The following is a 57,268-nucleotide window of genomic DNA, read 5'->3' on the forward strand; positions in this document are numbered from 1 at the left end:
CCCAGGTTCTCCAGCTTCGACTCCTGCAGCGCCGTCGCGATGGACACCACGGCGGCCCGCTCGTCCATGCCGGCCTTCTTGGTGGCGGCGATGATGGCCTTGGTGTTGGCGACCTGCTCGTCGGTCAGGTCGATACGCGACTGCTGGCCCTGCACACCGTGCGGAATCAGCTTGCCCTTGTCCACGGTCGGCTTGTCGGCCTGCACGGCCACGGCGACGGGGGTGCCCTCGACCGGGGCGGTGGTGTCGTGGTTCAGCGGGCCGGCGGCGAGGCCACCGGCGACGGCGAGACCAGCGATACCGAGAACGCTCTTCCGCATGATCGTGTTCATCAGACAAGCTCCTTCACGGGGGTCGACACACACGCGTCGTGGGGGACGACATCGCGTGCGGGCACCTCGAACAGGCGCTCAAGAAGTCGATCGGCCCGGCAGGCACGGGCGAACCGGGTTCGCGGCGCCGGGACCATGTGTAACGACGACCGGCCGGCCGGCATTCCGGCCCACCCGATCCCCGCGCCGATCAGGCTCGCGGGCTTGCAGCCGGGGGTGCTGCTGCGGTCGTACAGAGGGTGTAACGACCCCGGCCCGGCCACCATTCCGCCACCACGGTGACACCGGCCACGGCACCCGGACCCGGGGCAGTGCCGTGCCCGGGTTCGGTGGTGTCCGATGCCGGGTGCCCGATGCCCGATGCCCGATGCCCGGTGTCGGTGTCGGTGTCGGTGTCCGGGTCCGGGGTCCGGTGTCCGGGTCCGGCAGTGTCGTGTCCAGTTCCGGCGTGCTTGTTCGGGTCTTGGGCCGGACCGTGCGGGCGCTACGGACCTGATTGCACAGATGGATCAGGCGTCCCTCTGGCGACTCTCGGCCTGAACCATCCATGCGATCAAGTCCGTAGCGTCCCAGGCAGGGGTCGGCGGCCCGCTCGGGGAGATCCTTGTCCGAGCCTCCGGGCACTCAGATCCGTAGCCTGCGGTGGCACCGCTCATGGCACCCCGACCCCAGCCCCGACGATCAGCCGGGCTTCACGCACTCCGGGAGATGCCCCGGGCCCGCCCGGCTGCCGAGCATGAGGTCGACGGTCGGTGCAGGACCGGCTCGGGGAGGGACGGTGACGCCCGTCACATACGATACGGAACGGTTCCGTATCGGAACGGCGGGACCTAGGCTCAGGCGCATTACGAGTCCGACCCGTATCGTATTTCGCGAGTGCGGGTGCACCGGGGGGAGAACCGGACATGGAACCGCACGAGAACACCGGACATCCGAGACGATGGGCGATCCTCGGGGTGCTGGTCATCAGCCTGCTCGTCGTCGTCCTCGACAACACCATCCTCAACGTCGCCCTGCGCACCCTCGCCGACCCGGTGCACGGCCTCGGCGCCAGCCAGGGCGAGCTGGAGTGGTCGATCAACTCGTACACGCTGGTCTTCGCCGGGCTGCTCTTCACCTTCGGCGTGCTCGGCGACCGCAACGGGCGACGCCGTTTCCTGCTCATCGGCCTGGCGCTCTTCGGCCTGGCGTCGCTGCTGTCGGCGTACGCCCAGAACCCCGCCCAGCTGATCGCGGCGCGGGCGCTGATGGGTGTCGGCGGCGCGGCGATCATGCCGGTGACCCTGTCGATCATCTCCAACGTCTTCGACCCCCGGGAGCGGGCGCGGGCGATCGGCGTCTGGGCCGGCGCGGTCGGCCTGGCGGTGGCGATCGGCCCGATCCTCGGTGGCGCGCTGCTGGAGAACTTCTGGTGGGGCTCGGTCTTCCTGATCAACCTGCCGGTGGTGGCGATCGGTCTCGTGCTGGTCGCGGTGCTGGTGCCCGAGTCGCGTGACCCGCACCCCGGTCGCGTCGACCTGCTCGGTGTGCTGCTCTCGGTGGTCGGCCTGGTCGCCCTGACCTACGGCATCATCGACGGCGGCGAGCACGGCTTCGGCCGTCCGACCGTCTGGGTGGCCATCGTCGGTGGCCTGGCGGTGCTGGCCTGGTTCGTCGCCCACGAGCGACGCAGCGACCACCCGTCGCTGGACGTCCGGCTGTTCCGGGTGCCCCGCTTCGCCGCGCCGGTGGCGATCGTCGGACTGGTCTTCTTCGCCGCGATGGGCGTGCTCTTCTTCAGCTCCTTCTACCTGCAACTGGTCCGTGGCTACAGTCCGCTGGAGACCGGCCTGCTCTTCCTCCCGTTCGCCGGCGCCCAACTGGTCTTCGCGCCGCGCAGCGCGGCGATGGTCCGTCGCTACGGCGGCAGGGCGGTCGCGGTGGTGGGGCTGGCGTTGACCTCGGTGGCCCTCGGCGCGCTCGCCGTCGTCGGCGAGACCACGCCGATCTGGGTCGTCCTGCTCTTCTTCTTCCTCCAGGGCGCCGGGATGGCCAACATCATGCCGCCGGCCACCGAGTCGATCATGTCGGCGCTGCCCCGGGAGAAGGCCGGCGTCGGCTCCGCGGTCAGCAACACCATCCGTCAGGTCGGCGGCGCGCTCGGCGTGGCCGTGCTCGGCTCGGTGCTCTCCGCGTCCTACCGCGCGGACATCGCCACCGCCGTCGACGGCCTGCCCGCCTCGGCCCGGGACGCCGCCACCGAGTCCATCTCCGGCGCGTACGCGGCAGCCGCTCAGCTCGGCCCGGCGGGGCCGACGCTGATCGCGGCGGCCAACGAGTCGTACGTCTCGGCCATGCACTGGGCGGCGGGCCTCGCCGCGGCGGTGGCCGCGCTGGGCATCCTCGTGGTGCTGCGCTGGATCCCCGGCCGGGCGGCGGGGCCGGCCGCCACGCCGGTGGCCGGCGAACCGGAGTTGGCCGGAACCGCGTAGGTTCGGGGACAATGTCTGACATGACTTCCACCGCCGATGCTCCGCGGTCGCCCGGGCGACCGCGGAGCGTCCGCGCGGACGAGGCCATCGTCGAGGCCACCCTCGACCTGCTCGCCGAGGGCAGCACCGTCGAGGCGCTGTCCATCGAGGCGATCGCCGCCCGCGCCGGCGTCGGCAAGGCCACCATCTACCGGCGCTGGCCGGGCAAGGACGCCCTGCTGCTGGACGCGCTGCGCCGGCTCAAGGGGATCGTGCCCCAACCCGTGGGCCACTCCGTCCGCGACGACCTGGTGCTGCTGGTGGGGGCCGTCGGGCACCACATCGACCCGCGCGCCAGGAAGATCATGCCGTGCCTGGTGCCCGAGGTGAACCGGAGCCCCGACCACTTCCAGCTCTACCAGAACATCATCGAGCCGCGCCGGCAGCTCATGCGCGAGGTGCTGCGACGCGGCGTACGCGACGGCGACCTGCGCGCCGACCTGGACATCGAGCTGACCATGGCGCTGCTCACCGGGCCGATGCTGATGCAGCGGATGCTGCGCTGGCACCCGGAGCTGGACGAGCGGATCCTCCCCGAGAAGATCGTCGACGGGGTGCTGGAGGGCATCCGCGCCCGCTGAGGATCAGCCCGGGGAACGCAGCCGGTGCAGCCGCAGCGCGAGCTGCACCTCCAGCGCCCGCTCGGGCTTCTGCCAGTCCGCGCCGAGCAACTGGCCGACCCGCTCCAACCGCTGGGTGACCGTGTTGACGTGCACGTGCAGCTGCTCGGCCGCCCGGGCCAGGCTGCCGCCCACCCCGAAGTACGCCTCCAGCGTCCGCACCAGCGCGGTGCCCCGCCGCGCGTCGTAGTCCACCACGGGCCCGACGGTGGCGGTGAGGAACCGCGCCACGTCCTGCTCGCCCTGGTCGCCGACGGTGCCCAGCAGCAGCCCGACGAAGCCCAGTTCGGCGGTGCTCGCCCCCTCGCCGGTGCGGCCCAGCGCCCCGAGCGCGGTGAGGCAGCGGTCCGCCTCGGTGAACGTGGTGGCCAACGCCGCCGGCCCGGACGTCGGCCCGCTCGCCCCGGCGGTCACCGGACGGCCGGTCACCCGGGACAGGTCCCGGGCCACCGCGCGGGCGCTGCCGCCCGCGTCCCGGCCCGGCAGCATCAGCACCACCCGGCCGTCGCGCGCCGCGGCCAGCCCGCCCCGCGTCGAGGCGTACGTGGTGGCCCAGGAGAGCACCCGTTGCCGGGCGGAACCGGTCGCGGCGATCGCGTCGTCGCCGACCGCCACCAGCACGTGCGGCGCGTCCAGGTCCACGCCGAGGCGGCGGGCCCGGCTGCGCAGCGCGTCGGTGTCCCGCAGCGGCCGGGCGATCAGGTCGTCGAGCAGCTCGCCCCGGACCCGCCCCTCGGCCTCGGCCACGGTACGACGGAACAGCAGCAACAGCGCCGTCACCAGCGACGCCCGCTCCAGGATCCGCTGGTCGGCGTCGACCAGCTCCCCGTCCGGGCGAAGCACCAGCGCGCCCAGGTTCTCCGCACCGGCGACCACGGCGGCGTACCAGAGGTTGCCCCGGCGCACGCTGCGCCCCTCCGTACGCGACGCGGCCACCGCCTCCACCAGGTCGGCCCGGTCCGGCTCCTCGATCTCGCCGACCCGGGCCAGCAGCCGCCCCTCGGCGTCCAGGGCCAGCAGCGCCCCGCCGAGCACGTCGGTGACCGCCGCCGCGACGTCCTCCATACCGCCGCCGCGCAGCACCAGCGCCGTCATCCGGTCGTGGGCGGCGGCGGCCCGCTCCACCGAGGTGCTGTGCGCCCGGATGGTGGTGTTCGCCGCCGACAGCTCGGCCAGCGCCGCGCGGGTCTCCGCGAGCAGCCGGGCCGTGTCGATCGCCACCGCGGCGTGCGCGGCGAGGGAGACCAGCAGCGACACCTCCTCCCGGGCGAACGGCCGGGCCGACCGGTTCGCCGCGTAGAGCACCCCGATCACGCTCGAGCCGAGCCGCAGCGGCACGCCGAGGATGGCCACCAGGCCCTCCTCGCCCACCCCGAAGTCGATCTCCCCGGTGTGCCGGAAGCGCTCGTCCTCCTGGTAGTTGGCGGTCACGTACGGGGTGCCGGACTGCGCCACCAGACCGCCCAGCCCGTCGCCCATCTCCAGCCGCAGCCGCTGGAACTTCGCCGAGATCGACCCGTCGGTGACCCGCATGTACGTGTCGCCGCGCTCCTCGTCGTTGAGCGTCATGTATGCCACGTCGGCGCCGAGCAGGTGCCGGGCCCGGTGCACGATCGCCCGCAGCACGTCGTCCAGGTCGCGCAGGCCGGCCAGGTCGCTGGCGGTGTCGTACAGGCCGGAGAGCTCGGTCTCCCGGCGCCGGCGGCGCTCCAGCAGGCCGCGTACCCGCAACGCCACCACCTTGGCGTGTTCGAGTTCGGCCAGCCGCTCCGGCGGCAGCCCGGCCGCCCGGGCGGCCACCAGCGGGCCCTCGAACTCGACCGCCGCGGCCTCCCGGGCGAGCAGTTCCAGGAACTCGACCGGCGACGACATGAGGCTCATTGTGCGGGCAACCACTAGTTCGCCGTCCAGCCCCCGTCGAGGGCGATGGACGATCCGGTGATGAACGCCGCGGGCGGCGAGCAGAGGTACGCCACCAGTTCGGCCACCTCCTCCGGTTCGATCAGCCGCTTGATCGCCGCCCGGGCCAGCATGATCTTCTCGACCACCTCGTCCTCGCCGATGCCGTGGGTGGCCGCCTGGTCGGCGATCTGGCTCTCCACCAGCGGGGTGCGCACGTACGCCGGGTTGACGCAGTTGGCGGTCACCCCGTGCGCGGCGCCCTCCAGGGCGACCACCTTCGACAGCCCCTCCAGCGCGTGCTTGGCGGAGACGTACGCCGACTTGTACGGCGAGGCGCGCAGCCCGTGCACCGAGGAGATGTTGACGATCCGGCCCCAGCCCTGGGCGTACATGTGCGGCAGCGCGCGGCGGATGAGTCGGAACGGCGCCTCCACCATCACCCGGTGCAGGTGGGCGAAGCGTTCGGCGGGGAACTCCTGCACCGGTGCGACGTGCTGCAGGCCGGCGTTGTTGACGACGATGTCGACGTCGGCGTCGATCCGGTCCACCGCCGCCGGGTCGGCCAGGTCGACCCCCTCGGCGCGGCCGCCGGCCTCGGCGGCCACCGCCTTGGCCGCCTCGACGTTGCGGTCCACCACCAGCACCGCCGCGCCGGCCGCCGCCAGCCGCAGGGCGCAGGCCCGGCCGATGCCGCTGCCACCACCGGTCACCAGGGCGCTACGACCGGACAGGTCGACGCGTACGACGTGGGGGACCGCCACGGGTTCTGCCGTCATGGCGCAAGAAGTTACGAGCTGTGTGGCCGCCGGCACATGGGGCGGCGACACATACTCCGCCCCGGGTCTGTGTGGGCGCCGGGACGTCGGCCGGGGTCGGCCCGGCTCCGCCGGCCGGCGGGAACCGTCACAGGGGCGTGCCATCCTGCTGCGCACGCGCCGCCGGGTGGCGGGCGTCGACGTCGTCGGGAGGGCGGGCACGGTGGACGCGGCGGACCTTCGAGCCGGACCCGACCCGCCGGTAGGCCCGCAGCCCGCACGGCGTGTCCCGGACGGCGGCCGTCGGCGGGCACCAGTAGGGTGTCGAACACACGTACTGCTGGCGGCTGGGGGAGGAGGCGGCGTGCGCGTGCTCGGCGTCGACCCGGGGTTGACCCGGTGCGGAGTCGGCGTGGTCGAGGGCGTGCCGGGCCGGCCCTGCACCCTGATCGCCTACTACGTCGTCTACACCGACCCCGGCGACGACCTGCCGCTGCGCCTGCTGCACCTGGACCGCTCCCTCACCGACCTGGTCGCCGAGCACCGGCCGGACGCCGTCGCCGTGGAGCGGGTCTTCAGCCAGCACAACGTCCGCACGGTGATGGGCACCGCCCAGGCCAGCGGGATCGCCGTGCTCGCCGGGGCGCGCGCCGGCCTGCCGGTGCAGACGTACACGCCGAGCGAGGTGAAGGCGGCGGTGACCGGTTCCGGTCAGGCCGACAAGAAGCAGATGACCACCATGGTGACCCGGCTGTTGCGGCTGTCCGAGCCGCCGAAGCCCGCCGACGCGGCCGACGCCCTCGCCCTGGCCATCTGCCACGTGTGGCGCGGCGGCACGCGGTCGAAGCTGGCCGCGGCGGCCGACCGGGTACGACGAGGAGGCGCAGGATGATCGCCAGTGTGCGCGGCACGGTGACCGCGACCGGTCCCGACCACGCGGTGGTGGAGGTCGGCGGGATCGGCCTGGCGGTGCAGTGCGCCCCCGGCACCCTTGCCGAGCTGCGGGTCGGCCAGCCCGCCCGGCTCGCCACCAGCCTCGTCGTCCGGGAGGACTCGCTCACCCTGTACGGCTTCGCCGACGACGACGCCAAGCAACTGTTCGAGCTGCTCCAGACGGCCAGCGGGGTCGGCCCCCGGCTGGCCCAGGCGGTGCTGGCCGTGCACACCCCGGACGCGGTCCGCAAGGCGATCGCCAACGCCGACACCGCTGCCCTGACCCGGGTGCCGGGCATCGGCAAGAAGGGCGCCGAGCGCCTGGTGCTGGAGTTGCGCGACCGGATCGGTCCGGTGCCGGTCGGCGCCGACGGCGCGGCCGGGGTCACCGGCGGGGCGTGGCCCGAGCAGGTCCGCCAGGCCCTGGTCGGGCTCGGCTGGACGGCCGCCCAGGCCGACCAGGCGGTGGCGGCGGTGGCGGAGACGGTCGACGGGGAGACCCCGCCGGTGCCGGTCCTGCTCAAGCAGGCCATCCGGCTGCTGGGCCGGACCCGATGACCGGCGACAACCTGGTCTCCGCGTACGTCGCCGACGCCGAACTCGACGCCGAGGCCAGCGTCCGGCCCAAACGGCTGGCCGAGTTCATCGCCCAGGACCGGGTCCGCGACCAGCTCGACCTGTTGCTCCAGGGCGCGATGCGCCGGGGGACCCCACCGGACCACATCCTGCTGTCCGGCCCGCCCGGCTTGGGTAAGACCAGCTTGGCGAACATCGTCGCCGCCGAGCTGGGCTCCGGCATCCGAGTGACCAGCGGTCCGGCGATCGAGCGCTCCGGCGACCTGGCGGCCATCCTGACCAGCCTCGCCGAGGGCGACGTGCTCTTCATCGACGAGATCCACCGGATCGCCAAGCCGGCGGAGGAACTGCTCTACAGCGCCATGGAGGACTTCCGGGTCGACGTGGTGGTCGGCAAGGGGCCGGGCGCCACCGCCATCCCGCTGGACGTCGAGCCGTTCACCCTGGTCGGCGCGACCACCCGCTCGGGCCTGCTGACCGGGCCGATGCGGGACCGGTTCGGTTTCGTCGCGCACCTGGACTTCTACTCCCCGGCCGACCTGGAGGCGCTGCTGCACCGCTCGGCCCGGATCCTCGGCGTGCCGATCACCGACGAGGGTGCGGTCGAGATCGCCGGCCGCTCCCGGGGCACGCCCCGGATCGCCAACCGGCTGCTGCGCCGGGTCCGCGACTACGCCGAGGTCCGCGCCGACGGCGTGGTCACCCTGGAGACCGCCCGGGCCGCGCTGACGGTGTACGACGTCGACGCGCTCGGCCTGGACCGGCTGGATCGGGCGGTGCTGACCGCGCTGGTCGACTCGTTCCGGGGTGGGCCGGTCGGGCTCTCCACGCTGGCGGTGGCGGTGGGGGAGCAGCCGGACACGGTGGAGGAGGTCTGCGAGCCCTTCCTGGTCCGTGCCGGCCTGCTGGCCCGTACGCCCCGGGGGCGGGTCGCCACCGAGGCGGCCTGGCGTCACCTGGGCCGTACGCCACCAAATGGTACATTTGGCGTTGATGCCTCGCCCGTGCCCGATCTGTTCTCCGCCACGCCCGATCAGCCGTGATCCGAACGTGATCTGCACCGCATTCGGCGTTCTCAGGCGCAGGGATTAGACTCGCCGCGGTCTGTACAGGATGTGAGAATCCGCCTCCGCTCCGGCGCATCGTGCCGGCCGGGGGCCAATGGGAAGGTCGCACACCGTGCTTTACGCAGCACAGTCCGGCGGAGGCGCCGGTAGTCTGACGCCGATCCTCATGATCGCCCTGCTCTTCGGGGTCATGTACTTCATGATGATCCGGCCGCAGCAGAAGCGCCGCCGCGAGGCCGAGGCCATGCAGAAGGCGCTCGCCCCCGGTGACGAGGTCGTCACCATCGGCGGGCTCTACGGCACGGTCACCGGGGTGGACGACGACACCGTGCTGCTCGAGGTGGCCCCCGGCGTCCAGACCCGCTACGCCCGACCGGCCATCGCCCGGGTGGTCAACCAGGCCGAGCGCACCGAGACGACCGAGCCGGTCGCCGAGGACGCGGACGCCGTCAAGGAGTGAACGCCCCGCCCATCCTCCCGTGCGGAGGGCGGGCGTGACGTGACAACTGGATAGGTGGGCCGGCGTCCGACGTCGGCACGCGACCGTCCGTACGACGCCCTCGCGTCGGCGGTGGGCCGCCGTGCCGACCGCGGGTTCCGGCCCCGGAGAGCACGTCGGCCGGGGCCCCCGGTCCGACCTCGCCGCCGCCGCACCGGCGGCGCGACCGTTACAGGGAGACAGACAGCCGTGGCACCACCTCAGGGACAGATGCGCCCCGGGCGGCAGCTCGCCGTGCTCGGGTTCATCTTCGTCGTCCTCTATCTTCTGGTGTTCTTCTCGGGCGGGGCGAGCGGCGGCTGGAAGGACCGGCTGGAGCCCCGGCTCGGCCTGGACCTGATCGGCGGCACCCGGCTCACCCTGGAGGCCACCAACAGCATCGACGGCAAGCCGCCGACCGCGGAGAACCTCGAGGAGGCCCGGCGGATCATCGAGAGCCGGGTCAACGTCTACGGTGTGGCCGAGGCCGAGGTGGTCACCGAGGGCGACCGGAACATCGTCGTCTCCCTGCCCGGTCAGAACCGCGAGCTGAACGACGTCGGTGAGGCCGCGGAGCTGCGCTTCCGGAAGGTGCTCAAGGCCACCGACGGCAGCGGAGCGGTGAGCGCCCCGGCGGCGACCCCGAACCCGGCGCCGTCCGGCAGCGCCTCACCGGCGCCGTCCGGCAGCGCGTCGGCCTCGCCGAAGGCGTCCGCGTCGGCGAAGGCCACCGCCTCGCCGAGCGCCGGCGGCCAGGGCGGCGGCGCCCCCGCGCCCAGCGCCAGCCCGTCCGCCTCGGCCTCGCCGAGCGCCCCGGCCGCCTCGCCGAGCGCCAGTGCCGCCCCCGTGCCGCAGAGCGTCGAGGAGCAGCGCAAGGCCGTCGAGAAGAAGGTCGGCGCCGCCGCCTGGGCCGCCGCGAGCGCCCTGCAGGCTCCGGCCGACTTCACCGCCGACCCGTCCCTGGCGGAGAAGCTCAAGCCGTTCGGCACGCTCTCCCCGGCCGAGGTCGCGGTGCTGTCGCCGCAGATGCAGTTCAACGTCCCCACCATCACCTGCGCCCAGCTCGACAAGCGCCCGGCGGCGTCGATCAAGGACGAGAAGCAGCAGGCGGTGGCCTGTGAGAGTGGCGCGGCCAAGTACCTGCTCGACGTGGCGAAGGTCGTCGGCACCGACATCGACGACGCCGACGCGGTGCTCGACCAGACCAGCCAGTGGGTGGTCAGCCTCAACTTCACCGGCACCGGCCAGGACAAGTGGACCGCGCTGACCCGTGAGGCGTTCAACAACGAGGGCGGCGCCTGCGACCAGAGCGCGCTCGGCCAGGACGGCAAGTGCCGGGTGGCGGTCGTGCTGGACAACGAGATCGTCTCCTCGCCGGAGATCCAGGGCGTGCTGACCGGCGACTCGCAGATCACCGGCAGCTTCACCCAGAAGGACGCCGCCCAGCTGGCCGGCAACCTGCGCTACGGCGCGCTGCCGGTGACCTTCGTGCCGCAGGAGCAGCAGAACGTCACGGCCACCCTGGGCGAGAGCCACCTGCGGGCCGGTCTGCTGGCCGCCGGCATCGGCATGCTGCTGGTCATCATCTACTCGTTCTTCTACTACCGGCTGCTCGGCTCGGTCATCTTCCTGAGCCTGGTGCTCTCCGCGCTGCTGGTCTTCGGCGCGCTGGTGTTCCTCGGCCGGCAGATCGGCTTCACCCTCACCCTCGCCGGCATCGCCGGCATGATCGTCTCGCTCGGTGTGGCGGCGGACTCCTTCGTCATCTACTTCGAGCGGCTCAAGGACGAGATCCGGGAGGGGCGCAGCCCACGCAGCGCGGTCCCGCGCGCCTGGATCCGGGCCCGCCGGACGATCATCTCGGCGAACGCGATCACCCTGATGTCGGCCGTGGTGCTCTACGTCGTCTCGGTCGGCGCGGTGAAGGGCTTCGCCTTCGCCCTGGGCCTGGCGACGGTCCTCGACCTGGTCGTGGTCTTCCTCTTCCGGCACCCGATCATGACGATGTTCGCCCGTACCCGGGCGTTCCTCTCTCCACGGGTCAGCGGTCTCGGCCGGGCCCTGCCGGCCCGGACCGAGCAGGCCAACCCCCGCAACCCGCGCGTCAAGGAGGCCTGAGATGGCTGGAAGTGGTCTCGCGAGCCGGCTCTACCGCGGTGAGGCCGGACTCGACATCGTCGGCCGGCGCAAGCTCTGGTTCGGCGTCGCCGGCCTGCTGGTGCTGGTCTCCCTGTTCAGCTTCGCGGTGCTCAAGTTCAGCCTCGGCATCGAGTTCGCCGGCGGCAACTCGTTCCAGGTGCCGGCGAGCGTCGGCACCCTGGAGCAGACCGAGGAACAGGTCGACAAGGCGCTGGCGGCCACCGGCAGCGGCGCCGAGGTGGTGACCGCCCAGAAGGTCGGCAGCACCAGTGGCGAGTACTACGAGGTGCGTACCTCGCAGCTCAGCCAGGAGCAGGCGACCGATGTCAAGAACGAGCTGGCCGGCGCGTTCGGCATCAACGCCGACCAGATCAGCGGCAACCAGGTCAGCGAGGCCTGGGGCGACCAGGTGACCTCCCGGGCGCTGCTCGGTCTGATCATCTTCGTCGCGGTGGTGGCGGTCTACCTGATCCTGCGCTTCGAGTGGCGGATGGCCGTCGCGGCGATCGTCTCGCTGTTCATGAACCTGATCCTGACCGCCGGCATCTACTCGCTGGTCGGCTTCGAGGTCACCCCGTCGACGGTCATCGGCTTCCTCACCATCCTGGGCTTCGCGCTCTACGACGTGGTGGTGGTCTTCGACAAGGTGCAGGAGAACACCCGGGGCATCACCGCCAACAACAACCAGACCTACGGCGAGGCCGCGAACCTGGCGCTGAACCAGAGCCTGATGCGGTCGCTGAACACCTCGGTGGTCGCCCTGCTCCCGGTCGGCGGCCTGCTCTTCATCGGTGCCGGCCTGCTCGGCGCGGGCACCCTGAAGGACCTGGGTCTGGTGCTCTTCGTCGGTATGGCGGTGGCGTTCCTGACCTCGATCCTGCTGGCCACCCCGCTGCTGGTGCTGTTGAAGAACCAGGAGCCGCGGATCCAGGCCCACAACAAGCGGGTGCTGGCGCGCCGGGGCGCCCTCGCCCGGGGCGAGATCGCCCCGAAGGGCGCCCCCCGTCCGGTCGCCGAGGCCGACGACGAGGCGATCGACCCGGAGGCGGCGGCCCTGGCCGGCACCGCGCCGAAGGTCGGCGCCCGTCCCGGCGGCAAGCGTTCCGGCGGCGCGCGGGGCGGCCGTCCCAGTGGCGGTGGGGGCAACCGGCCCGGTGGCGCCAAGCGGCGCTGACCGGTCCGGCCGGACCCGGTAGGAGACGAACCGACGGCGTCCTTCATGCTGTGCGAGCGGCATGGAGGACGCCGTCGTCGCTTGAGAGGGAGCACCACCGTGACGGAGACGCACAGCGCCGGGGTACGGGGAGACAGCGGCCCGGAGGTCGCCCGGCTGGTGGCCAGCCGGGTGCTGGACGTGCCGGACTTCCCCAAGCCGGGTGTCATGTTCAAGGACCTGATGCCGCTCTTCGCCGACGGCGAGGTGTTCCGCGAGGTGATCGACGGGATCGTCGGGTACCACGGCCGTGACTCGTTCGACATCGTGGTGGGCATCGAGGCGCGCGGCTTCGTGATCGCCGCCGCGATCGCGTACGCCACGGGGGTGGGCGTGGTGCCGGTGCGCAAGGCCGGCAAGCTGCCCCGGGCCGCCTACTCGGCCTCGTACGCCCTGGAGTACGGCGAGGCGACCCTGGAGGTCCACCAGGACGCCTTCACCGCCGGGCACCGGGTGCTGGTGGTGGACGACGTGCTGGCCACCGGTGGTACCGCCGAGGCCACCCTCGACCTGGTGGAACGGGCCGGCGGCACGGTCGCCGGTTTCACCGTCCTGCTGGAGTTGGGCTTCCTGGAGGGCCGCAAGAAGCTCGCCGGCCGCCCGGTCCATGCCCTGCTGACCGTTTGACCCGGGCGCCGTCGGAGCCGGCCGTCGCACCTGCGTCCGGCGGAGCGGCGCGGCACCCACCGTGCGGGTAGCATTGCCCTTTGCTGACGGGCGGGTCCACCGCCCCTCAGGCGCGAGGACCGGCCGGCCACCCTGCCGGCGCGGAACAACACCGGCCCGGTGGCCGGTTGAAGAAGGCGTCGACCGCACGGTCGACGTGTTCCCGGCGAGCGGTGAGGAGGCCGGTGTCCCACGATGTCGTCCCTCCGGTGGAGGGCACGGTGCACCCGACAGGCGACTCTGACGGCTCGGTGACCGAGCGCAAGGGCACCCCGCCGGCCCGGGTGGCGGGTGACGGCGCGGCTCCCGAGGCGGCCGGTCAGGCCGACGCCGCGACGGTGGCGCTGCCGGCCGACGGCGACCCCTCGCCGAGCGGCGGTTTCGCGCTGTCCAACGCGCCGACCGGCCGCCGGGTGCGCGCCCGGCTGGCCCGGTTCAACGCGCCCTGGCAGTCCTCGCAGGTCAGCGAGGTGCTCGAACCGCTGATCGCCACCCACCGCGAGAACCACCCCAAGGCGGACGCGCGGCTGCTGCAACGCGCGTTCGACACCGCGGCGCGATGGCACTCCGGGCAGTACCGCAAGTCCGGCGACCCGTACATCACCCACCCGTTGGCGGTGGCCACCATCCTGGCCAACCTCGGGATGGACACCACCACCCTGGTCGCCGCGCTGCTGCACGACACGATCGAGGACACCGAGTACACCCTCGACCAGATGCGGGCGGACTTCGGCCCGGAGGTGACCCTCCTGGTCGACGGCGTGACGAAGCTGGACAAGGTCAAGCTGGGTGACGCGGCCAAGGCCGAGACGATCCGCAAGATGGTCGTGGCGATGGCCAAGGACCCGCGGGTGCTGGTGATCAAGCTGGCCGACCGGCTGCACAACATGCGGACCCTGACCTTCCTGCCCCGTCCGAAGCAGGAGCAGAAGGCGAAGGAGACGCTGGAGATCCTGGCCCCGCTGGCGCACCGGCTGGGTATGAACACGATCAAGTGGGAGTTGGAGGATCTCGCCTTCGGCACCCTGTTCCCCAAGCGGTTCGAGGAGATCAACCGGCTGATCGGGGAGCACCAGCCGCAGCGCGAGGCGCTGCTGCGTCAGGTGACTCAGAAGGTGTCCACCGACCTGAAGGCCGCGAAGATCAAGGCGGAGACGACCGGGCGGCCGAAGCACCTCTACTCGATCTACCAGAAGATGATCGTGCGGGGTCGCGACTTCAACGACATCTACGACCTGGTCGGGGTGCGGATCCTGGTCGACACGGTGCGGGACTGCTACGCGGCGCTGGGTGTCATCCACGCCAACTGGCAGCCGGTGCCGGGCCGGTTCAAGGACTACATCGCCATGCCCAAGTTCAACATGTACCAGTCGTTGCACACGACGGTCATCGGGCCCACCGGCAAGCCGGTGGAGATGCAGATCCGCACGTACGCCATGCACCGCACCGCCGAGTTCGGCATCGCCGCGCACTGGAAGTACAAGGAGCACAAGGGCACCCAGATCGTCGGCCCGCCGGCGCACATCGACGAGATGACCTGGCTGCGCCAGCTGCTGGACTGGCAGCGGGAGGCGGCGGACCCGAGCGAGTTCCTGGACGCGCTGCGCTTCGACCTGTCCAGCCAGGAGGTGTACGTCTTCACCCCCAAGGGCGACGTCATCCCGCTGCCGACCGGGTCGACGCCGGTGGACTTCGCGTACGCGGTGCACACCGAGGTGGGGCACAAGTGCATCGGGGCGCGGGTCAACGGCAAGCTGGTGCCGCTGGAGTCGACGCTGTCCAACGGCGACGTGATCGAGATCTTCACCTCGAAGTCCGACACGGCCGGCCCGACGCAGGACTGGCTGGGTTTCGTCAAGAGCCCGCGCGCCCGCACCAAGATCCGCCAGTACTTCAACAAGGAGCGGCGCGAGGAGGCGATCGAGGCCGGCAAGGACGCGATCGTCAAGGCGATGCGCAAGCAGGGCATGCCGTTGCAACGGATGCTCACCTCGGACGCGCTGATGGCGATCGCCCGGGACCTGCACCTGGCCGACGTCGCCTCGCTCTACGCGGCGGTCGGTGACAGCCAGGTCTCCGCCCAGTCCGTGGTGCAGAAGCTGATGGCCACGTACGGGGGCGAGGAGGGCGCGGCGGAGGACATCGCCGAGACCGCCGTCGCCACCCGTCCGCCGCGCAGCCGGCAGAGCAGCAGTGACCCGGGCGTCGTCGTGCGGGGCGTCAGCGACGTGTGGATCAAGCTGGCCCGCTGCTGCACCCCGGTGCCGCCGGACGCGGTCTTCGGGTTCGTCACCCGTTCCGGCGGGGTGAGCGTGCACCGCGACGACTGCGCCAACGCCGAGGACCTGCGGGCGCAGAGCGAGCGGGTGGTCGAGGTGAGCTGGAAGCTCACCTCCGCCTCGACGTTCCTGGTCGCCATCCAGGTGGAGGCGCTGGACCGGCACAAGCTGCTCGCCGACGTCACCCGGGTGCTCTCCGACGAGCGGGTCAACATCCTCTCCGCCACCGTCACCACGACCCGGGACCGGGTGGCGGTGAGCCGGTTCAGCTTCGAGATGGCCGACCCGAAGCACCTGGGTCACCTGCTGGCCGCGGTCCGCAAGGTGGACGGCGTCTTCGACGCCTACCGGGTCACCTCGGGGGCCTGACCGGCCGCCCGGTCTCGGGCACGACGAGAAAGCGCCCGCCGGCTCCAGCCGGCGGGCGCTTCGTCGTACGGGGATCAGCTCTGGATCTCGCTCATGGTCAGCTTGGTGATGACGACCTCCTTCTTGGGGTGGCCGCCGCCGGCCTGCTGGGCGAAGGCCTTGTCGTCGCCGGCCGCCGCGACCTGCTTGACCAGGTCCATGCCGCCGGTGATGGTGCCCACGACGGTGTAGTTCGGGTCGAGCTGCGAGTCGCCGTAGACGATGAAGAACTGGCTGCCCGTGCTGCCCGGCTGACCCGAGTTGGCCATCGCGATGACGCCCTCCGGGTACGCGGGGCGCTTGTCGGTGGGCAGGTTCTCCTCGGCGAGGTTGTAGCTCGGGCCGCCGGTGCCGTCGGTCTCGCGCCAGCCCTTGCCGGTGGCGCTCGGGTCGCCGCACTGCAGGACCTTGATGCCCTCGGTCACCAGCCGGTGGCACTTGGTGTTGTCGAAGAAGCCCTTGCTGGCCAGGTGGGTGAAGCTGCCGGCGGTGCAGGGGACCGCCGACCGGTCGAGCCTGGCGGTGATCGGGCCCAGGTTGGTGTCGATCGTCATGGTCTGGGTGCCCTTGTTGGCCTGCTGGTTGGTCGGCAGGCCGACGTCCTTGATCTGCTTGGACCGGGCGTCGGCGGGCACCTCGTTGTACACGCACTGCGAGAAGCCCGCGGTCGTGGTGGTGCCCTGCTCGTCGTCGTCGCCACCGAGGGTGGTGGCCAGCCAGACGGAGCCGGCGACCACGAGCACCAGGACCGCGGCGGCCCCGACGATGGCCTGCGTCTGCCGGCGCTTGCGGGCCTTGGCCGCGCGCTCGGCCATCTCCCGCTCGAGTCGGGCCCGCGCCGCCGCGCGCTGCCGCTCTCTCGTGGACGTCACGGTCACTCCTCCTGGACTATCTGCGCGGTCGCTGCCGCGTACGGGTGGTCTGTCCGGTTCAGCCGGCGCTGGGGCTGGCCGACGGGGCGCCGGAGGCCGGTCCCGTCGGAGCCGGGGCGGCCTGGGTCGGCTCGCCGACGGTGAGCTTCTGCAGCACCACGTCGGTCTTCGGCTTGACCTTGGCCCCGGTCCCATTGTCCACGGTCGGGAGCGCGCCGATCTTCTCGATCACGTCGAGTCCGCCGGTGATCCGCCCGATGACCGGGTACGCCGGCTTGGCCGGGTTGAAGTCCTTGAAGAAGATCAGGAACTGGCTGCCGTTGGCGCCCGGCGGGTTGGCGATCATGGCGACCGCGCCCTTCGGGTACGCCGGCGCCTGGCCCGGGGCGGGGCTGGCCGACGGGCTCGCCTCGGACGCCGCCGGGACGTTCTCGTCGTAGAAGGAGTAGGACGGGCCGCCCAGGCCGGTGCCGCTCGGGTCGCCGCAGCGCAGCGCGCCCTCGGCGGTGATCTCGTGGCACTTGGTGTTGTCGTAGAACGACTGGCCCGCGAGGTGGGCGATGCTGGCCGCGGCGCAGGGCGCCCCGGCGAGGTCCAGTTCGGCGGTGACCGGGCCGCCCTGGCTGGTGTTGATCGTCATGGGCCGGGTGCCGGTGGTGGGCAGGCCGGTGGTGGCCGGGGTGCCGACGTCGCGCAGGTTGGTGTTCGCGGCGGCGTCCTGCGGGGTCCAGAGGCAGACGTCCTGGGCGGTGTTCTTCATCGGGTCCCGGTCGAACGCGCCGAGGCCCCACGCCGCACCGACCACGATCAGCGCCAGCACGACCGCGGCGCCGACTCCGGCCTGGATCTGCCGGCGGCGACGCGCGCTCGCGGCACGGCGGGCCAACTGCCGGTCGAGCTTGGCGCGCGCCAGTTTGCGCTGCCGGTCCCTGCTGGAAGCCACCCGTGCTCCCCTTCCTCTACCCTGGTCGTCACCGGCGCCTCGCGGCCCTTCGGCCGCCGTGGGGCGGGTGCGCCACGCCACACGCCCGCCAGAGTGTACGGGTAGCCGCTGGGAAAGTGGTGTACGAGGTCCGGACCGGTTTATCAAAGTGCGTCACTGTGGCCGGTGGGGTCGACGCGACGGGTGGGCCGGGAATATCGGATCGCCGCGGCGACTAGGCTGGCCGTGGGTAGGACGAATCGACGGAAGGGGAGCCCCCGTGCTCGTGGCCTGCTTTCCCGCGGACGCCTTCGGCACCAACTGCTACGTGGTGGCGACCGCGCCGGGGGAGCAGTGCGTGGTGGTCGACCCCGGCATCGGGGTGCTCGACCGGCTCGACGCCGTGCTCGCCGAGCACCGCCTGCACCCGGCCGCCGTGCTGCTCACCCACGGCCACCTCGACCACACCTTCTCCGTCGCGCCGGTCTGCGGCGCGCGGGGCATCCCCGCGTACGTCCACCCGGACGACCGGGAACTGCTGGCCGACCCGTCCAAGGCGCTGTCGATGGACCTCACCCAGCTCTTCGGTGGCCGGCTGCCGTACGCCGAGCCGGACGACGTGGCCGAGCTGACCGACGGGGCGACGCTCGCGCTGGCCGGGTTGGAGATCACCGTCGACCACGCCCCGGGCCATACCGGCGGGTCGGTGCTGTTCCGGATGCCCGGCGCCGGCTCGCCCTGGGAGGCGGAGCAGGTCTGCCTCTCCGGCGACGTCCTGTTCGCCGGCTCGATCGGCCGCACCGACCTGCCGGGCGGCAGCATGCCCCGCATGCTGACCAGCCTGCGGGAGAAGGTCCTCCCGCTGGCCGACGACACCGTCGTCCTGCCCGGCCACGGCCCCGCGACCACCATCGGCCGCGAGCGCGCGACCAACCCGTACCTCGTCGAGGTGGCGGGGATCGGCGACGCGCGCCCGGCCGCGCCCACCCGCGGCCTGTAGCCGCCGCGACCCACGACCTGCCCGCGCGGTGCGCGCGGGACGCAAGGAGTACGCCATGAGCAAGCCCACGCCCATCTCCGGCTTCCCGGAGTGGACGCCCGCGCAGCGGATGATCGAGCAGTTCGTCCTCGACCGGATCCGCGCCACCTTCGAGCTGTACGGCTTCGCGCCGCTGGAGACCCGGTCGGTCGAGCCGCTGGACCAGCTGCTGCGCAAGGGGGAGACCTCGAAGGAGGTCTACCTGCTGCGCCGGTTGCAGGCCGACACCGACGGCCCGGCCGGTGACGACTCCCTCGGCCTGCACTTCGACCTGACCGTGCCGTTCGCCCGGTACGTGCTGGAGAACGCCGGCAAGTTGCAGTTCCCGTTCCGCCGCTACCAGATCCAGAAGGTGTGGCGGGGCGAGCGTCCGCAGGAGGGGCGCTACCGAGAGTTCCTCCAGGCCGACATCGACATCGTCGACCGGGACACCCTGCCGGCGCACTACGAGGCGGAGATGCCGTTGGTGATCGGCGACGCGCTGCGGTCGCTGCCGATCCCGCCGGTGCGCATCCAGGTCAACAACCGCAAGATCTGTGAGGGCTTCTACCGGGGCGTCGGGATCGGCGACCCGGAGGCGGCGCTGCGCGCGGTCGACAAGCTCGACAAGATCGGCCCGGCCAAGGTCGCCGAACTGCTCGCCGAGACCGCCGGGGCGAGCGAGGCGCAGGCCAAGGCGGCCCTGGCCCTGGCCGAGATCTCCGCGCCGGACGCCTCCTTCGCCGACGCGGTACGCGCCCTCGGTGTCAGCGACCCGCTGCTCGACGAGGGCATCGAGGAGTTGGCGGCGGTGGTGGAGACGGCTGCCGCGCACTCCCCGGGTCTCTGCGTCGCCGACCTGCGCATCGCCCGCGGGCTGGACTACTACACCGGCACCGTCTACGAGACGCAGCTGCTCGGCTACGAACGGTTCGGCTCGATCTGCTCCGGCGGCCGGTACGACAACCTGGCCAGCGCCGGCGCCGTCCGCTTCCCGGGCGTCGGCATCTCCATCGGGGTGACCCGGCTGCTCGGCCTGCTCTTCGGCGCGAACGCGCTGTCGATCTCCCGCAGCGTGCCGACGTGCGTGCTGGTCGCGGTCACCGCCGAGGAGGAGCGTCCGGCGAGCAACCGCGTCGCCGAGGCGCTGCGCTCGCGGGGCATCCCCACCGAGGTGTCGCCCAGCGCGGCGAAGTTCGGCAAGCAGATCCGCTACGCGGAGCGACGGGGCATCCCGTACGTCTGGTTCGCCGGCGGGCAGGGCGACGAGGTGAAGGACATCCGCTCCGGCGAGCAGGTGCCCGCCGCGGCGGGGGAGTGGACCCCGCCCCGGGAGGACCTGAAGCCGCTGGTCGGCTGAACCATCGTTCGGTCGGGCCTGACCAGCCGTCAACCGTCGGAGCGGTTGGTCGGGCCCGCCCTCCCGTCGGCGAGGGGTGACCGAAAGGTGATCATCAGATCGACGTACAGTGATGGCGGTCGTTGATCCACGTGCCAGAATGACCATCGTGTCATGGGCCGGTCACTGTCCGCTCTCGGTAGCTCATCTGGGCGGCGAAAGACGCGCCGACCGGCTCATGGTGGTGTTGCTGGCGCTGCACCGCGTCGGGTGCTTCGTCCCCGCGCTGGTGAGCAGCGCCCAGGGCCTCTACCACAGCCGGCCGGCCAACCTGCTGCTGCTGGCCGTGGTGCTGGGCTGGAACGTCCTGCTCTTCCGCACCGCCTGCCGGTGGGGCTGGTTCCCCGCCCCGATGGTCCACCTCGACGTCGTCCTCGCGGTGCTGGTGCTGGTGCTGGTCGCCGGCAACCTGTCGACCAACGGCGTGCTGTCCAACTGGGGCAACGGGGCGACGCAGACCGCTGCGTCGCTCGCCGCCGCGGCGATCGTCCGGCCGCTGGCCGTCGTGGCCGTCGTCGGCGGGCTCGTCGTCGTCCGCACGGCCGTGGGCCTCGGGTTCGCCGCCGACACCTCGCCGGTGGAACTGCTGTACGCCGCCAACGGGATCGCCTGCTTCGCGTTGGCCGCCGGGTTCGGCATCCGCTACCTGCGGCGCGAGGGACGCCACCTGGACCGGGTCAACGCCCAGCGGCTGGCGGCCGAGGCGGAGCGGGCCGCCGACCACGCCCGGTACGTCACCCGGGTGGCCCACCACCGCGCCCTGCACGACACCGTGCTGACCACGCTGACGCTGATCGCGCGCGGCGGTGTGGACCACCGTACGGCGCCGGTGCGGCAGCGGTGCGCCCGCGACGCCGACTACATCCGGGGCCTGCTCGCCGACCGGGGCGACACCGGCTTCGGCACCCTCGGCGCGGCGCTGCGGGAGGTGGTGGGCGCGGCGTCGTTGCTCGGCCTGCGGGTGCGCTTCCGCGGCGACCTGACCCCGCCGGAACTGCCGCCCGCGGTGGTGGACGCGCTGCGCGACGCCACCAGGGAGGCGCTGAACAACGTGGTCAAGCACGCCGATGTCGACGAGGCCTGGGTGACGGTGACCCGCGAGGGGGGCGTGCTGCGGGTGACGGTCGTCGACCGGGGCTGCGGCTTCGAGCCGGAGACGGTGCCGCCCGGGTTCGGCTTCCGCCACTCGGTCGTCGACCGGGTCGCCGAGGTCGGCGGCCGGGTACGGGTCTCCAGCGAGCCGGGCGCCGGCACCTGCGTGGAGCTGTCGTGGCCGCGGTGATCCGGGTGGCGGCGGTCGACGACGACCGGATGCTCCTCGACGGTCTCGCCAACTGGGTGGCCGGGGTGCCCGACCTGCGCCTCGTCGGCACCGGCGCCACGGTCGGCGAGCTGCTGCGGCAGCTGGTCGTACCGGTCGACGTGGTGCTGCTGGACCTGGTGCTGCGCGACCGCAGCGACGCGGCGGAGAACGTCCGCCGGCTCACCGCGCTCGGGTACCGGGTGCTGGTGCTCAGCGTCTGGGCGCAGCCCGACCAGGTGGTCGCCACCTTCGCGGCGGGCGCCGGCGGGTACGTCACCAAGGACCACGACCTGGCGGCGCTGGCCGTGGCGATCCGCCAGGTGCACGCCGGGCAGCCGGTCTTCTCGACCGAGCTGGCCTTCGCCTGCCTGCGCGACGCGCGCCCGGTGCGACCCCAGCTCTCGCCCCGGGAACGGGCCGTCCTGCTCGCCTACGCCTCGGGCATGACGCTCAAGCAGGCGGCCCGGCACCTGGGGATCAGGCCGGAGACCGCCCGTACCTATCTCGACCGGGTCAAGTCCAAGTACCACGACCTGGGTCGTCCCACCCGGACCAAGCTCGACCTGGCCGAGCGGGTCCGGGAGGACCAGCTGGAGGCCGGCTGATCCCGGCGGGTCCGCCCGCCCGCCGTCGGCGCGGGCGTCACGGGCCCGGCGTCGGCGTGACGCCTCGGCACGCGGTTCGACGCGACGGCTGCGGGTCGGTCGGCCGCGACGGTGCCCGACCTCACGGCGGCGGGCACGGCGCGCGGGCTGTCGCCGCCGACGCTCCCGCGACCCCGTCGCGTCGTCACCACCTGTCCAGATGCCGGACGCCGGGCACCGTCCCGCCGGGTCGCGCACGCCGTGCCGGCGCCCCTGCGAGGTCTGCGGTCGTCGTCGTTTCCGCAGCTCGTGGCGGTGCTGTCCCCCGCGACGGGGACACCCGGGCCGCGGCGCCGTCCCCAGAAGGAGCGGCATGACCCCACCCCCCGCGATGGCTAGTTTGGGAGCGCCCCCATGGGCAGTGATCAATGCCTCGCGACGGCCGGACGCACCCGACCCGTGGGGCCAGCCCACCGGCCGTCGCGAGGAAAGGCAAGCCCCGATGCCCCGATTGATCGACCTCGACGAGGCGGAGCAGCTCAGCACCGCACAGGTGCACGAGCTCTACCGTGCCCACGTCAGCCGCAGCCAGGTCTCCCTGATGACCACCTTCGGGTTCGGTCGGGAACTCGTCGAGCAGGCCGAGGGGGTGTGGATCCAGCTCAGGGACGGGCGGCGGATCCTCGACTTCTCCGGTGGCGTGGGGGTGCTCAACCACGGCCACAACCACCCGCGCATCCTGGCCGCCCGGCGCCGCTTCGCCGAGCGCCGACGCATGGAGGTGCACAAGGCGTTCTTCTCGCCGTACCTGGCCGCGCTGAGCCACAACGTGGCGGCGCTGCTCCCCGGTGACCTGTCCGTGTCGTACTTTCCCAACTCCGGGGCCGAGGCCAACGAGGGCGCGGTCAAGATGGCGTACAAGTACCACGGCGGCCGGCGCAACACGATCCTGCGCGCCGACATCAGCTTCCACGGCAAGACCCTGGGGGCGGGCAGCCTCACCGGCTCCTCCGAGAACGCGTTCCGCTTCCCCGGCCTGCCCGGCATCGTCGTGCACCCGTACGGCGACCTGGCCGGCGTCCGCGCCGCCGTCGACGCCGCCCGTACCCCCGACGGCGGCTGCGACGTGTACGCCATCCTCGTCGAGCCGTTCAGCGCCTCCACCATGCGGGCCTGGTCGGGGGAGGACCTGCTCGCGCTGCAACGGCTCTGCCGCGAGCGGGACATCATCCTGATCTTCGACGAGATCTACACCGGCTGGGGCAAGACCGGCAGCCTCTTCTACTTCCTGCGGCACGAAGGGCTGCTGCCGGACATCCTCACCTACTCCAAGTCGCTCGGCGGGGGCAAGGCGTCCATCTCCGGCTACACCGCCCGGGAGCCCGTCTTCCGCCGCGCGTACGACCGGCTCGCCGACGTGATCCTGCACAGCACCACCTACTACGGCTTCGGGGAGGAGACCGCCACCGCCGTCGAGGCGATCGACATCGTGGTCGGCGACGACTACCCCGCCCGCGCCCGGGCCCTGGAGGCGGTCCTGCGACCCGGCCTGGAGCGGATCGCCAAGGAACATCCGGACGTGGTCGCCCGGGTGGCCGGCGCCGGCGCGCTCTGGGGCGTCTTCCTCGGCGGCGGGCCGGCGGTGCTCGACCTCGCCGGCCGGCTGGTGCCGGGGTTCGCCCACGACCCGCAGTTCCGCACCAAGCTGATCACCCTGTCGGTGATCGCCCACCTGTTCCGCGAACACCGGATCATGACCTACTACAGCCCGAACGCGGACAACCCGCTGATGGTCGCGCCCAGCCTGGTCGCCACAGCCGACGACGTCGAGCGCTTCCTGACCGGCCTCGACGCCACCCTCTCCCGGGGACTGCCGAGGCTGCTCGCCTCCTTCGTGCGGGAGCGGGTGACGTCCCGGTGGTGAGCGACGACCACGTGGTGGTGACCGGCGCGTCCGGCATGCTCGGCGCGCACCTGGTCCGCCGCCTGCTCGACGACGGCCACCGGGTGCACGGCGTGGACCTGCTGCCCGCGGCGCACCACCATCCGCGGCTGACCCACAGCCAGGGCGACATCCGCGACAGCGCGCTGCTGGCCCGGGTGTGCGCCGGGGCCGGCGCGGTGGTGCACACCGCCGCCGCGCTGCCCAGCTACCCCGCCGAGATGATCCGCTCGATCATCGTCGACGGCACGGCGGCGGTCCTCGGCGCGGCCCACCGGGTCGGGGTGCCCCGGGTGGTGCACATCTCCTCGACCGCCGTGTACGGGCTGCCCCGCCTGGTGCCCACCCCGGAGGACCACCCCCGGGAGCCGGTCGACCCGTACACCCGGGCCAAGGTCGAGGCGGAACTGCTGGCCGAGCGGTTCCGCGCGGACGGCCTGTGCGTGCCGGTGCTGCGGCCGAAGACCTTCCTCGGCCCCGGGCGGATGGGCCTGTTCGCGATGCTCTTCGAGTGGGCCGAGGAGGGCCGGCACTTCCCGGTCCTCGGCCGGGGCGACGTCCGGGTGCAGATGTTCGCGATCGAGGACCTGGTCGACGCGGTGCTGACCGTGCTGCACGCCCCCGACGAGGTCGCCGACGACACCTACAACCTGGGCGCGGCCGAGTTCGGCACCCTGCGGGAGGACTTCCAGGCGGTGCTGGACGCCGCCGGGCACGGCCGCCGGGTGGTCGGCCTGCCGGCCGCGCCGGCGCTGGCCGCGCTGCGCGGCCTGGAACGCAGCGGACTCTCCCCGGTGTACGGGCGGCTGCTGCACAAGCTGCGCGCCGACTCGTACGTCAGCATCGACAAGGCCCGCCGGCGGCTCGGCTTCGCGCCCCGGCTGTCCAACCGGGACGCGATCCTCGCCACCTACCGCTGGTGGCGGGCCAACCGGGGCACGGCGAGCGCGGGCGGCGGCCGGACCAGCCGGGAACCGTGGCGGCAGGGCGCCCTCTCCCTCGCGAAGATCTTCTTCTGAGTCGGCCGGAGGTCCCCCATGCCCGTCGTCGACTCGGTACCCGCCCCGACCACGGCGGCCGGCGCGCCGGCCGCCGCCGCGCCCGCCCGGCGTCGCGACCTGCCCCGCCTGGCCGGTGACCTGGTCCGGCTGGTGCGCCCCACCCACTGGGCCAAGAGCCTGCTGGTGGTGCCGGTCGCCCTGGTCGAGGTCACCGTCTGGAGCCCCGGCGTGCTGGTCCGCCTCGGCGGGGCGGTGCTGGCGTTCATGCTGGCCGCCTCGGCGGTGTACGTCGGCAACGACATCGCCGACCGGCACCGCGACCGGCACCACCCGGTCAAACGACACCGTCCGCTCGCCGCCGGCCGGGTCCCGGTGCCGCTGGCGTACGCCTGGTGCCTGGCGCTGCTCGCCCTGCTCACCCTGCTGCTGCACGCCGGCCTGGCCGGGCCGGCCTGGCCGGTGCTCGTCTACCTGGTGCTCAACGTCTGCTACAGCCGTGGGCTCAAGCACGTGCCGCTGGTCGAGGTCGGGGTGGTCGCCGCCGGCTTCGTGCTGCGGGTGCTCCAGGGGCACCTGTCCCTCGGCGTCGCGGTGTCCGGCTGGCTGCTGGTCACCGTCTTCGCCGGCTGCCTGCTGCTCACCGTCGGCAAGCGCCGGCAGGAGCTGCTGGACAGCGGGACGGCCCACCGGCCCGCGCTGCGCGGCTACTCCGTCGAGCTGGCCGGGCACCTGTTGCAGCTCACCAGCGTCCTGGCGGTCACCGCCGGCCTGGTCTGGCTGCGCACCGAAGCCCCGTTCGACCCGTACGGCGAGGTGGCGATGCTGCTGTCCACCCCGTTCGTGCTCTACCTGATGTCCCGCTACCTGCAACTCGCCCTGGTCCGGCGGGCCGGTGGCGACCCGGTGCGCCTGTTGCTGCGGGACCGGGCCGTGCTGGTCGCCGGGTTGCTCTGGGGCGCCACCCTCGCCACCCTGCTCGCCGTCGCCCAGTTCCCCGCGGTCGCCGCCCTGCTGTCCTGACCCGTCGTCCCCATCGAGGAGAACCATGACGTCGCCCGGTCCGACGGTCTCCGTCATCGTGCCCAACTACAACCACGCAGACTCCCTGCCGCTCACGCTGCCGGCGCTGCTCGCCCAGACGTACGCCGCGACGGAGATCGTCTTCGTGGACGACCACAGCACCGACGACTCGGTGCGGGTGGCCCGCTCCCTCGGGGTGCCGGTGCTGTCCACCCCGCGCAACAGCGGCCCGTCGGTGGCCCGCAACATCGGCGCGGCCCGCGCCCGGGGCGAGATCCTGCTCTTCGTCGACTCCGACGTGGAGTTGCCGCCCGACACCGTCGACCGCGTGGTGCGGCTGCTGCGCGACGACCCGGCCGCCGGAGCGATCTGCGGCACCCTCGACGACACCCCGCTGGTGCGCGACAGCCTGGTGCAGGAGTGCCGCTGCCTGCAGGCGCACTACTGGCGGATCAGCTCGCTGGGGGACGTCAGCTTCCTGTTCAGCGCGCTGTGCGCGATGCCGGCGCGGGTCTTCGCCGAGCTGGGACCGTTCCACGAGGGACTGCGCCAGACCGAGGAGGTCGAGTACGGCGAGCGGCTCAGCGCCCGCTACCCGATCCGGCTGACCGACGCCATCCACGGCCGGCACCGCGACGACCACCTCCTCTGGCCCCTGCTGCGCAAGGTCTTCCACCGCTGCCGGCTGCGGATGCCGCTGTACGCCCGACGCCGCCGGGCCGCGCAGGGGTTCGAGACCGCCGCCCGGATGTGGGGCAGCGTCACCGCCTTCCTCGCCACCCTGGCCCTGCCCCTGCCGCTGCTGGTCGGGCCGGTCGGCCTGGTGCCGCCGCTGGCCCTCGCCGTGGCCTTCGTGGCCAGCGACGCCGGCATGTACCGGTTCGTGCTGCGGCGGCGGGGCCCCGGCCTGCTGCTCGCCTTCCTCGGGGTGCAGTGGCTGCTCAACCTCGCCATCGCCACCGGCGCGGCGGTCGGCGCCGTCCAGTGGCTGACCTCCCGCTCGTTCCGGGGCCTCTACGACGGCGGGCCGCAGCCACGGCGGGTGCCGGCGTGAGCGGAGCGCACCCCACCCCGGCCACGCCCGGGGTCGTCGGCCCGGCCACGCCCGGCGCTGTCGGCCCGGCCGTGCCCGGCGCTGTCGGTTCGGCCGTGCCCGGCCCTGTCGATTCGGCCGTGCCCGGCCCTGTCGGTTCGGCCGGGCCCGGAATCCCCGACGCGGACGCGTCTGTCGGCCCGGCCCCTTCGGAAGTCGACGACGCGGCCGGCGCTGCCGGCCCGGTGGCGGGCGACCGGGCGACCGCGCCGACGCCCCGGTGGTGCCCGGCCACCCGGCTGCTCGTCGCCGTCGCCCTCGGCTGGCTGCTGCTCACCGCGCTGCACCGGCTGTTCACCGGCCGCTGGTGGTTCTGGCTGCTGCCCGACCTGCTGCCGCCGGTCGCCTACGTCCTGGTGCCGGGGCTGCTGGCGCTGACCGTCCCGGCGGCCCGGCTGCTGCGCCGACCGGTGCCGCCGCGCCCCCGCGCGGTCGTGCTGGTGGCGGTCACCCTCGCGCTCGGGCTCGGCCTGCCGGACGCCGGGCTCAACCGGCACGCCCTCAGCGGCGGCGAGCAGGCGGCGCCGCCCGCCGACGCGGTCCGCGTCCTGGTGTGGAACACCGGGTACTGGGACCAGGACGACGACCCGGAGGCGTTCCTGCGCTTCCTGGTCGACCAGCGGGCCGACGTCTACCTGCTCCAGGAACACCTCTACTGGGACTCCGCCGCGGGGTTGCGCGGGGCGCGTCCGGCGCCGGAGCTGTCCCGGCTGCGGGCCGCGTTCCCCGGGTACGCCGTGGTCGCCCGGGGCGAGCTGCTGACGGTGTCCCGGTACCCGGTGCTCGCCCGTCCGCCGGTCGGCCCGGACGCCGCCCTGCCCGCGGCGGCGGAGGCCGACTTCGACCGGGTGTTCACCGCCGCCAAGGTGCTCCGGACCGACCTGGCCGTCGGCGACCGGGTGCTCTCGGCGTACAACGTGCACCTGCCGGTGCAGCTCAACCTCGCCCCGCGGCGGTTCCTCGGCTTCGTCGCCGAGCGGGACGCCGCCCGCCGCGCCCAGCTGCGGGCGTTGGAGGCGGACGTGGCCGCCAACCCCCATCCGGTGCTCGTCGGCGGCGACTTCAACACCACCCCGGCCATGGGCGACCTGCGGCCGCTGCGGGACCTGCTGCGCGACGCCGCCGACGCCTCCGACGCCGGCTACCCGGCCACCTGGCCGGCCGGCCGGCTGCCCGCGCTCTGGCGGCTGGACTGGACCCTCACCTCGCCGTCGGTCCGGGTGCACCGGTACGACCTGCGCCCACCGGCGGGACTCTCCGACCACCGCGCCCAACAGGCCCTGATCTCCCTGCCGGAGGTGTCGTGAACGCCGCGCCGACCGTCGCCGTCGTCGTCCCCGTCTACAACGCGGCGAAGACCCTGCGCCGCTGCCTGACGTCGGTCCACGCGCAGACCCACCGCCCGGTCGAGGTGATCGTGGTCGACGACGGCAGCGCCGACGACTCCCGCGCCATCGCCGTCGAGTCCGGCTGCCGCCTCGTCGTCCTGCCGGTCAACGGCGGGGTGTCGGCGGCCCGTAACGCCGGGGTGGCCGCCAGCACCGCCGAGGTGGTCTTCTTCGTCGACTCCGACGTCGCCCTCGCGCCCGACGCGATCGCCGCCGCCCTGGCCGAGCTGGCCGCCCACCCGGACTGCGGCTGCGTCTACGGGGTGTACGACCCGGAACCGCTGATCGACGACGGCCCGGTAGAGCGCTACCGGGTGCTGCACCTGCACGCCGCGCTCACCCGGGCCGTCGGACCCGTGGACAGCGCGATCTTCGCCCTCGCGGCGGTGCCCCGCCGGGTCCTGGACGAGCTGGGCGGCTTCGACGAGTCGCTGCGCAGCGCCGAGGACGACGAGTACAGCGAGCGGCTGCTCACCCGGTACGGCATCCGGCTCAGCGACGCCGTACGCGGCTGGCACGACGAGGCGGACCGGCTGCTGCCGCTGCTCGACGAGCAGTACCGCCGCGCCCAGCTGATCCCGTTCTCGCTGCGCAACCGGTACCGCCCGCGAGGGCTCGTGCTCAACCCCACGGCGGGAGTGGCCGCCGCCGGGCTGACCGCGCTCACCCTGCCCGCCGGGTTCCTGCACCCGGGCCTGGCGGCGCTGCCGCTGCTCTGCCTCGCCGGCTTCGTCGCCGCCGACCGGCCGCTGTTCGCCCTGCTCCGCCGTCGGGGCGGCTGGCGGTTGCTCGGCCTCGGCGTCGGCGCGCACCTGCTGGTCAACCTCGCGCTGATCGCCGGCGCGCTGGTCGGGTCCGCCCGCGCCGTGGTGGACCCGTCGTTCGGCCCGTCCCGCCGCTCCACCCGCCCGGCCGTCCGGCCGGTCGAGACGAAAGGTTGGTGAACCCGTGCGCTCCGCGCCGCTGGTCTCCGTGATCGTGCCCAACTACAACTACGCGCCCACGCTGCGGCTCTGCCTGGCCGCCCTCGACGCGCAGACCCACCGGCCACTGGAGGTGATCGTGGTCGACGACGGCAGCACCGACGACTCGGTCGCGGTGGCCGAGTCCTTCGACGTTCGGGTGCTGCGTACGCCGGTCAACAGCGGCCCGTCGGTGGCGCGCAACATCGGCGCGGCGGCCGCGCGTGGCGAGGTGCTCATGTTCGTCGACTCCGACGTGGCGCTCGCCCCCGACGCCGTCGCCACCGCCGTGGCGATCCTCGACCGCGAGCCGGGGGTCGGCGCGGTCTGCGGCAACTACGACACCGTCCCGCTGATCCGGGGCGGGCTGGTCAAGGACTACCGCAACCTCTACCGGCACTGGTGGTTCCGGATCGCCGAGGGCAGCATCACCGGCTTCCTCTCCACCGCGATCCTGGCCGTGCCGGCCCGGGTCTGGGCCGAGGTCGGCCCGTGGAACCCGAAGCTCACCCAGAGCGAGGGCGCCGATGTGGGCCAACGGCTGACCGACCGGTACGAGGTGCGGATGACCTCGACGGTGATCGGCCGGCACGACGACGACGCCACCCTGCGTATCGCCCTGTCCAAGGTGTTCACCCGCACCCGGGTGCACATCCCGTTCTTCCTGGACCGGCGACGGGTGGTCGGGGTGGTCACCTCGGCCGAGTCCGGCACCGGGCTGGCCTCCTGGCTGGCCGCCGCCACCGCGCCGCTGCCGCTGCTCGCCGGCCCGGCGTGGGCCGCGCTGCCCCTGCTGCTGCTGGTGCTCTGGCTGGTCAGCGACGTCCGCATGTACCGCTTCGTCCGGGCCACCCGGGGGCTGCCCTACACGCTCGCGTACGCGGCGCTGCACCTGCTGGTCAGCCTCACCATCGGGGTGGGGGTGGCGGTCGGGCTGGTCCAGTGGCTGGTCTCCCGCCGCTTCCGCCGCCTGTACGAGGAGACGGCGGCCGCCGCGTGAGCGCCGTTGTCGTGCCCCGCCCCGCCGGAGCGCCCCCGACCGCCACGCCGCAGGCGCCGACGGCCCCGACGCGCCGCCGGGTCGGCACCGCCCTGCTGGTCCTGGCCGGGGCCTGGGTGACCTTCGTGGTGGCGCACCGGCTGCTCAGCGGCCGCTGGTGGCGCTGGCTGCTGCCGGAGCTGGTGCCCCCGCCGGCGTACCTGGCCGTGCCGCTGCTACTGCTCCTGCTCGCCCTGGCGGCCGGTCCGGCCCGGCGGCGGGTGGCGCTGCTGGCCGTCGCGGCGCTGCTGCTCGGCGCCGACCTGTCCGGGTTCAACCCCGCCGTGCTGCGCACCCCGCCGCCCGCGCCCGCCGACGCGCTACGGCTGGTCTCCTGGAACACCACCGTCTGGAACCACGACGACGACCCCGACCGGTTCTACGCCCTGCTGACCGCCCGCCGCGCCGACGTCTACCTGTTGCAGGAGTACAAGCCGGCCGACGATCCGGCGGTGCGCGACGCCGACCTGGCCCGGCTGCGCCGGGAGTTCCCCGGCTACCAGCTGGCCGCCCGGGGCGAGCTGGTCACGCTGACCCGGTTCCCGATCGTCGGGGTCACCGCGCTGCCGGCCGACCCGCCACCCGGCTCGGACTGGCGCACCGACTACTGGGAGGTCAAGTCGCTCCGCACCGACCTGCGGATCGGGCCGCGGACCGTGTCGGTCTACAACACCCACATCCTGGTGCCGCTGGACCTGAGCAGCCCGCTGCGCGCCACCTTCCACCGCCGCCGGCACGAGTTCTTCCAACGTCGCCAGGTCCAGTACGACGCGATCGCCGCCGACCTCGACCGCAACCCGCTGCCCGCCGTGGTGGCCGGCGACCTGAACACCAGCCCGGCGATGGCCGACCTGGACCGGCTCACCGACCGGCTGACCGACGCCGGCCGGGCCAGCGGCTCGCCGTACCCGCGGTCCTGGGCGATCCGAGGACAGCGGTGGTGGCGGTTGGACTGGACCTTCGTCTCCTCGGACTGGACGGTGCACCGCTACCGGCTGCGCGACGTGGCGGGCATGTCCGACCACCGGATGCAGGAGAGCACCCTCTCCCTCGGCGGCGCCCGATGACCCGGGCGCGGCTCTGGGCCGCCCTGCGGGTGGTCGGGTACGCGCTCGTGCTGGCCTTCCTCGGCTGGCAGGTCTGGCGGGTACGGCACGGTCTGGGGGAGAGCCTGCGGACGGTCGGCTGGCCGGCGGCGCTGACCGCCGGGGTGCTGGCCGCCGTCGGCGGCGTACCCGGGTTCTTCGGCTGGCGGCTGCTCCTGGCCGGGCTCGGCAGCCGGTTGTCGCTGCGGGACGCGAGCTGGCTCTTCTTCCTCGCAGGCCTGACCCGGTACCTGCCCGGTGGGGTCTGGCCCACGGTGGCGCACGCCGCGATGGCCCGTCCGCTGCGCCAGCCGCCGGCCCGGCTCGCCGCCGCGTTCCTGGTCAGCCAGGGGCTGGCAGCCGTCTCCGGGGTCCTGGTCGGCATCCTGGCGTTGCCCTGGCTGGTCGCGCAGAGCCGGTGGTGGTGGCTGCTGCTGCCGGCCGGCGCCGCCGCGCTGGCGCCGGTGCTGACGCCGCGCCTGCTGACCCGGCTGCTGGGCCTCGCGGCCCGGCTGCTGCGCCGGGGCGGCGGCGAGGGCGCCGGGCCACTGCTGCCGGCCCGCTCGACGCTGCTCGGCGCGACCGCGCTGATGCTGTTCGGCTGGCTGATCAGCGGGCTGCACATCACGGTGCTGGCCGTCGCGCTCGGCGCGGACGCGGGGCGGGCCCTCTGGGTCGGGGTCGGCGGGTTCGCCCTGTCGGTGGTGGCCGGACTGTGCGCCGTGGTCATGCCGACCGGACTGGGGGTGCGCGAGGTCGTCCTCGCGGTCACCCTGGCCACCCTGGTCGGCGGCCCCGACCTGGTCACCCTGGTCGCGCTCAGCCGGGTGCTGCTGACCGTCGGCGACATCGGCTCGACCGGGGCCGTGCTCGGCCTGCTCGGCGTCACTGGCCGCCGCCGCTCCGCGCCCGCCCCGATCCCCGTCGACGAACTCGAAGGAGCCCCTTCATGAGCATCTCCGACACTCCCACCGACCGGCTGCGCGCCCCGCGACGGGTCACCGGCGGCGGCGTACGCGGGTTCATCCGTCGGCTGCGTAGCGCGGTGCGTACGGCCTCCGGGCTGGAGGTGCTGGCCGCGTGGCCGTTCCTCGCCGGACCGTTGGCCCGGCTGGAACGCCGGCCGCTGCTGCACGGCCTGGTGCTCTCCGCGTTCGGGCTGCGCCGACCGATCTTCGTGGACTTCCCGGTCCGGCCCGAGCCGCGCTTCGGCCACGGTCGCCCCGACCACCCGGCCCTCACCGCGCTGCTGGACCGCGGGCGGGACCGGTACGCCGACCGGCTGCGGCGGTTCCTGACCCACGCCGACCGCCTGGCCGCCGTCCCGCTGCGCGACGACCTCGACTCCGGGGCGCCGTACTGGGTCAACGGGTGGCTGCCGCCGTTGGACGCGCTGGCCCTGTACGGCTTCCTCGCCGACGGCGACCCCCGCCGGTACGTCGAGATCGGCTCGGGCAACTCCACCAAGTTCGCCCGGCGCGCGATCCGCGACAACGGGCTGCGGACCCGGATCACCTCGATCGACCCCGCGCCCCGGGCCAGCGTGGACGTGCTCTGCGACGAGGTGGTGCGCGCCCCGCTGGAGCGGACCGACCTCGCGCTCTTCGACGCGCTGGAGCCGGGCGACGTGGTGTTCTTCGACGGATCGCACCGCAGCTTCATGGGCTCGGACGTGACGGTGTTCTTCTTCGAGGTGCTGCCCCGGCTCCGCCCGGGCGTGCTGGTGCAGGTGCACGACATCATGCTGCCGCGCGACTACCCGCCCGAGTGGCGCCATCGGCACTACAACGAGCAGTACCTGCTGGCCGCGTTCCTGCTCGCCGGGGGCGAGCGCTGGCAGGTCGAGCTGCCGAACGCGTTCGTCGCCGGTGACCCGCAACTGCGGGAGGTGGCGGCGCCGCTGTGGCGGCGGCTCGGGCTGACCGACCACCACCTGCCGGCGTCGTTCTGGCTGCGCATCGGAGAGGGGTGAACGCCGGGCAGCGGCGGGCTCGGCACGGGCGCGGGCGTTGCTACTGGCGCGTACGCCGACGGCGACCTACGGTGGCGTAAGCTACGCCACCGTAGGGAGATGTCCATGACCGCGTCGCTGAGCCAGACCGCCCTGCTCCTCGAACTCGAACCCGTGGTCGCGAAGAACCTCGACCGGCACCTGTCCATGGCCAAGGAGTGGTTCCCGCACGAGTACGTGCCGTGGAGCGAAGGGCGTACCTTCGACGGGCCGCTCGGCGGCGAGCCCTGGTCGGAGACGGACTCCACGATCCCCGACGTGGCCCGCACCGCGCTGATCGTCAACCTGCTCACCGAGGACAACCTGCCCTCGTACCACCACGAGATCGCCACCCTGTTCGGTCGGGACGGCGCGTGGGGCACCTGGGTGCACCGGTGGACCGCCGAGGAGGGGCGGCACGGCACCGCCATCCGCGACTACCTGACGGTGACCCGGGCGGTGGACCCGGTGGCCCTGGAGCGGGCCCGGATGACGCACATGTCCGCCGGCTACGAGAACGTGCACGGTGACGAGGTGCTGCACTCGCTGGCGTACGTGTCGTTCCAGGAGTTGGCGACCCGGATCTCGCACCGCAACACCGGGCGGGCCACCGGCGACCCGGCCTGCGAGGCGCTGCTGGCCCGGGTGGCCGCGGACGAGAACCTGCACATGGTCTTCTACCGCAACCTGCTCGGCGCCGCGTTCGAGCTGGCCCCGGGCCAGGCGATGCGGGCCGTGGCGGACGTGCTGGCCGACTTCCAGATGCCCGGCGTCGGGATCGAGGGCTTCGCCCGTAAGTCGGTGGCGATCGCCCTCGCCGGCATCTACGACCTGCGCCAGCACCGTGACGAGGTGGTCATGCCCGTGCTGCGGCAGTGGGACGTCTTCGACGTCACCGGCCTGGACGCCGACGGCGAGGCCGCCCGCGACCAGATCGCCGCGCACCTCGACGGCCTGGAGCGCTCGGCCGCCCGCTTCGAGGAGAAGCGGGCCGCCCGCGAGGCCCGCCTCGCCGCCCGCGCCTGACCCACCCGAACCCCGGCCACCCCCGGACCCACCGGGTGTCCCGGCCCTCAGGTCACCGCGCCCATCGGGCCACCGCGCCCATCGGGCCACCGCGCCCATCCGGGCGCCGGGCCACCGCCGCGCCACCGGTCCCCACCGCGCCATCGGGGCGTCCGGCCCTGCTGGCCCACCTGGCCGCCAGGAATAGCCGCTCTTTCGGGGAAAGAGTGGCTATTCCGCGTCTCATAGCCACTCTTTCCCTGAAAGTGCGTGCTCGCCGGGCGCACGGCGGAGCGATGTCCGCGGTGCGGGGATGCTGCGGTGCCGTCGGGGAGCGCGTTGCCGCCCTGCGCGGTGCGGGTCGTCGTGCGGACCGGTGCGGTGCGGGGGCCGCCATGCTGCACCCTCGCGGTGCGCTGCGCATGGTGCGGGTGCCCGCGTGGTGCGGTACGGAGTGCACGGTGCGGCGTGGTGCGCCCGGTGCGGCGTGGAGCACGCGGTGCGTCGCGGGCGTGGCGCGGTGGGGGAGGGGTGGGGTCAGCCGGGCTGGTCGAGGGGGAAGAGGAGGCAGCTCGACGTGGCATGGGCGATCAGCCGGCCCTGGGCGTCGGTGAGGCGGGCCTCGGCGAGGGCGGTGCGACGGCCGCGTTGCAGCACGGTGCCCTCGCAGCGGAGCATGCCGCTGGCGACGGTGACCGGGCGGAGGAACTTCACGTTCAGGTCGAGCGAGGTGTAGCCGATCCCGGCCGGCAGGGTGGTGTGCACCGCGCAGGCGGCGGCGGTGTCCAGCAGGGTGGAGATCACCCCGCCGTGGACGGTGCCGAGCGGGTTGTAGTGGAACTCCTGGGGGACCAGTTCGACGGCGACGCGACCCTCGTCGGCCTCCATCCGCGCCATGTCGATCAGGTGCATGATCGGCGGCGCGGCCAGCTCGCCGGCGATCATCGCGCGGAGCAGCTCCAGGCCGCCGCGCCGGCCGACGTCCGCCGCGCCGAGGGTCGGGTCGGACCACGAGAAGGTACGGCTGCGCGCCGCGTCCTGCGTCTGAGTCATGGACTCAGCCTGGCAGCGCGTTGCTGAGTCTGTCAATCAGACCTAGCCTGGTCGGTATGAGACCCGCGGCACTGGACTGGTCGGTGGAGAACTGCACCATCGCCCGGGCGATGGCGATCCTCGGCGAGCGGTGGACCCTGGTGGTGCTCCGCGAGGTCTTCAACGGCGTACGCCGCTTCGACGACATGCGGGTGCGCACCGGCATCCCCCGGCAGGTGCTGACCAACCGGCTGGCCACCCTGGTCGAGCAGGGTGTGCTGCACCGCGAGCCGTACCGCGAGCCGGGCAGCCGGGTGCGGCACGAGTACCGGCTCACCGAGAAGGGGCTCGACCTGTGGCCGGTGCTGGTGGCGGTGCTCGGCTGGGGTGACCGCTACCTGGCCGACCCGGAGGGCTCGCCGCTCTCGGTGGGGCATCGCGACTGCGGGGCCGAGGTCCACGTCGAGTTGCGCTGCGCCGAGGGGCACGAGGTGGACCGTCCCCGCGACGTGGTGCCGCGACCCGGCCCCGGGGCGCGGCGCCGGGTCGACCGGTAGCGCGCCGGTCCCGGGTACGGCCGCAGGGCGCGCCCCGGCGCGCGGACGGTGACCGCCCGCGCGCCGGACCCGTCGGTCACCAGCCGAAGCCGTTGGCGTACGAGACGCTGGCCAGCACCGCCTGGCCGCTGGTGTTGGGGTGGAAGTAGTCCCAGGTGGAGACCTGGTTCAGCGCGAACGGGTAGTTGAACACCGCGTTGTCGTCGAAGTCGCAGTTCGGGCCGTACGCGGCGCAGGCCTGGGCGAGCTGGGTGTTGAAGTCGACCACCCGCTGCCGGACCCGGTTGCGCCGGTCGACGTCGGCCTGCTGGGTGGAGGTCGGGTTCGCCAGCATCGACTGGCAGATGCCGAAGAGCGACCAGGCGCTGCGGGCGCTGCCGCTGCCCTTGCCGACGTACCAGAGCCGGTGGATGTCGGGCACGCTGACGACCAGCACCCGCGCGTTGGGCAGGCCGGCCTTGAGCCGGTTGAGCGCGGCGTCGATGTTGGCCCGGAAGGTGCTCACCGGGGTCATCGTCGACTCGGAGCTGGTGCAGGCGTCGTTGGCGCCGATCAGCATCGTGACGTAGTCGACGCCCTGGCTGACCGCGGTGCCCGCCTGGCCGTACATGTCGGCGGACTTGGCGCCGCTGCGCGCGTCGTTGTGGTTGCGTCCGCCGATGTTCGGGTTGACCGCGCGGATGCGCAGGTAGTGACTGTTCACGCTGGAGTGGTCACCGGTGCTGAACGACCGCGAGGTGCAGTCGACGTACCAGCCGCAGGCGTTGAAGCCGCGGGTGATCGAGTCGCCCAGGCTGGCCATCGAGTTCGGTGGCGGGCCGGCGTCGGCGACGGCGGGGGTGGTGGCGAGCAGGACGAGGGCGGTGGCGCCGGCGAGGATGGCCAGCGCGCGTCGGACGAGGGTCATGGTTGGCCTCCGGTTCACGGGTGCCTGCGTGCTGCGGTGGCCAGATGGTATAGACGACTTTCTGTGTCCACAATGTTGCTTCACGGTTACCTGGGGCGGCGGGGTGAATTCGGGCAAAGGGATGCCTTGCGCACGATCTTAAATATGTGAATACTTGCCTCACTCGGCCGGTTTCCCCAGGTCGGCCGGGCTGCCCTCGGGCGCGTTGACGTGACGCCGCCCGTCGCCCCCTTCCGGAGGTTGTTACATGCGACCCACGAGGTCATCGCTCCGCCGCGCCGCAGCCGTCGCCATGGCCGGCACCCTGGTCACCGGCGCGCTGCTCGGCGCACCCGCCCAGGCGGCCCCCGCATCGGCGTCCCCCGACACCGCCGCCAGCCTGGCCGACCGGCTCGGCGACCGCGCCGCCGGGACGTACGCCGACGCCAGCGGCAAGATGGTCGTCACCGTGACCGACGAGGCCGCCGCCCGCCAGGTGCGCGCCGCCGGCGCCACCCCGAAGCTCGTCACCCGGGGCGCTGCCGTGCTGAACGCCGCCACCGCGGAGCTGGAGCGGTCGGCGAAGATCCCGGGCACCGCCTGGTGGACCGACCCGGCGACCAACCAGGTCGTGGTCTCCGTCGACAGCACCGTCACCGGCGCCAAGCTGGAGCGGGTCAAGGCCGCCGCCGCCCGCACCGGCGGCGCGGTCCGGATCGAGGCCGAGGCCGGCACCCTGAGCACCCGCATCTCCGGCGGCCAGGCCATCTACGCCGGCGGCGGCGGGCGCTGCTCGCTGGGCTTCAACGTCCGCAGCAGCAGTGGCGTCAAGTACTTCATCACCGCCGGGCACTGCACCAACATCTCGTCGAGCTGGTACAGCAACTCCGCCCAGACCTCGCTGCTGGGCAGCCGGAGCGGCACCAGCTTCCCGGGCAACGACTACGGCATCGTGCGGTACAGCAACCAGACCACCACGCAGCCGGGCAACGTCTCGCTGTACAACGGCAGCTTCCAGGACATCACCACCGCCGGCAACGCCTACGTCGGCCAGAGCGTCCGGCGCTCCGGCAGCACCACCGGCCTGCGCAGCGGCTCGGTGACCGCCCTCAACGCCACGGTGAACTACGCCGAGGGCTCGGTCTCCGGCCTGATCCGCACCAACGTCTGCGCCGAGCCGGGCGACAGCGGCGGCTCGCTCTTCGCCGGCTCCACCGCCCTGGGCCTCACCTCCGGCGGCAGCGGCAACTGCCGTACCGGCGGCACCACCTACTTCCAGCCGGTCACCGAGGTGCTGAGCCGCTACGGCGTCAGCGTCTACTGACCGTCACACCGCGAGCGGGCCGCCGGGTCACCGGCGGCCCGTTCCGCGTGCCGGGACCGGCCCCGATCGAGCGCCACCGCCACCAGCAGCGGGCAGAGCGCCTGCGCCCCGGCCGCGACCCGCTCGGACAGCCCGACCCGCGGCCCACCCGCGACCAGTTCCAGCACGAACCAGCCGACCAGCGCCAGCAGCAGCGCGGCGCAGACCGTACCCGCGGCGGTGGTGACGCCGGTGGCGCGGCCGGACGTGCGCCGGCCGCCGGCGGCGAGGGCCGGCCACAGCGCGAGCGCGCCGAACGCGACGGCGGCGGCCAGCCCGTGCGGGGTGGACGATCCGCGCCCGGAGGGCAGCGGGAAGGCGGCGACCGCGACGGTGGCGACCCCGCCCAGGGCCAGCACCAGCCGCCCGGCCGGGCGCAGCGGGCGCAGCCCGGCGGCCGTGACACAGTGGCACAGGCCCAGACCGAGCAGCGCGAGCGTCATGATCCAGCGGTCGGCGGCGTCCCGCGCCGCGAGCGCGCTGATCGTCCCGGTCACCTGGTCGAAACCGCCCGGCTGGTGGGCCGCGCCGAGGGTCCAGCCACCGATCAGCAGCACGGGGGCGAGCGCGGCGGAGAGCAGCGCCCAACGGGGTACGACACGCACCCGGCACACCGTACGCGCGGGTGCCCGTCGCGTGGCCGCACCCGGGTCCGCCGGGCGTCCCGCCGGCCCCCGTCGTCCGGGTGGCGTGACCGCCCGGTGCCAGCCGGTCCGGGGCGTCCCTGACAGAATGCGGGGATCAGACGTGGACCGCAGATGAGGAGACGCAAGTCGTGATCCGTACCCATGACGCCGGCAGCCTGCGCGCGACGGACGCCGGCACCACGGTGACGCTCGCCGGGTGGGTGGCCCGCCGGCGCGACCACGGCGGTGTCATCTTCGTCGACCTGCGCGACGGCTCCGGCGTGGTCCAGGTGGTGTTCCGCGAGGAGGACGCGCACGCGCTGCGCAACGAGTTCTGCGTCAAGGTGACCGGTGAGGTGACCCGCCGTCCCGAGGGCAACGACAACCCCGAGCTGCCCACCGGCGAGATCGAGGTGACCGCCAGCGAGCTGGAGGTGCTCTCCGAGGCCGCGCCGCTGCCGCTGCCGGTGGACGACCAGGTCGAGGCCGGCGACGACATCCGGCTCAAGTACCGCTACCTCGACCTGCGCCGCGGCGGCCCGGCGAAGGCGATGCGGCTGCGGTCGCGGGCCAACCAGCTCGCCCGGGGCGTGCTGCACGAGCGGGACTTCCTGGAGATCGAGACCCCGACGCTGACCCGTTCCACCCCGGAGGGCGCCCGCGACTTCCTGGTCCCGGTCCGGCTCCAGCCCGGCAGCTGGTACGCCCTGCCGCAGTCGCCGCAGCTGTTCAAGCAGCTGCTCATGGTCGGCGGCATGGAGCGGTACTACCAGATCGCCCGCTGCTACCGCGACGAGGACTTCCGCGCCGACCGGCAGCCGGAGTTCACCCAGCTCGACATCGAGATGTCCTTCGTCACCGAGGACGACGTGATCGACCTCGGCGAGGCGATCGTCTCGGCACTCTGGAAGGACCTGGCCGGGTACGAGATCTCCCGGCCGATCCCGCGGATCACCTGGCACGACGCGATGGCCCGGTACGGCTCCGACAAGCCGGACCTGCGCTACGGCGTCGAGCTGACCGAGCTGACCGACTACCTGCGCGGCACCGAGTTCCGGGTCTTCGCCGGCGCGATCGACGCCGGCGGGTACGTCGGCGCGGTGGTCATGCCCGGCGGCGCGGCGCAGACCCGCAAGGAGCTGGACGGCTGGCAGGACTGGGCCAAGGCGCGCGGCGCGAAGGGCCTGGCGTACGTGGTGCTCGACGCCGAGACCGGCGAGGCGCGCGGCCCGGTGGCGAAGAACCTCTCCGCCGAGCACCTGGGCGGGCTCGCCGACGCGGTCGGCGCCAAGCCGGGCGACGCGGTCTTCTTCGCCGCCGGCACGAACACCCGCGAGGCGCAGGAGTTGCTGGGCGCGGCCCGGATCGAGATCGCCAAGCGGGCCGGCCTGATCGACGAGAGCGCCTGGGCGTTCTGCTGGGTGGTCGACGCGCCGATGTTCGAGCGCACCGACGAAGGTGGCTGGACGGCCGTGCACCACCCGTTCACCTCCCCGAACGCCGAGTGGGTGGACCGGTTCGAGGAGGCCCCGGACCGGGCGCTGGCCTACGCGTACGACATCGTCTGCAACGGCAACGAGATCGGCGGCGGTTCCATCCGTATCCACCGTGGCGACGTGCAGCAGCGGGTCTTCGACCTGCTGGGCATCACCCCCGAGGAGGCCCAGGACAAGTTCGGCTTCCTGCTGGAGGCGTTCAAGTACGGCGCCCCGCCGCACGGCGGCATCGCCTTCGGCTGGGACCGGGTCTGCATGCTGCTGGCCGGCGCGGACTCGATCCGCGAGGTGATCGCGTTCCCGAAGACCCGGGGCGGCTTCGACCCGCTGACCGGCGCGCCGACGCCGATCACCGCCCAGCAGCGCACCGAGGCCGGCATCGACGCCAAGCCGAAGGCCCCGACCGGGGCGCACGCCGGCACCGCCGGCCCGGCCGCCCCGGTGGCCGACCCGGTCTGACCCGCCCGGGCGCCCGCCGCCCACCCCGTCCATCACGAGGTCTGCGTCATGATTCGCCCGTCGGCGTGACGCGGACCTCGTGATCGTTCTCGGGGTGGGACGGAGGGTGGCGGGATGACGGTGCTCGTGGTGGGAGCCAGTGGGTTCCTGGGCGGTGAGGTGTGCCGGCGGGCGGTCGCGGCCGGCTGGTCGGTGGTGGGGACGTGGCACGCCGACCCGGTGTCGCTGCCCGGCGTGGCGCTGCACCGGCTCGACGTCACCGACCGCGAGGCGGTGCGCCGGCTCGTCGCCGCCGTACGCCCGGACGTCGTGGTCGGCACGCCGTACCGGGTCGACGACTGGCGGGTCACCGCCGACGGGGCCGCGCACGTGGCGGTCGCGGCCGTCGGGGTCGGGGCGCGGCTGGTGCACCTGTCCAGCGACGCCCTGCACGCCGGGCGGCCCACGCCCTACCGCGACGACGAGCCGCCCACTCCGGTGTACTTCTACGGGGCGGCGAAGGCGGCGGCGGAGACCGCCGTCCGGGCCGTCGACCCGGGCGCCGTGCTGGTGCGGACCTCGCTGATCGTGGGGGAGGGGAGCAAGCAGATCCAGCTGTGCCGGGACGCGCTGGCCGGTCGGGCCACCCTCTTCACCGACGAGTTCCGCTGCCCGGTCGACGTGACCGACCTGGCCGACGCCGTCCTCGAACTGGCCGCCTCGCCCTACGCCGGCCCGCTCAACGTGGCCGGCCCGGACGCGGTCAGCCGTGCCGAGCTGGGGCTGCTGGTGGCCCGCCGGTTCGGGCTGGACCCGGCCGGGCTGAAGACCTCCACCGTCGCCGCGACCGGCCTGGTCCGCCCCGCCGACGTGCGCCTGGACTCGTCGCGCGCGGCCGGTCTGCTCCGGACCCGGTTGCGCGGCGTACGCGAAATCCTCGCTCCCTGAGGCGGTCGTCCTCCGATGCACACTTTCTGTGCACGACTCTTGTGCACAGAAAGTGTGCACAGATATTGTGTATCCATGGAGAATCGTCCGGCGGCACGCAGGCCGCCCCGCGAGGTGCGGATCGACCACCGGCAGGTGCGGGTGCTGGCGCACCCGCTGCGGATGCGGCTGCTCGGCGCGCTGCGGGTCAACGGCCCGGCCACCGCCACCAGGTTGGCCGACCTGCTGCACACCAACACCGGCGCCACCAGCTACCACCTGCGCCAGCTCGCCGAGGTCGGGCTGGTCACCGAGGCGCCGGAGTTGGCGAGCGGGCGACAGCGCTGGTGGCGGGCCGCGCACGACGTCACCAACTGGGAGCCCACCGACTTCGACGACGACCCGGACGCCCGGGCCGCGATCGAGTGGATCCAGGGCGACCAGGTGCGGCTGCTGGTCGAGCACGCCGAGCGGTGGTTCGCCGTGCAACACGACTGGTCGCCCGCCTGGCGGGACGCCCTCGGCATGGGCGACATCTTCATGACCATCCCGCCCGACCGGCTGGAGGCGCTCAAGGCCGAGCTGTGGCGGGTCCTCCAGCGGTACCACGACGAGGCCGGCCCCGACGACGCCGACGCCGAGCCGGTCCAGATCTTCCTGGCCGCCTACCCCCTGCTGGAGGGGCGATGAGTGCCCTGTCCGTACGGCAGGTCCGGCGGCGCTTCCTGCTGCTGCACGGTCTGCGCTGGCTGCCCAGCGGCCTGATGATCCCCGTGATGATCCTGGTGATGCAGGAGCGCGGCCTGTCGCTGTCGGAGATCGGGCTGGTCTCCGTCGCCCAGGGGCTGGTGGTGCTGGCGCTGGAGTTGCCCACCGGCGGGCTCGCCGACGCGCTGGGGCGCCGGCCGGTGCTGCTGACGGCCTGGAGCCTCGGCCTCGCCTCCCTGGTCCTCTTCGCCGTCGCCGACTCGTTCGCCCTCTTCTTCGTGGTCTGGGCGTTGCAGGGGGTCTTCCGGGCGCTGGACAGCGGCCCGCTGGAGTCCTGGTACGTCGATGCCACCCTCGCCGCCGACCCGGACGCCCGCTACGAGCCCGGCCTCGGACACGCGGGCACCGTCATCGGCGTGGCCATCAGCGCGGGCGCGCTGCTCAGCGGCGGCCTGGTCGCCCTCGGGCCGATCGGTCCGGTGAGCGCCCTGACCGTGCCCGTGCTGGTCGCCGTCGCGCTCCAGGCGCTGGCCCTGGTCGCGCTGCTGACCCTGCTGGTGGAGAGCCGCCCGGCGCAGGGCCTCGGCGCGCTGCGGGCATCGATCGTCGAGGCGCCCCGGATGGTCGGCCAGGCGGTCGGGCTGCTGCGCCGGTCGAGGGTGCTGCTCGCCCTGGTCGCCGTGGAGCTGTTCTGGGGCTTCGGCATGGTGACCTTCGAGTCGCTGCTGCCGGTCCGACTCGCCGAGGTGGTCGGTGACACCGACCGGGCGGCGGCGCTGCTCGGACCGGCCAACTCGGCGGCCTGGCTGGCCGGGGCGGCGGGTGCCGCGCTCACCCCGCTGCTGCTGCGCTGGCCCGGAGGTGCGGCGAGCGCCGCGCTGCTGCGCGTCGTGCAGGGCGCGACCGTGGTCGGCATGGGACTGTTCGCCGGGCCGGTCGGGGTGCTGGTCGCCTACCTCGCCTGCTACGCCGTGCACGGCGCGTCGAACCCGCTGCACATGGGCCTGCTGCACCGGCAGGTCGACGGGCCGTACCGGACCAGCGTGATCTCGCTGAACGCGATGATGGCGCAGCCCGGGTTCGCTCTCGGCGCGGTGCTGCTCACCGCGATCGCCGACACCAACGGCGTCAGCACGGCGATGCTGGTCGGCGCGGTGGTGCTGGCCGTGGCCGCCCCGCTCTACCTGCCGGCGTGGCGGGCCGGGCGCCGCGCCGGCAGCCCGGAGCCGGTGGGGCCCGACGAGGCGGACGGGGCGGGCGGCCCGCAGCCGGCGGCCGGGACGGACGGTCCCCGTGCGTCGGTGACCGCGACCGGGTGACCGGGCCGCCGCCCCCTTCCGCGTCGCTCAGCCGAGCCGCACCGAACTGCGGGCGAGCGCGCCGGTGAAGCCGAGCCGCCGGTAGAGCCGGATCGCGCCCACGTTGACGGTGTAGACGCCGAGCGCCACGTGGTCGTACCGGGTGGCGAGGGCGCGGGTCATCCCGGCGGTCAGGGCCGCCCCGAGCCCCCGGCCGCGTCGGTCCGGGGCCACGGTCAGGCCGGCGAGGAACCCGATGTCGCCCCGGCTGCGGTCGGCGCCGCAGGCGACGATCCGGTCACCGTCGCGGATGCCGTACCAGTCGGCGACCCCCGGATCGCCGGGTCGCGAGGTGGTGCTCGGGAACGCCTCGTCGATCAGCGCCGCCAGCGCCGGGTGGTCGGCGGCGGTGAGGCGTACCACCCGCTCCTCGTCGGCCTGCCGCGGCGGCGGGGTGTCGGTCCAGAGGAAGTCCCACTCGTCGAGGCGGGCGACGGTGAACCGTCCCGCCAGCGTCTGCGGGTCGGTCCGGGGCAGCTGCACCCACTGCCCGGGGTGCAGGGCGCCCTCGGCGACCAGCACGGCGAAGAGGTCCACCGCCGCGGCGGAGGCGCCGATGGCTCCGCCCGCCGGGCCGGTCCCGGACGGGAGCAGCCACGCCACCAGGTCGTCCCGCCGCCAGCCGTGTGGTCGGGTGCCGGGGCGGATCACGTGCCGGGCGAACGGGTGGTGGCCGGCGGCGGCGAGCAGCGCGGCCCGACCCACCAGCTCCTGATCGGCGATGATCATGGAAACAGCCTAGAGCGCGCCCGCCCGACCTGCCCGGTCCAGGGTGGAGATTGACGGGTCGACCGATTGGGTACATCCCGGTCGACCTACTGGGAACCCCCACCGGAGGACACTGACATGTTCGCCATCCTCGCGGCCATCGTGTTCGGCTTCGCGCTCCTGATCGACCTGCTGAACACCAACTTCGGCGCACCCGACCTGTTCAACTGGAACACCCTCGTACTGATCGGTCTGCTGCTGCTGTCGCTCTACCTCGCCGGGGTCGGCAGCGGCCCGCGCGGTGGTGGCGGCGGCCGCTGGTACCGGGGCCGGCGGCCGGGCCGCGGCTGACCGCAAGCGATCAGGGCGGGCGCGGTCAGCGGCGCGACTCCGGCGTTGCTGACCGCGCCCGGTACTGTCTTCGTGATGGAATCCGACGCCCTCTTCTCCCTCGGTGGACCCGCCGCGGCGCCCAGCGCCCCCGCGGGTCCGGGTGGCGTCGACGGCTTCAGCACGGTCGGGGAGGATTCGCCCCTGCCCGTCCGGATGCGTCCGGCGAGCATCGACGAACTGGTCGGCCAGGAACACCTGCTCGCCCCCGGCGCGCCGCTGCGCCAACTGGTCGGCGGCGGCGCCGGAATGTCGGTCATCCTCTGGGGCCCGCCGGGCAGCGGCAAGACCACCATCGCGCACCTGGTGGCCGGGGCCACCGACCGCCGGTTCGTCGCCATGTCGGCCCTCAACGCCGGCGTCAAGGATGTCCGGGCCGTCATCGACACGGCCCGCCGGCAGCGCCGCGCGGGCGGCCCGCAGACCGTGCTCTTCATCGACGAGGTGCACCGGTTCAGCAAGACCCAGCAGGACTCGCTGCTGGCCGCGGTGGAGGACCGGACGGTCACGCTGCTCGCGGCGACCACCGAGAACCCGTACTTCTCGGTCATCTCTCCGCTGCTGTCGCGGTGCGTGCTGCTCACCCTCCAACCGCTCGACGACGCGGCCGTGCGCGGCCTGCTGCGCCGCGCGGTCGCCGACGAGCGCGGCCTCGCCGGCGCGCTCACCCTGGAAACCGAGGCGGAGGAGCATCTGGTACGCCTCGCCGGCGGCGACGTGCGCAAGGCGCTGACCGCGCTGGAGGCCGCGGCGGCCTCGGCGACGGCGCTGGGCACCGGGCGGATCGACCTGGCCACCGCGGAGCAGGCGGTCGACGTGGCCGCCGTGCGCTACGACCGCGACGGCGACGCCCACTACGACGTGACCAGCGCGTTCATCAAGAGCATGCGCGGCTCGGACGTGGACGCCGCGCTGCACTGGCTGGCCCGGATGCTGGTGGCCGGGGAGGACGCCCGGTTCATCGCCCGCCGGCTGGTGATCTTCGCCAGCGAGGACGTCGGCATGGCCGACCCGACCGCGCTGGGCGTGGCCACCGCCGCCGCCCACGCCGTCGAGTACGTCGGCCTGCCGGAGGCCCAGCTCAACCTGGCCCAGGCGGTGATCCACCTGGCCACCGCCCCGAAGTCCAACTCGGCCACCAGCGCGATCGGCGCGGCGATCGCCGACGTGCGGGCCGGCCGGGGCGGCCCGGTGCCGCGCGGGCTGCGCGACGCGCACTACGCCGGCGCGCGCGGCCTGGGGCACGGCACGGGGTACCGCTACCCGCACGACGACCAGCGCGGGGTGGTCACCCAGCAGTACGCTCCCGACGATCTCGTCGGGACCGACTACTACCGGCCCAGCGGGCACGGCGTGGAGCGGTCGGTGGCCGCCCGCCTGCCCCTGCTGCGCCGGATCGTCCGAGGGCTGCCCGCCCCGGCGTCGCGTCCCGAGGGACCGGCGCCGGTGGCGGTGAACGGCCGTCACCCGTCGGGCACGGGGCACGCCGGTGGGGCGGATGAGGGCGGCGTGCACGCCGCCGAGGAGGGTCAGCAGTGACATCGCGTGGTGGGGAGCGACCGCAGGACGGTCCCGACGAGCGGCGCGACCCTCGCGCCAAGGGACGGCGCTGGGGCCGGGGCCGAGCCGAGGAGGCTCCCGAGGAGCCGGCCGGCGAGGAGTTCGGCTGGATCGACGACCTGCGTACCGCCAAGCAGCAGCGCACCGAACTGGGGCCGGACGGCGAGTCGCCCCGCCCGGTCCCGCCGCCGCCCGCCGGCCGTGGTCCGACGCCCGCCGGTCCGCGTCCGGAGGCTGCGCCGCCCGTGCTGCGTCCGGGTCAGGGGGGTCCGCGTCCGGAGGCTGCGCCGCCTGGTGTGCGTCCGGGTCAGTCGGGTCCCCGTCCCGATGCTGCACGGCCCGTGCTGCGTCCGGGTCAGTCGGGTCCCCGTCCCGATGCTGCACGGCCGGTACTGCGTCCGGGTCAGTCGGGTCCCCGTCCCGAGGCTCCGCCGCCCGGTGTGCGTCCGGGTCAGGCGGGTCCGCGCGCCGAGGTCCCCGGCGCCGTGCGCCCGGGAGCGGCCCGCCCGGACGGCCCGCCCGTCCGGCCCGGCCCCGCCGGTGGCCCCGGCCCCGAGATGCCCCGTCAGGCCCGGCCGGACGCGCCCGGACGGCCCGCCGGCCCGCAGGCGTCCCCACCCGTGCGCGAGGGCTGGCCGGCCGCACCGGAGCAGCGTCCCCGGCCCGGCGAGGGCCCGTGGCCGGGCACGGCCGCGGCCGTGCGCCCCGGTCATCGTGGCCCCGACCGTCCGCAGGGCGGCCCCCGCCCCGACGGGCCGGCCGCTCCCGTCTCCGGCCCCGGGGCGGCCCGCGTCACGCAGCCCGGACCCGGCGTCAGGCCCGGCTGGGACGGCCCCTCGCAGGGCCAGCCCGGCCGGCCGGGACGCCGTCCCGCGCCCGCCGGTCGGGAGAGCGGACCCGGTCCCGCCGAGGGTGCCGAGCCCCGGCGCGGCGGCCCCGCCGCCCCCGCCGAGCCGGCGTACCCGAACCCGGTCAGCGGTGCTCCGCGGCCGGTCAGTGGTGTCCCGCGCCCCGGCCCCGCCGCACCTCCCGTGGGCGGGCCGCGTCCCGACCAGGCGGTCCCCGAGGCGCGTACCGCATCCGGCCGGCGTGGCACGGCCGCGCCGGCGCCTGCCGACACCGCCGGCGGCCGCACCGGCGGTCCCGCCGCCCCGGGCCGTCCCGCCGGCCGCCGCCGCGCCGCCGAACCGGACCAGCCCGTGGTGCCGGTCAGCGGCAACGCCCCACCGGTTCCGCCGGCCGGGCCCGGCGTCGTCCGTCCCGGCCCCACCGGTCCCGACCCGCAGGCACGGCACGGCCAGCGCGCCGACGGCGACCAGCCGGGCGGGCCCCGCCGGGCCACCCCGCCCGGCGGCAAGGCCCGCCCCGACCGGCCGGACCGGCCGGCGGACTGGCTCCGTCAGGCCGGCCGCACCTCGCACACCGACCCCGCGCTCCCGGTCGTCGACCGGTCCGCGCCCTCCGGGCCCACCGTCCCGCCGGGCCCGGACGCGACGGGCCGACGTACCGGCCCCGCTCCGGCCGGTCGGGCCCGCCCCGGCGGCCCGCCGCCCGCCCCGCCGCGTGAGGCCCCGCCCGGCCCGGCCCGCGCGGCGGCCCGCCCGGTTCCTCCGGCACCCGCCCCGGACACCGGCCGCGCCGCGCGCCCCGACGGCGGCGGTCCGCGCCCCGACGCCCCCCGGCCGCCGCACGGCGCCCGGGCCGACGGACCCGACGCCGGCCCCCGGCCGGGGACCCCGGCTCCGAGCGGTCAGGTCCCCGGCGCTCGCGCCGGTGTCGCCGCCCCGCCGGGCGCGCGTCCCGGCGGTCCCACCCCGACCCAGGCCGGTCGGCCGGCCGGACCCGGCCGCCGCCCCGGCGCTGCCGAGCCGACGCCCGAGCAGGGACCCGGCCGCCGCCCCGGTGGCCCGGCGCAGGGCCCCGCCGCGCGACCCGGCGGTCCCGCCCCGGTCCCGGGCGGGCGACCCGGCGAGCCCGGCACGACCGCTGTCCCGCGCCCCGGCGCGACCGCCCGCGGCGCGGCCCGCCCGGAGGGACCGGCCACGGGGGCGGCCCGTCCACCCGCGCCGGCCGAGGCCCCGCGTCGGGACGGCCCGCCACCGCAGTCCGGACCGCGTCCCGGCGGGCCCGGACAGCCGGTTGCCGCCCGGGCCGCCGCGCCGATCGCCCGCCCCGACGAGCACCCCGGCCGGGCCACGCCGCCGCAGCGGCAGCCGGACCGACCGGACGCCACCGGGGCCGCGTCCGTCCCACCGCCGTCCCGGCCGGAGCAGCCGGTGGTCGCGGCCCGGGCGGCTGCCTCGGTGCCACCGGCCGGAGCCGGGCCGGTGGAGCCGGTGAGCGGCCCGCCGCTGCGCCGGGCCGCCGACGAGGAGCAGCCCGGCGAGACCACGTCCGGCGGACTGCGCGGCGCCCGCTCCGAACTGCGCCGCCAGATGCGTGAGCGGCGTCGCCTGCGGCTCGGCGTCCTGATCCTGGTCAGCGTGGTGCTGCTCGGCGCGCTCCCGCTCTACTTCGGCATCCGTACGCTCAGCCGCGACCCGGTCTTCGACACCCTCGACGCGCTGGACGTGCCGAGCTGGGCGGCGGTGGAGACGGTCGACAACGTCAGCGGCAGCCGGTGGTGCCTGCAGGACTGCCGGCTGCGGGAACGCACCGTCGAGTCGGAGCGGGCGCCCGAGGAGACCGCCCGGGTCTACGAGACGGCCCTGCGCGAGGACGGCTGGGAGCCCTGGAAGGTGAGCCCCTGCCCGGAGCAACCGGCCAAGGGCAGCTACACCTGCTGGCGGCGCGACGAACTCACCCTCGACCTGTGGGTCCGCGAGCCGACCTGCGTGCCGCCGCCGGTCGACGGGGAGCCGGCGGTCCCGCCGTCCCCGGCGGCGTCGGCCGCGCCGGGGGAGTGCGCCGGATCGTTGGTGTCGGTGAAGGTGCGCAACGCGATCGACGACGAGCGGACCCGGCCGCAGCCGAGCACGGATCCGTCGCTGACCGGCGAGGACCCGTTCCCGACCGTCTCCGACGACCCGCTCGGCGAACTGACACCCTCACCGTCCTGAGCCGGTTTCCATCACGGACGGTAGGGTCTGGGGCTGGCGGGCCCGCCCGCGCCCGTTCGACCGTGGGTGGGTCGGCGGGTGCCGGTGTGGGCAGGTGGGTCGCGCGTTTTGGGGCAGAGGGTCCCGGGACGCCTGCGTGAGGAGGACATGCGCGTGGATGGTGGACAGATCGCTGCGCTGATCGCGGCCGGCGCGTTCCTGATGCTGGTGCTCGTGCTGGCGGTGCCGATCCTGCGGCTGCGGCACACCGTGGATGCCACGACTCGGATGATCAACGACCTCAACGAGCAGACCACGCCGCTGCTGGGCGACGTCAACACCACCGTGAAGAACGTGAACACCGCCCTGGAGCAGGTGCAGACCTCGCTGGACGGGGTGAACCTCCAGCTCGCCAAGGTCGACACGATGACCACCCACGCGCAGAACGTCACCGCCAACGTGGCGAACCTCGCCACCGTCGTCTCCGCCGCCGCGGCCAACCCGCTGGTCAAGGTCGCCGCCTTCGGGTACGGCGTGCGTCGAGCCGCCTCGGCCCGCCGGCACGCCGAGACCGAGCGCGAGGTGCGCGACACCATCAAGCAGCAGCGTCGCGCCGCCAAGCGCGGCAACCGCTGATCCGGCCGCGCGGGAGGATGAGAGCATGAGACGACTGTTCTGGCTGGGCATCGGGCTGGCCGTCGGCGTGGTGGTGGTCCGCAAGGCGACCCGCACCGCGCAGGCGTACACCCCGGCCGGCATCGCGGGCGGGCTGTCGCAGTCGGCCGGCAGCCTGGTCGAGTCGCTGCGGGGCTTCGTGGAGGACGTCCGGATCGGAATGGCCGAGCGCGAGCAGGAGATCCACGAGGCGTTCGCCCGCGGTGAGGCGTTCGACGACCAGTTCGCCGAGCTGCGGGAGGACCCGCGCATCGGTGACCGAGAGATCTTTCCGGAGGAACACCAGCGATGAAGACGGCGGAGATCAAGCGGCGGTACCTCGCCCACTTCGAGGCGAACGGCCACGCCGTGGTGCCGTCCGCTCCGCTGCCCGCCATCAGCGACCCGAACCTGCTGTTCGTCAACGCCGGCATGGTGCAGTTCGTCCCCTACTTCCTGGGCCAGCAGAGCCCGCCGTACACCCGCGCGGTCAGCGTCCAGAAGTGCATTCGCACGCCGGACATCGACGAGGTCGGCAAGACCAGCCGGCACGGCACGTTCTTCCAGATGAACGGCAACTTCTCCTTCGGTGACTACTTCAAGGAGGGGGCGATCCCGCTCGCCTGGGACCTGGTCACCAAGCCGGCGGAGTCCGGCGGTTTCGGGCTGGACCCGGAGCGGATCTGGCCGACGGTCTACCTGGACGACGACGAGGCGTTCCAGATCTGGCGGTCGGTCGGCGTGCCGTCCGAGCGGATCGTCCGCCGGGGCAAGGCGGACAACTTCTGGTCGATGGGCATCCCCGGCCCGTGCGGCCCGTGCTCCGAGCTGTTCTACGACCGCGGCCCGGAGTACGGCCGCGAGGGCGGCCCGTCGGTCGACGAGGACCGCTACATGGAGTTCTGGAACCTCGTCTTCATGCAGTACGAGCGGGGCCCGGGCACCGGCAAGGAGAACTTCCCGATCCTTGGCGACCTGCCGGCGAAGAACATCGACACCGGCATGGGCCTGGAGCGGATGGCCTCCATCCTGCAGGGCGTCGACAACCTCTACGAGATCGACGAGGTCCGGCCGATCCTGGACCGGGCGGCGGAGCTGACCGGCAAGCGGTACGGCGCGCGGTCCGGTCACGTGGCCAGCGAGTCGCACCCGGACGACGTCAAGCTGCGGGTGGTCGCCGATCACGTCCGGACCGCGCTGATGCTGATCGGCGACGGGGTGACCCCGGGCAACGAGGGGCGCGGCTACGTGCTGCGTCGGATCATGCGCCGCGCCATCCGGGCGGTGCGCCTGCTGGGCTGGCAGGACCGGGCGCTGCCCGAGCTGCTGCCGGTGGCGCGCGACTGCATGTCCCCGTCGTACCCGGAGCTGGCCGAGGAGTTCGACCGGATCTCGCAGTACGCGTACGCCGAGGAGGACGCCTTCCTGGCGACGCTGCGCGCCGGGACGACGATCCTGGACACCGCGATCGCCGAGACCAAGTCGGCCGGGAAGCCGGCGCTCTCCGGCGACAAGGCGTTCCAGCTGCACGACACCTACGGCTTCCCGATCGACCTGACCCTGGAGATCGCGGCCGAGCAGGGGCTCCAGGTCGACGCCGAGGGTTTCCGCCGGCTGATGGCCGACCAGCGCAACCGGGCCAAGGCCGACGCGCAGGCCCGCAAGACCGGGCACACCGACGTGTCGGCGTACCGGTCGGTGCTGGACGACGGCGGCGCGGTCGAGTTCACCGGCTACACCGAGCTGAACCGGGAGTCCCGGGTCCGCGCGCTGCTCGCCGGGGGCGCGGCGGTCGGCGCGGCGGTCGAGGGCGACACCGTCGAGCTGGTCCTGGACACCACCCCGTTCTATGCCGAGGGCGGTGGCCAGCAGCCCGACCAGGGTCTGATCACCGTGGGCGGCGGCCAGGTCGAGGTCTTCGACGTGCAGCAGCCGGTGCCGGGTCTGATCGTGCACCGGGCCAAGGTCGTCCGGGGCGAGGTGCGCGCCGGTGAGACCGGCTACGCCGAGATCGACGTGACCCGGCGTCGGGCGATCTCCCGGTCGCACACCGCCACCCACCTGGTGCACCAGACGATGCGCAACTTCCTGGGCGAGTCGGCGACCCAGGCGGGTTCGCTGAACGCGCCGGGCCGGCTGCGGTTCGACTTCAACACCCCGACGGGGGTGGCGCCCAGCGTGCTGCACGACGTGGAGCAGCAGGTCAACGAGGTGCTCCTGGCGGACCTGGAGGTGCACGCCTTCATCACCACCCAGGAGGAGGCCCGCCGGATCGGCGCGATGGCGCTGTTCGGGGAGAAGTACGGCGAGCGGGTCCGGGTCGTCGAGGTCGGCGACTACGCCCGGGAGCTGTGCGGCGGCACCCACGTGGCCCGCTCGGCCCAGCTCGGCCTGGTCAAGATCCTCTCCGAGGCGTCGGTGGGTTCGGGCGTACGGCGCATCGAGGCGCTGGTCGGCATGGACGCGTTCGGCTTCCTGGCCCGGGAGCACCTGCTGGTGTCCCGGCTGGCGGAGCTGTTCCGGGTGCCGGGTGACCAGGTCGCCGACCGGGTCGAGCAGACCGTGACCCAGCTGCGCGACGCCGAGAAGGAGCTGGAGAAGCTCCGCGCCCAGCTGGTGCTGGGTGGGGCGGCGGCGCTGGCCGGGCAGGCGAAGGACGTCCGGGGTGTGGCGTACGTCGGCACCGAGGCCCCGGAGGGCGCGGCCGGCAACGACGTGCGGACCCTGGCGCAGGAGATTCGCGGCAGGATCGACCCGGCGCGGCCGGCGGTGGTCGCGGTGGCGGCCCGGGGAGGCGGCAAGGCGTCGCTGGTGGTGGCGGTCAACGCCGCGGCCCGCAGCCGGGGCCTGGCCGCGAACGACCTGGTGAAGGCGGCCTTCTCCGGTCGTGGCGGCGGCAGCCCGGACCTGGCCCAGGGCGGCGGCCTGCCGGCCGCCGAGGCGCCGAAGCTGCTGGCCACCGTCGAGCAGGCGATCGCCGAGGCGTGATGTCGCAGTTCGTGAGCCAGGGCGGGCCGGATCGGTCCGCCCTGGCTCGTTCTTCCCGAGGAGTGACCCGCTGTGGGTGAGATGTCCCGAGGTGTCCGGCTGGGCGTGGACGTCGGGCAGGTCCGGGTCGGGGTGTCGCGCTCCGACCCGCACGGCATCCTGGCCACCCCGCTGGTCACCCTCAGTCGTGACCTGACCGCGGAGCCGGACGCGGTGCCCAGCGACATGACGGAACTGGCGCACCTCGTCACGGAACACGAGGCCGTCGAGGTCGTCGTCGGCCTTCCGGTCAATCTCGCGGGTAAGCTCGGCCCGGCGGCGCAGCACGTGACGGCGTACGCGACCCGTTTGGCTGATGTAATAGCGCCGGTTTCGGTGACGCTCACCGACGAGAGGATGTCGACCGTCGTGGCGTCTCGTAGGCTGGCGGAGCGGGGCGTCCGGGGAAAGCGCCAACGCGCGGTGGTCGACCAGGCCGCCGCGGTCGAGATCCTGCAGAGCTGGCTAGACGCGCAGCGGAGGCGGACGGAATGATCGACGATCTGGACCTCGGGTTCGACGAGCCGGAGAGGGGGGAGAAGGGGCGGCACCGACGCGGCTTCCGCAAGCGCGACGGCAAGTCCGGCGGGCAGGGCAAGACCATCTTCGCCCTGCTGATGGCGCTGGTGCTGCTGGGCGGCATCGGTGGTGGCGCCTTCTACGGCTTCGACCGGATCCAGAACTACTTCGTCACCCCCGACTACGACGGCGCCGGGACCGGTGAGGCGCTGGTCGAGGTGAAGCAGGGCGCCCTGATCGCCGACATCGGCGACACGCTGGTCGCCGCCGACGTGGTGAAGAGCACCAAGGCCTTCATCGAGGCGGCCGAGGAGAACGCGCTCAGCAAGAACATCCAGCCCGGCCTCTACAAGGTGCGCAAGCAGATGAGCGCGGAGAGCGCGCTCACCATGCTGCTCGACCGGAAGAACAAGGTCACCAACCAGGTGACGATCCCGGAGGGGCGCACCGCCAAGAACACCTACAAGCTGCTCTCCGAGAAGACGAAGATCCCGGTCAAGGAGTTCGAGGCCGCGGCGAAGGACCCGGAGGCGCTCGGCGTCCCCGAGTGGTGGTTCGTCCGCAAGGACGGCAAGAAGGTCACCAAGTCGATCGAGGGCTTCCTCTACCCGGACACCTACGAGATCGCGCCGAACGCGACCGCCGAGTCGATCCTCAAGGACATGGTCGGCACCTTCCTCACCGTCACCGGCGAGATGAAGTTCGCCGAGACGGTCGAGGGCGGCCTGGGCGGGGTGTCGCCGTACGAGGCGCTGATCGTGGCGTCGCTGTCCCAGGCGGAGGCCGGCAACAAGGACGACCTCGGCAAGGTCGCCCGGGTGGCCTACAACCGGGTGTACAAGGGCAACTTCCCCTGCGGGTGCCTGGAGATGGACGTCACGGTCAACTACTACTACGAGTTGATCGGCAAGAAGACGCTCAGCTCCAAGGAGATGGGGCCGGCGGAGATGGACAACCCGAAGAACCCGTACAACCGCAAGCTGCGCGGCATGCTGCCCACCCCGATCAACAACCCGGGCAAGGACGCGCTGGCGGGGGCGGCGAACCCGCCCAAGGGCGGCTGGCTCTTCTTCGTCGCCATCGACAAGGAGGGGCACTCCGCGTTCGCCGAGACGTACGAGGAGCAGAAGCGCAACGAGGCCAAGGCCCGCGAGGCCGGCATCATCTGACCTGACACTCCGGCTCCGGTGGTGGCGCTCGGCCACCACCGGAGTTGCCGTGTCGTCGGCCGGGAACCGCCCCCGGTTGCTAGGGTTCCGCTGCGCGAAAGGGGAGCGACGTGACGGGACGCAGGGCGGCGGTGGTCGGCCGACCCATCGCGCACTCCCTCTCCCCGGTGATCCACCAGGCCGGCTACGCCGCCGCCGGGCTCGCCGGGTGGTCGTACACCCGCATCGAGTGCGGGGCCGAGGAACTTCCGGCCCTGGTCGCCGGCCTGGGCCCGGAGTGGGCCGGGCTGTCGGTCACCATGCCGGGCAAGGAGGCGGCGCTCGCGCTGGCCGACGAGGTGTCGCCGGTCGCGGCCGCCGCCGGCGCCGCCAACACGCTGGTACGCCGCCCCGACGGCACCTGGTACGCCGACAACACCGACGTCACCGGCATGGTCGAGGTGCTCACCACGGCCGGGGTGTCGACCGGCGCGACGGTCACCGTGCTCGGTGCCGGCGGCACCGCCCGGGCGGCGCTGGCGGCGGCGGCCCGGCTCGCCGCGTCCGGGGTGACCGTGGTGGCCCGGCGGGAGTCCGCGATCGACGAGCTGCGGCCGGTGGCCGAGGCGCTCGGGATCCCGCTCACCGGCGCGGGTTGGACGGACGCCGCCGCGCGGGCCGCGACCGCCGACGTCGTCGTCGCCACCGTGCCGAAGGGCGTCGCCGACCCGCTCGCCGCCGAGGTGCGCTGGCGGCCCTCGACGGTGCTCTTCGACGCCCTCTACGACCCGTGGCCCACCCCGCTGGCCGCCTCGGCGTCGGCGGCCGGCTGCCGGGTGGTCTCCGGGCTGGACCTGCTGCTGGCCCAGGCGGTCGGCCAGTTCGAGCACTTCACCGGCGTGCCGGCGCCCCGCGCGGCGATGGCCCGTGCGGTGGCCGGGCACCGCCGTCCGGCTTCATTAGGGCGAGGTTAATTCCTGCCGACACCCGAATGTACGACGGACGACGGCCGGCGCCCGTCGATACGCTGCTGCGGGTAACCGTCTCCGACACGGGGAGTGTCCTTTGAGTAGGCACGGACTGCACCGCGCGGCGTCCCACCTCGGTCGTCGCCGCAAGGCTGTCGTGTTGAGCGTCCTCAGCGCCGGTGTGGTGGCCGGTGTGGTGGCCACCATGATGCCGCTGGTGGCGGCCGAGGTGCCCCCGGTCGTGGTCGCCGCGACCGCCGACACCACCGCCACCCAGGTGCCGCAGGACGGCGACAACGGGGTGAAGACGACGCTGGCCAGCTGCCCCCGCCTCTGCGACGGCAACCGCCACGGCCGCCGCGACGCGCTGGTCGAGTTCGCGGTCCGCGGCCTGCCCGCCGACGCGGTCCGGATCCGCGCCACCCTGCGGGTGTACGCCTGGCAGCCGTTCACCTCCCGGGTCCACGCGCACCAGGCGTGGGGCAGCGCCACCGGTCCGGGCGCCTGGGAGCAGCGGCCGGCGCTCGGCCCGGCCCTGGCCGCGGTCGACCGCGTCGGCGCCGGCTTCAACGAGTGGGACGTCTCCGCCTCCGTCACCGGCAACGGCCGGGTCGCCTTCGCGCTGGCCCAGGAAACCTGGAACACCCGGATCTACTGGGCGTCGCGGGAGAACACCCGGGCGGCGCTGCGACCGCACCTGGTGCTGCGGTACGAGCGGGGCGGGCACGTCGCGCCGACCCGGACCACCGCCGCCCCGGAGCCGAGCGTGACGACCACCGCCGCGCCGCGGCCCTCGCCGAGCCGCACCTCGGCCCCCACGCCGTCGCCGAGCCGTACGACGCCGCCGCCGACCACGCGCCCGCCCGCGCCCTCGCCGACCGTCCGGCCCGGCACCCAGGTCCCCGGCTGGCGGCTGGTCTGGTCCGACGAGTTCGACGGTCCGACGCTGGACCGGTCGAAGTGGAACCTGCGCGACAACGAGGGACGGGACATCGACCGCGGGTGCAACGTGGACGATCCGGACAACACGTTCGTCTCGGGCGGGGTGCTCACCCTGCGGGCCCAGCGGGAGACCGCGGTGTGCAGCTCCCAGACCCGGCAGTACACACAGAGCTACCTGGACACCATCGGCCGGACGTCGTTCCGGTACGGCCGCTTCGAGGTGCGCGCGCAGTCGCCCAACGGGCCGGACGGCTCGCGGGGACTGTGGCCGGCGTTCTGGCTGCGTCCCGAGGACGGCGGCCGGGGGGAGATCGACGTCGTCGAGCTGCCCGGCGGCAAGGACTGGTACCAGGCTGCGACGTTGGGCATCTTCTACGACTACACCCCCGTCAAGCAGGACCAGCGCTACGCCTTCCCGACCG

At 73.9% G+C, this 57,268-nt stretch carries 48 protein-coding genes and 2 pseudogenes (1 of these 50 cut by a window edge); 41 read left to right on the top strand and 9 right to left on the bottom strand.

From position 1 onward, the window contains the following. Positions 1 to 332, bottom strand: a pseudogene (locus ACPFP2_RS19460) (hypothetical protein); the annotation flags it as partial. 905 nt (positions 333 to 1,237) lie between these two features. Between ACPFP2_RS19460 and ACPFP2_RS19465 the strand changes: the two are divergent. Next, the gene (locus tag ACPFP2_RS19465) at positions 1,238 to 2,803 is read left to right on the top strand and encodes an MFS transporter (protein ID WP_424090598.1); all 1,566 of its coding nucleotides are present in this window, start codon (positions 1,238 to 1,240) and stop codon (positions 2,801 to 2,803) included. An 11-nt stretch (positions 2,804 to 2,814) separates the two neighbouring features. Next, a complete protein-coding gene (locus ACPFP2_RS19470; RefSeq protein ID WP_424090599.1) occupies positions 2,815 to 3,423 on the top strand; it encodes a TetR/AcrR family transcriptional regulator in 609 nt (202 codons plus the stop codon). A gap of 3 nt (positions 3,424 to 3,426) precedes the next feature. Here the strand turns inward: ACPFP2_RS19470 and ACPFP2_RS19475 are convergent, their stop codons facing one another. Further along, positions 3,427 to 5,343, bottom strand: coding sequence for a helix-turn-helix domain-containing protein (locus ACPFP2_RS19475; protein WP_424090600.1), 1,917 nt, complete (start codon positions 5,341 to 5,343; stop codon positions 3,427 to 3,429). 14 nt (positions 5,344 to 5,357) lie between these two features. Further along, entirely contained in the window at positions 5,358 to 6,140 is a 783-nt protein-coding gene (locus ACPFP2_RS19480) for a 3-hydroxybutyrate dehydrogenase (protein ID WP_424090601.1), read from the bottom strand. A gap of 343 nt (positions 6,141 to 6,483) precedes the next feature. Here ACPFP2_RS19480 and ruvC point away from each other — a divergent pair, with 343 nt between their 5' ends. The 8 genes and pseudogenes from ruvC to ACPFP2_RS19520 all read left to right on the top strand — a co-directional run. Continuing rightward, positions 6,484 to 7,011, top strand: coding sequence for a crossover junction endodeoxyribonuclease RuvC (ruvC, locus tag ACPFP2_RS19485; RefSeq protein ID WP_424090602.1), 528 nt, complete (start codon positions 6,484 to 6,486; stop codon positions 7,009 to 7,011). Further along, the gene (ruvA, locus tag ACPFP2_RS19490; RefSeq protein WP_088978427.1) at positions 7,008 to 7,610 is read left to right on the top strand and encodes a Holliday junction branch migration protein RuvA; all 603 of its coding nucleotides are present in this window, start codon (positions 7,008 to 7,010) and stop codon (positions 7,608 to 7,610) included. The genes ruvC and ruvA overlap by 4 nt, the downstream gene beginning before the upstream one ends. Continuing rightward, positions 7,607 to 8,671, top strand: coding sequence for a Holliday junction branch migration DNA helicase RuvB (gene ruvB, locus ACPFP2_RS19495; protein WP_424090603.1), 1,065 nt, complete (start codon positions 7,607 to 7,609; stop codon positions 8,669 to 8,671). Before ruvA ends, ruvB begins: the two co-directional genes overlap by 4 nt. Before the next feature lie 118 nt (positions 8,672 to 8,789). Further along, positions 8,790 to 9,155, top strand: a complete 366-nt coding sequence (yajC, locus tag ACPFP2_RS19500) for a preprotein translocase subunit YajC (RefSeq protein WP_424090604.1) — start codon at positions 8,790 to 8,792, stop codon at positions 9,153 to 9,155. 228 nt (positions 9,156 to 9,383) lie between these two features. Beyond that, entirely contained in the window at positions 9,384 to 11,291 is a 1,908-nt protein-coding gene (gene secD, locus ACPFP2_RS19505; protein WP_424090605.1) for a protein translocase subunit SecD, read from the top strand. A gap of 1 nt (position 11,292) precedes the next feature. Further along, positions 11,293 to 12,486 (top strand): protein translocase subunit SecF, encoded by a 1,194-nt coding sequence (gene secF, locus ACPFP2_RS19510; protein WP_424090606.1) that lies wholly within the window; start codon positions 11,293 to 11,295, stop codon positions 12,484 to 12,486. Between the two features lie 99 nt (positions 12,487 to 12,585). Further along, on the top strand, positions 12,586 to 13,152 hold the full coding sequence (locus tag ACPFP2_RS19515; RefSeq protein ID WP_363865835.1) for an adenine phosphoribosyltransferase: 567 nt from the start codon (positions 12,586 to 12,588) through the stop codon (positions 13,150 to 13,152). A 407-nt stretch (positions 13,153 to 13,559) separates the two neighbouring features. Further along, positions 13,560 to 15,839, top strand: a pseudogene (locus tag ACPFP2_RS19520) (RelA/SpoT family protein); the annotation flags it as partial. A gap of 74 nt (positions 15,840 to 15,913) precedes the next feature. Here ACPFP2_RS19520 and ACPFP2_RS19525 read toward each other — a convergent pair. Together ACPFP2_RS19525 and ACPFP2_RS19530 are read right to left on the bottom strand one after the other, a co-directional pair. Further along, the gene (locus ACPFP2_RS19525) at positions 15,914 to 16,750 is read right to left on the bottom strand and encodes a peptidylprolyl isomerase (RefSeq protein ID WP_424090607.1); all 837 of its coding nucleotides are present in this window, start codon (positions 16,748 to 16,750) and stop codon (positions 15,914 to 15,916) included. A 58-nt stretch (positions 16,751 to 16,808) separates the two neighbouring features. Further along, the gene (locus ACPFP2_RS19530) at positions 16,809 to 17,693 is read right to left on the bottom strand and encodes a peptidylprolyl isomerase (RefSeq protein ID WP_424090608.1); all 885 of its coding nucleotides are present in this window, start codon (positions 17,691 to 17,693) and stop codon (positions 16,809 to 16,811) included. 259 nt (positions 17,694 to 17,952) lie between these two features. Here ACPFP2_RS19530 and ACPFP2_RS19535 point away from each other — a divergent pair, with 259 nt between their 5' ends. The 15 genes from ACPFP2_RS19535 to ACPFP2_RS19605 all read left to right on the top strand — a co-directional run bounded on the left by ACPFP2_RS19535 (position 17,953) and on the right by ACPFP2_RS19605 (position 34,522). Beyond that, positions 17,953 to 18,672, top strand: coding sequence for an MBL fold metallo-hydrolase (locus ACPFP2_RS19535; protein ID WP_424090609.1), 720 nt, complete (start codon positions 17,953 to 17,955; stop codon positions 18,670 to 18,672). A 55-nt stretch (positions 18,673 to 18,727) separates the two neighbouring features. Beyond that, the gene (gene hisS / locus ACPFP2_RS19540) at positions 18,728 to 20,050 is read left to right on the top strand and encodes a histidine--tRNA ligase (RefSeq protein ID WP_424090610.1); all 1,323 of its coding nucleotides are present in this window, start codon (positions 18,728 to 18,730) and stop codon (positions 20,048 to 20,050) included. A gap of 217 nt (positions 20,051 to 20,267) precedes the next feature. After that, a complete protein-coding gene (locus tag ACPFP2_RS19545; RefSeq protein ID WP_424090611.1) occupies positions 20,268 to 21,371 on the top strand; it encodes a sensor histidine kinase in 1,104 nt (367 codons plus the stop codon). After that, entirely contained in the window at positions 21,359 to 21,997 is a 639-nt protein-coding gene (locus ACPFP2_RS19550; protein ID WP_424090612.1) for a response regulator, read from the top strand. The genes ACPFP2_RS19545 and ACPFP2_RS19550 overlap by 13 nt, the downstream gene beginning before the upstream one ends. A 580-nt stretch (positions 21,998 to 22,577) precedes the next feature. After that, positions 22,578 to 23,900, top strand: a complete 1,323-nt coding sequence (locus tag ACPFP2_RS19555) for an aspartate aminotransferase family protein (RefSeq protein WP_424090707.1) — start codon at positions 22,578 to 22,580, stop codon at positions 23,898 to 23,900. Next, complete coding sequence (locus ACPFP2_RS19560; protein ID WP_424090613.1) at positions 23,897 to 24,937, top strand: NAD-dependent epimerase/dehydratase family protein; 1,041 nt, start codon at positions 23,897 to 23,899, stop codon at positions 24,935 to 24,937. Before ACPFP2_RS19555 ends, ACPFP2_RS19560 begins: the two co-directional genes overlap by 4 nt. 18 nt (positions 24,938 to 24,955) lie before the next feature. Further along, positions 24,956 to 25,939 (top strand): UbiA prenyltransferase family protein, encoded by a 984-nt coding sequence (locus tag ACPFP2_RS19565; protein ID WP_424090614.1) that lies wholly within the window; start codon positions 24,956 to 24,958, stop codon positions 25,937 to 25,939. Positions 25,940 to 25,964: 25 nt separating this feature from the next. After that, positions 25,965 to 26,993 (top strand): glycosyltransferase family 2 protein, encoded by a 1,029-nt coding sequence (locus tag ACPFP2_RS19570; protein WP_424090615.1) that lies wholly within the window; start codon positions 25,965 to 25,967, stop codon positions 26,991 to 26,993. Positions 26,994 to 27,217: 224 nt separating this feature from the next. After that, complete coding sequence (locus ACPFP2_RS19575; RefSeq protein WP_424090616.1) at positions 27,218 to 28,339, top strand: endonuclease/exonuclease/phosphatase family protein; 1,122 nt, start codon at positions 27,218 to 27,220, stop codon at positions 28,337 to 28,339. Further along, entirely contained in the window at positions 28,336 to 29,364 is a 1,029-nt protein-coding gene (locus tag ACPFP2_RS19580) for a glycosyltransferase family 2 protein (RefSeq protein WP_424090617.1), read from the top strand. Before ACPFP2_RS19575 ends, ACPFP2_RS19580 begins: the two co-directional genes overlap by 4 nt. A 4-nt stretch (positions 29,365 to 29,368) precedes the next feature. Next, positions 29,369 to 30,382: a glycosyltransferase family 2 protein gene (locus ACPFP2_RS19585; RefSeq protein WP_424090618.1), complete on the top strand. Its 1,014-nt coding sequence runs from the start codon at positions 29,369 to 29,371 to the stop codon at positions 30,380 to 30,382. Further along, the gene (locus ACPFP2_RS19590) at positions 30,379 to 31,488 is read left to right on the top strand and encodes an endonuclease/exonuclease/phosphatase family protein (protein WP_424090619.1); all 1,110 of its coding nucleotides are present in this window, start codon (positions 30,379 to 30,381) and stop codon (positions 31,486 to 31,488) included. Before ACPFP2_RS19585 ends, ACPFP2_RS19590 begins: the two co-directional genes overlap by 4 nt. After that, positions 31,485 to 32,459 carry a hypothetical protein gene (locus ACPFP2_RS19595; RefSeq protein ID WP_424090620.1) on the top strand — a complete coding sequence of 325 codons (975 nt, stop codon included), beginning with the start codon at positions 31,485 to 31,487 and terminating at the stop codon, positions 32,457 to 32,459. The genes ACPFP2_RS19590 and ACPFP2_RS19595 overlap by 4 nt, the downstream gene beginning before the upstream one ends. After that, complete coding sequence (locus ACPFP2_RS19600; protein ID WP_424090621.1) at positions 32,456 to 33,478, top strand: class I SAM-dependent methyltransferase; 1,023 nt, start codon at positions 32,456 to 32,458, stop codon at positions 33,476 to 33,478. The genes ACPFP2_RS19595 and ACPFP2_RS19600 overlap by 4 nt, the downstream gene beginning before the upstream one ends. A gap of 105 nt (positions 33,479 to 33,583) precedes the next feature. Next, positions 33,584 to 34,522, top strand: a complete 939-nt coding sequence (locus tag ACPFP2_RS19605) for an acyl-ACP desaturase (RefSeq protein WP_424090622.1) — start codon at positions 33,584 to 33,586, stop codon at positions 34,520 to 34,522. 516 nt (positions 34,523 to 35,038) lie between these two features. Here the strand turns inward: ACPFP2_RS19605 and ACPFP2_RS19610 are convergent. Next, on the bottom strand, positions 35,039 to 35,554 hold the full coding sequence (locus tag ACPFP2_RS19610) for a PaaI family thioesterase (RefSeq protein WP_424090623.1): 516 nt from the start codon (positions 35,552 to 35,554) through the stop codon (positions 35,039 to 35,041). A gap of 56 nt (positions 35,555 to 35,610) precedes the next feature. Here ACPFP2_RS19610 and ACPFP2_RS19615 point away from each other — a divergent pair, with 56 nt between their 5' ends. Next, positions 35,611 to 36,090: a winged helix-turn-helix transcriptional regulator gene (locus ACPFP2_RS19615; protein ID WP_424090624.1), complete on the top strand. Its 480-nt coding sequence runs from the start codon at positions 35,611 to 35,613 to the stop codon at positions 36,088 to 36,090. A 76-nt stretch (positions 36,091 to 36,166) separates the two neighbouring features. Here the strand turns inward: ACPFP2_RS19615 and ACPFP2_RS19620 are convergent, their stop codons facing one another. Further along, entirely contained in the window at positions 36,167 to 36,997 is an 831-nt protein-coding gene (locus ACPFP2_RS19620) for a GDSL-type esterase/lipase family protein (protein WP_424090625.1), read from the bottom strand. A 247-nt stretch (positions 36,998 to 37,244) separates the two neighbouring features. Between ACPFP2_RS19620 and ACPFP2_RS19625 the strand changes: the two genes are divergently transcribed. After that, entirely contained in the window at positions 37,245 to 38,300 is a 1,056-nt protein-coding gene (locus ACPFP2_RS19625) for a S1 family peptidase (RefSeq protein WP_424090626.1), read from the top strand. Here the strand turns inward: ACPFP2_RS19625 and ACPFP2_RS19630 are convergent. Next, the gene (locus tag ACPFP2_RS19630; protein ID WP_424090627.1) at positions 38,294 to 38,944 is read right to left on the bottom strand and encodes a DUF998 domain-containing protein; all 651 of its coding nucleotides are present in this window, start codon (positions 38,942 to 38,944) and stop codon (positions 38,294 to 38,296) included. The two genes, ACPFP2_RS19625 and ACPFP2_RS19630, sit on opposite strands and share 7 nt — an antisense overlap. A 170-nt stretch (positions 38,945 to 39,114) precedes the next feature. Here ACPFP2_RS19630 and aspS point away from each other — a divergent pair, with 170 nt between their 5' ends. From aspS to ACPFP2_RS19650, 4 genes are all read left to right on the top strand, one after another. Then, positions 39,115 to 40,920: an aspartate--tRNA ligase gene (aspS, locus tag ACPFP2_RS19635; RefSeq protein ID WP_424090628.1), complete on the top strand. Its 1,806-nt coding sequence runs from the start codon at positions 39,115 to 39,117 to the stop codon at positions 40,918 to 40,920. Between the two features lie 114 nt (positions 40,921 to 41,034). Then, positions 41,035 to 41,847 (top strand): SDR family oxidoreductase, encoded by an 813-nt coding sequence (locus ACPFP2_RS19640; protein ID WP_424090629.1) that lies wholly within the window; start codon positions 41,035 to 41,037, stop codon positions 41,845 to 41,847. Positions 41,848 to 41,922: 75 nt separating this feature from the next. Next, positions 41,923 to 42,516: a helix-turn-helix domain-containing protein gene (locus ACPFP2_RS19645; protein WP_424090630.1), complete on the top strand. Its 594-nt coding sequence runs from the start codon at positions 41,923 to 41,925 to the stop codon at positions 42,514 to 42,516. Beyond that, complete coding sequence (locus ACPFP2_RS19650) at positions 42,513 to 43,853, top strand: MFS transporter (RefSeq protein WP_424090631.1); 1,341 nt, start codon at positions 42,513 to 42,515, stop codon at positions 43,851 to 43,853. The genes ACPFP2_RS19645 and ACPFP2_RS19650 overlap by 4 nt, the downstream gene beginning before the upstream one ends. A gap of 27 nt (positions 43,854 to 43,880) precedes the next feature. Here the strand turns inward: ACPFP2_RS19650 and ACPFP2_RS19655 are convergent, their stop codons facing one another. Then, complete coding sequence (locus ACPFP2_RS19655) at positions 43,881 to 44,621, bottom strand: GNAT family N-acetyltransferase (RefSeq protein WP_424090632.1); 741 nt, start codon at positions 44,619 to 44,621, stop codon at positions 43,881 to 43,883. 117 nt (positions 44,622 to 44,738) lie between these two features. Between ACPFP2_RS19655 and ACPFP2_RS19660 the strand changes: the two genes are divergently transcribed. The 10 genes from ACPFP2_RS19660 to ACPFP2_RS19705 form a co-directional block, all read left to right on the top strand. Further along, positions 44,739 to 44,951 carry a hypothetical protein gene (locus ACPFP2_RS19660; RefSeq protein ID WP_088978454.1) on the top strand — a complete coding sequence of 71 codons (213 nt, stop codon included), beginning with the start codon at positions 44,739 to 44,741 and terminating at the stop codon, positions 44,949 to 44,951. Between the two features lie 75 nt (positions 44,952 to 45,026). Beyond that, the gene (locus ACPFP2_RS19665; RefSeq protein WP_424090633.1) at positions 45,027 to 46,529 is read left to right on the top strand and encodes a replication-associated recombination protein A; all 1,503 of its coding nucleotides are present in this window, start codon (positions 45,027 to 45,029) and stop codon (positions 46,527 to 46,529) included. A gap of 2,456 nt (positions 46,530 to 48,985) precedes the next feature. Continuing rightward, positions 48,986 to 49,609, top strand: a complete 624-nt coding sequence (locus ACPFP2_RS19670; RefSeq protein ID WP_424090708.1) for a hypothetical protein — start codon at positions 48,986 to 48,988, stop codon at positions 49,607 to 49,609. Between the two features lie 153 nt (positions 49,610 to 49,762). Continuing rightward, positions 49,763 to 50,224 (top strand): DUF948 domain-containing protein, encoded by a 462-nt coding sequence (locus ACPFP2_RS19675; RefSeq protein ID WP_424090634.1) that lies wholly within the window; start codon positions 49,763 to 49,765, stop codon positions 50,222 to 50,224. A gap of 25 nt (positions 50,225 to 50,249) precedes the next feature. Further along, positions 50,250 to 50,555: a hypothetical protein gene (locus ACPFP2_RS19680; protein WP_088978457.1), complete on the top strand. Its 306-nt coding sequence runs from the start codon at positions 50,250 to 50,252 to the stop codon at positions 50,553 to 50,555. Continuing rightward, complete coding sequence (gene alaS / locus ACPFP2_RS19685) at positions 50,552 to 53,230, top strand: alanine--tRNA ligase (RefSeq protein WP_424090635.1); 2,679 nt, start codon at positions 50,552 to 50,554, stop codon at positions 53,228 to 53,230. The genes ACPFP2_RS19680 and alaS overlap by 4 nt, the downstream gene beginning before the upstream one ends. A gap of 72 nt (positions 53,231 to 53,302) precedes the next feature. Beyond that, complete coding sequence (gene ruvX / locus ACPFP2_RS19690) at positions 53,303 to 53,764, top strand: Holliday junction resolvase RuvX (protein ID WP_424090636.1); 462 nt, start codon at positions 53,303 to 53,305, stop codon at positions 53,762 to 53,764. Continuing rightward, on the top strand, positions 53,761 to 54,957 hold the full coding sequence (gene mltG / locus ACPFP2_RS19695) for an endolytic transglycosylase MltG (protein WP_424090637.1): 1,197 nt from the start codon (positions 53,761 to 53,763) through the stop codon (positions 54,955 to 54,957). Before ruvX ends, mltG begins: the two co-directional genes overlap by 4 nt. Before the next feature lie 110 nt (positions 54,958 to 55,067). Further along, positions 55,068 to 55,910 carry a shikimate dehydrogenase gene (locus tag ACPFP2_RS19700; protein ID WP_424090638.1) on the top strand — a complete coding sequence of 281 codons (843 nt, stop codon included), beginning with the start codon at positions 55,068 to 55,070 and terminating at the stop codon, positions 55,908 to 55,910. Positions 55,911 to 56,064: 154 nt separating this feature from the next. Beyond that, a protein-coding gene (locus tag ACPFP2_RS19705) for a family 16 glycosylhydrolase (RefSeq protein ID WP_424090639.1) crosses the window boundary here: on the top strand, positions 56,065 to 57,268 show its 5' portion. Its footprint extends 248 nt past the window's final position; only the first 1,204 of its 1,452 coding nucleotides appear in the window; the start codon lies at positions 56,065 to 56,067; its stop codon lies beyond the right edge, outside the window.

The sequence above is a fragment of the Micromonospora citrea genome, from assembly GCF_049629545.1.
Classification (GTDB): domain Bacteria; phylum Actinomycetota; class Actinomycetes; order Mycobacteriales; family Micromonosporaceae; genus Micromonospora; species Micromonospora citrea_A.

What these genes read in the sequence shown, in the direction of transcription:
- ACPFP2_RS19660 (WP_088978454.1), top strand. Translation starts at nt 44,739, where the DNA reads ATGTTCGCCATCCTCGCGGCCATCGTGTTCGGCTTCGCGCTCCTGATC.
- ACPFP2_RS19555 (WP_424090707.1), top strand. Translation starts at nt 22,578, where the DNA reads ATGACCACCTTCGGGTTCGGTCGGGAACTCGTCGAGCAGGCCGAGGGG.
- ACPFP2_RS19600 (WP_424090621.1), top strand. Translation starts at nt 32,456, where the DNA reads ATGAGCATCTCCGACACTCCCACCGACCGGCTGCGCGCCCCGCGACGG.
- ACPFP2_RS19595 (WP_424090620.1), top strand. Translation starts at nt 31,485, where the DNA reads ATGACCCGGGCGCGGCTCTGGGCCGCCCTGCGGGTGGTCGGGTACGCG.
- ACPFP2_RS19470 (WP_424090599.1), top strand. Translation starts at nt 2,815, where the DNA reads ATGTCTGACATGACTTCCACCGCCGATGCTCCGCGGTCGCCCGGGCGA.
- ACPFP2_RS19475 (WP_424090600.1), bottom strand. Translation starts at nt 5,343, where the DNA reads ATGAGCCTCATGTCGTCGCCGGTCGAGTTCCTGGAACTGCTCGCCCGG.
- ruvA (WP_088978427.1), top strand. Translation starts at nt 7,008, where the DNA reads ATGATCGCCAGTGTGCGCGGCACGGTGACCGCGACCGGTCCCGACCAC.
- ACPFP2_RS19605 (WP_424090622.1), top strand. Translation starts at nt 33,584, where the DNA reads ATGACCGCGTCGCTGAGCCAGACCGCCCTGCTCCTCGAACTCGAACCC.
- mltG (WP_424090637.1), top strand. Translation starts at nt 53,761, where the DNA reads ATGATCGACGATCTGGACCTCGGGTTCGACGAGCCGGAGAGGGGGGAG.
- ACPFP2_RS19545 (WP_424090611.1), top strand. Translation starts at nt 20,268, where the DNA reads ATGGTGGTGTTGCTGGCGCTGCACCGCGTCGGGTGCTTCGTCCCCGCG.
- ACPFP2_RS19655 (WP_424090632.1), bottom strand. Translation starts at nt 44,621, where the DNA reads ATGATCATCGCCGATCAGGAGCTGGTGGGTCGGGCCGCGCTGCTCGCC.
- ACPFP2_RS19680 (WP_088978457.1), top strand. Translation starts at nt 50,250, where the DNA reads ATGAGACGACTGTTCTGGCTGGGCATCGGGCTGGCCGTCGGCGTGGTG.
- ACPFP2_RS19565 (WP_424090614.1), top strand. Translation starts at nt 24,956, where the DNA reads ATGCCCGTCGTCGACTCGGTACCCGCCCCGACCACGGCGGCCGGCGCG.
- ACPFP2_RS19670 (WP_424090708.1), top strand. Translation starts at nt 48,986, where the DNA reads ATGCGTGAGCGGCGTCGCCTGCGGCTCGGCGTCCTGATCCTGGTCAGC.
- alaS (WP_424090635.1), top strand. Translation starts at nt 50,552, where the DNA reads ATGAAGACGGCGGAGATCAAGCGGCGGTACCTCGCCCACTTCGAGGCG.
- ACPFP2_RS19615 (WP_424090624.1), top strand. Translation starts at nt 35,611, where the DNA reads ATGAGACCCGCGGCACTGGACTGGTCGGTGGAGAACTGCACCATCGCC.
- ruvB (WP_424090603.1), top strand. Translation starts at nt 7,607, where the DNA reads ATGACCGGCGACAACCTGGTCTCCGCGTACGTCGCCGACGCCGAACTC.
- ACPFP2_RS19650 (WP_424090631.1), top strand. Translation starts at nt 42,513, where the DNA reads ATGAGTGCCCTGTCCGTACGGCAGGTCCGGCGGCGCTTCCTGCTGCTG.
- ACPFP2_RS19570 (WP_424090615.1), top strand. Translation starts at nt 25,965, where the DNA reads ATGACGTCGCCCGGTCCGACGGTCTCCGTCATCGTGCCCAACTACAAC.
- ACPFP2_RS19645 (WP_424090630.1), top strand. Translation starts at nt 41,923, where the DNA reads ATGGAGAATCGTCCGGCGGCACGCAGGCCGCCCCGCGAGGTGCGGATC.
- ACPFP2_RS19480 (WP_424090601.1), bottom strand. Translation starts at nt 6,140, where the DNA reads ATGACGGCAGAACCCGTGGCGGTCCCCCACGTCGTACGCGTCGACCTG.
- ACPFP2_RS19625 (WP_424090626.1), top strand. Translation starts at nt 37,245, where the DNA reads ATGCGACCCACGAGGTCATCGCTCCGCCGCGCCGCAGCCGTCGCCATG.
- yajC (WP_424090604.1), top strand. Translation starts at nt 8,790, where the DNA reads ATGGGAAGGTCGCACACCGTGCTTTACGCAGCACAGTCCGGCGGAGGC.
- ACPFP2_RS19640 (WP_424090629.1), top strand. Translation starts at nt 41,035, where the DNA reads ATGACGGTGCTCGTGGTGGGAGCCAGTGGGTTCCTGGGCGGTGAGGTG.
- secF (WP_424090606.1), top strand. Translation starts at nt 11,293, where the DNA reads ATGGCTGGAAGTGGTCTCGCGAGCCGGCTCTACCGCGGTGAGGCCGGA.
- hisS (WP_424090610.1), top strand. Translation starts at nt 18,728, where the DNA reads ATGAGCAAGCCCACGCCCATCTCCGGCTTCCCGGAGTGGACGCCCGCG.
- ACPFP2_RS19665 (WP_424090633.1), top strand. Translation starts at nt 45,027, where the DNA reads ATGGAATCCGACGCCCTCTTCTCCCTCGGTGGACCCGCCGCGGCGCCC.
- ACPFP2_RS19465 (WP_424090598.1), top strand. Translation starts at nt 1,238, where the DNA reads ATGGAACCGCACGAGAACACCGGACATCCGAGACGATGGGCGATCCTC.
- ACPFP2_RS19610 (WP_424090623.1), bottom strand. Translation starts at nt 35,554, where the DNA reads ATGACTCAGACGCAGGACGCGGCGCGCAGCCGTACCTTCTCGTGGTCC.
- ACPFP2_RS19620 (WP_424090625.1), bottom strand. Translation starts at nt 36,997, where the DNA reads ATGACCCTCGTCCGACGCGCGCTGGCCATCCTCGCCGGCGCCACCGCC.